At 54.3% G+C, this 51,126-nt stretch carries 44 protein-coding genes and 1 pseudogene (1 of these 45 cut by a window edge); 17 read left to right on the plus strand and 28 right to left on the minus strand.

What is annotated here, in order from left to right; all coding sequences use genetic code 11:
- On the minus strand, positions 1–182 hold the start of the coding sequence (leuA, locus tag B4O97_RS13700) for a 2-isopropylmalate synthase (RefSeq protein ID WP_198947080.1). 1,495 nt of this gene lie to the left of the window's left edge; 182 of the gene's 1,677 nt are visible here — the first part of the coding sequence; the start codon lies at positions 180–182; the stop codon falls past the left edge of the window.
- A gap of 436 nt (positions 183–618) precedes the next feature.
- Between leuA and dctP the strand changes: the two genes are divergently transcribed.
- The 3 genes from dctP to B4O97_RS13715 all read left to right on the plus strand — a co-directional run bounded on the left by dctP (position 619) and on the right by B4O97_RS13715 (position 3,495).
- Positions 619–1,626: a TRAP transporter substrate-binding protein DctP gene (gene dctP / locus B4O97_RS13705; RefSeq protein WP_083051644.1), complete on the plus strand. Its 1,008-nt coding sequence runs from the start codon at positions 619–621 to the stop codon at positions 1,624–1,626.
- An 85-nt stretch (positions 1,627–1,711) separates the two neighbouring features.
- Entirely contained in the window at positions 1,712–2,212 is a 501-nt protein-coding gene (locus B4O97_RS13710) for a TRAP transporter small permease (RefSeq protein WP_083051646.1), read from the plus strand.
- Positions 2,209–3,495 carry a TRAP transporter large permease gene (locus tag B4O97_RS13715; RefSeq protein ID WP_083051647.1) on the plus strand — a complete coding sequence of 429 codons (1,287 nt, stop codon included), beginning with the start codon at positions 2,209–2,211 and terminating at the stop codon, positions 3,493–3,495. Before B4O97_RS13710 ends, B4O97_RS13715 begins: the two co-directional genes overlap by 4 nt.
- Before the next feature lie 39 nt (positions 3,496–3,534).
- On the opposite strand, the gene B4O97_RS13720 is transcribed toward B4O97_RS13715, so the two are convergent.
- Both B4O97_RS13720 and B4O97_RS13725 read right to left on the minus strand, forming a co-directional pair.
- The gene (locus B4O97_RS13720; RefSeq protein ID WP_083051649.1) at positions 3,535–5,463 is read right to left on the minus strand and encodes a helix-turn-helix domain-containing protein; all 1,929 of its coding nucleotides are present in this window, start codon (positions 5,461–5,463) and stop codon (positions 3,535–3,537) included.
- A gap of 104 nt (positions 5,464–5,567) precedes the next feature.
- A complete protein-coding gene (locus tag B4O97_RS13725; RefSeq protein ID WP_083051650.1) occupies positions 5,568–6,731 on the minus strand; it encodes a YwaF family protein in 1,164 nt (387 codons plus the stop codon).
- Between the two features lie 368 nt (positions 6,732–7,099).
- Here B4O97_RS13725 and B4O97_RS13730 point away from each other — a divergent pair, with 368 nt between their 5' ends.
- From B4O97_RS13730 to B4O97_RS13740, 3 genes are all read left to right on the plus strand, one after another.
- The gene (locus B4O97_RS13730; protein ID WP_083051652.1) at positions 7,100–8,068 is read left to right on the plus strand and encodes a glycine betaine ABC transporter substrate-binding protein; all 969 of its coding nucleotides are present in this window, start codon (positions 7,100–7,102) and stop codon (positions 8,066–8,068) included.
- A gap of 94 nt (positions 8,069–8,162) precedes the next feature.
- Positions 8,163–8,354 carry a YwbE family protein gene (locus B4O97_RS13735; protein WP_083051654.1) on the plus strand — a complete coding sequence of 64 codons (192 nt, stop codon included), beginning with the start codon at positions 8,163–8,165 and terminating at the stop codon, positions 8,352–8,354.
- Between the two features lie 102 nt (positions 8,355–8,456).
- Positions 8,457–9,815, plus strand: coding sequence for an alanine/glycine:cation symporter family protein (locus B4O97_RS13740; RefSeq protein ID WP_083051655.1), 1,359 nt, complete (start codon positions 8,457–8,459; stop codon positions 9,813–9,815).
- A gap of 90 nt (positions 9,816–9,905) precedes the next feature.
- Here the strand turns inward: B4O97_RS13740 and B4O97_RS13745 are convergent, their stop codons facing one another.
- Positions 9,906–10,895 carry a potassium channel beta subunit family protein gene (locus tag B4O97_RS13745; protein WP_083051657.1) on the minus strand — a complete coding sequence of 330 codons (990 nt, stop codon included), beginning with the start codon at positions 10,893–10,895 and terminating at the stop codon, positions 9,906–9,908.
- A gap of 271 nt (positions 10,896–11,166) precedes the next feature.
- Between B4O97_RS13745 and B4O97_RS13750 the strand changes: the two genes are divergently transcribed.
- On the plus strand, positions 11,167–11,961 hold the full coding sequence (locus B4O97_RS13750; RefSeq protein WP_083051658.1) for a dienelactone hydrolase family protein: 795 nt from the start codon (positions 11,167–11,169) through the stop codon (positions 11,959–11,961).
- Between the two features lie 98 nt (positions 11,962–12,059).
- Here the strand turns inward: B4O97_RS13750 and nifJ are convergent, their stop codons facing one another.
- The 15 genes and pseudogenes from nifJ to B4O97_RS13825 all read right to left on the minus strand — a co-directional run bounded on the left by nifJ (position 12,060) and on the right by B4O97_RS13825 (position 29,988).
- Positions 12,060–15,644 carry a pyruvate:ferredoxin (flavodoxin) oxidoreductase gene (gene nifJ, locus B4O97_RS13755; protein ID WP_083051660.1) on the minus strand — a complete coding sequence of 1,195 codons (3,585 nt, stop codon included), beginning with the start codon at positions 15,642–15,644 and terminating at the stop codon, positions 12,060–12,062.
- Positions 15,645–15,770: 126 nt separating this feature from the next.
- Entirely contained in the window at positions 15,771–16,574 is an 804-nt protein-coding gene (arsM, locus tag B4O97_RS13760; protein ID WP_083051661.1) for an arsenite methyltransferase, read from the minus strand.
- Position 16,575: 1 nt separating this feature from the next.
- Complete coding sequence (locus tag B4O97_RS13765; protein WP_083051663.1) at positions 16,576–16,908, minus strand: ArsR/SmtB family transcription factor; 333 nt, start codon at positions 16,906–16,908, stop codon at positions 16,576–16,578.
- An 84-nt stretch (positions 16,909–16,992) separates the two neighbouring features.
- On the minus strand, positions 16,993–17,586 hold the full coding sequence (locus B4O97_RS13770) for a sensor histidine kinase (protein ID WP_083051664.1): 594 nt from the start codon (positions 17,584–17,586) through the stop codon (positions 16,993–16,995).
- 42 nt (positions 17,587–17,628) lie between these two features.
- Positions 17,629–17,865 (minus strand): annotated as a pseudogene (locus B4O97_RS19835) (PAS domain-containing protein); the annotation flags it as partial.
- A gap of 9 nt (positions 17,866–17,874) precedes the next feature.
- Positions 17,875–18,366 (minus strand): hypothetical protein, encoded by a 492-nt coding sequence (locus B4O97_RS13780; protein ID WP_083051666.1) that lies wholly within the window; start codon positions 18,364–18,366, stop codon positions 17,875–17,877.
- Between the two features lie 609 nt (positions 18,367–18,975).
- Positions 18,976–19,728, minus strand: a complete 753-nt coding sequence (locus tag B4O97_RS13785) for an SDR family NAD(P)-dependent oxidoreductase (protein WP_083051667.1) — start codon at positions 19,726–19,728, stop codon at positions 18,976–18,978.
- 94 nt (positions 19,729–19,822) lie between these two features.
- Complete coding sequence (locus B4O97_RS13790) at positions 19,823–21,052, minus strand: BamA/TamA family outer membrane protein (protein WP_083051669.1); 1,230 nt, start codon at positions 21,050–21,052, stop codon at positions 19,823–19,825.
- Positions 21,053–21,067: 15 nt separating this feature from the next.
- A complete protein-coding gene (locus tag B4O97_RS13795) occupies positions 21,068–22,444 on the minus strand; it encodes a HAMP domain-containing sensor histidine kinase (RefSeq protein WP_083051670.1) in 1,377 nt (458 codons plus the stop codon).
- Entirely contained in the window at positions 22,441–23,148 is a 708-nt protein-coding gene (locus B4O97_RS13800) for a response regulator transcription factor (protein WP_083051672.1), read from the minus strand. Before B4O97_RS13800 ends, B4O97_RS13795 begins: the two co-directional genes overlap by 4 nt.
- Positions 23,149–23,214: 66 nt before the next feature.
- Positions 23,215–23,517 (minus strand): PG0541 family transporter-associated protein, encoded by a 303-nt coding sequence (locus B4O97_RS13805; protein ID WP_083051673.1) that lies wholly within the window; start codon positions 23,515–23,517, stop codon positions 23,215–23,217.
- Complete coding sequence (locus tag B4O97_RS13810) at positions 23,517–26,612, minus strand: efflux RND transporter permease subunit (RefSeq protein WP_083051675.1); 3,096 nt, start codon at positions 26,610–26,612, stop codon at positions 23,517–23,519. The genes B4O97_RS13805 and B4O97_RS13810 overlap by 1 nt, the downstream gene beginning before the upstream one ends.
- Positions 26,605–27,534, minus strand: coding sequence for an efflux RND transporter periplasmic adaptor subunit (locus B4O97_RS13815; protein ID WP_083051676.1), 930 nt, complete (start codon positions 27,532–27,534; stop codon positions 26,605–26,607). The genes B4O97_RS13810 and B4O97_RS13815 overlap by 8 nt, the downstream gene beginning before the upstream one ends.
- Positions 27,535–27,540: 6 nt before the next feature.
- Positions 27,541–28,935, minus strand: coding sequence for a TolC family protein (locus tag B4O97_RS13820; RefSeq protein ID WP_083051678.1), 1,395 nt, complete (start codon positions 28,933–28,935; stop codon positions 27,541–27,543).
- 105 nt (positions 28,936–29,040) lie between these two features.
- Positions 29,041–29,988 carry a YeiH family protein gene (locus B4O97_RS13825; RefSeq protein WP_083051679.1) on the minus strand — a complete coding sequence of 316 codons (948 nt, stop codon included), beginning with the start codon at positions 29,986–29,988 and terminating at the stop codon, positions 29,041–29,043.
- A 66-nt stretch (positions 29,989–30,054) separates the two neighbouring features.
- Between B4O97_RS13825 and B4O97_RS13830 the strand changes: the two genes are divergently transcribed.
- Positions 30,055–30,957 carry a LysR family transcriptional regulator gene (locus B4O97_RS13830; protein ID WP_083051681.1) on the plus strand — a complete coding sequence of 301 codons (903 nt, stop codon included), beginning with the start codon at positions 30,055–30,057 and terminating at the stop codon, positions 30,955–30,957.
- Between the two features lie 22 nt (positions 30,958–30,979).
- Here the strand turns inward: B4O97_RS13830 and B4O97_RS13835 are convergent, their stop codons facing one another.
- From B4O97_RS13835 to osmF, 4 genes are read right to left on the minus strand one after another with little or no spacing between them, the layout of a single operon-like run.
- Entirely contained in the window at positions 30,980–31,705 is a 726-nt protein-coding gene (locus B4O97_RS13835) for an ABC transporter permease (RefSeq protein WP_083051682.1), read from the minus strand.
- Positions 31,702–32,820, minus strand: coding sequence for an ABC transporter ATP-binding protein (locus tag B4O97_RS13840; RefSeq protein ID WP_083051684.1), 1,119 nt, complete (start codon positions 32,818–32,820; stop codon positions 31,702–31,704). The genes B4O97_RS13835 and B4O97_RS13840 overlap by 4 nt, the downstream gene beginning before the upstream one ends.
- On the minus strand, positions 32,807–33,943 hold the full coding sequence (locus B4O97_RS13845) for an ABC transporter permease (protein WP_143305712.1): 1,137 nt from the start codon (positions 33,941–33,943) through the stop codon (positions 32,807–32,809). Before B4O97_RS13845 ends, B4O97_RS13840 begins: the two co-directional genes overlap by 14 nt.
- Before the next feature lie 7 nt (positions 33,944–33,950).
- A complete protein-coding gene (gene osmF, locus B4O97_RS13850; protein ID WP_083051687.1) occupies positions 33,951–34,886 on the minus strand; it encodes a glycine betaine ABC transporter substrate-binding protein OsmF in 936 nt (311 codons plus the stop codon).
- A 208-nt stretch (positions 34,887–35,094) separates the two neighbouring features.
- Between osmF and B4O97_RS13855 the strand changes: the two genes are divergently transcribed.
- Together B4O97_RS13855 and B4O97_RS13860 are read left to right on the plus strand one after the other, a co-directional pair.
- Complete coding sequence (locus B4O97_RS13855) at positions 35,095–36,654, plus strand: pre-peptidase C-terminal domain-containing protein (protein ID WP_143305714.1); 1,560 nt, start codon at positions 35,095–35,097, stop codon at positions 36,652–36,654.
- A gap of 54 nt (positions 36,655–36,708) precedes the next feature.
- Positions 36,709–37,695 (plus strand): Gfo/Idh/MocA family protein, encoded by a 987-nt coding sequence (locus B4O97_RS13860; protein ID WP_083051690.1) that lies wholly within the window; start codon positions 36,709–36,711, stop codon positions 37,693–37,695.
- 291 nt (positions 37,696–37,986) lie between these two features.
- Here B4O97_RS13860 and B4O97_RS13865 read toward each other — a convergent pair whose 3' ends face one another.
- Positions 37,987–38,406: an adenylyltransferase/cytidyltransferase family protein gene (locus B4O97_RS13865; protein ID WP_083051691.1), complete on the minus strand. Its 420-nt coding sequence runs from the start codon at positions 38,404–38,406 to the stop codon at positions 37,987–37,989.
- Between the two features lie 197 nt (positions 38,407–38,603).
- Between B4O97_RS13865 and B4O97_RS13870 the strand changes: the two genes are divergently transcribed.
- The 3 genes from B4O97_RS13870 (at position 38,604) to vapC (ending at position 40,177) form a co-directional block, all read left to right on the plus strand.
- Positions 38,604–39,494 carry a LysR family transcriptional regulator gene (locus B4O97_RS13870; RefSeq protein WP_083051693.1) on the plus strand — a complete coding sequence of 297 codons (891 nt, stop codon included), beginning with the start codon at positions 38,604–38,606 and terminating at the stop codon, positions 39,492–39,494.
- 72 nt (positions 39,495–39,566) lie between these two features.
- Positions 39,567–39,770: a type II toxin-antitoxin system VapB family antitoxin gene (locus tag B4O97_RS13875; RefSeq protein ID WP_083051694.1), complete on the plus strand. Its 204-nt coding sequence runs from the start codon at positions 39,567–39,569 to the stop codon at positions 39,768–39,770.
- Complete coding sequence (gene vapC / locus B4O97_RS13880) at positions 39,767–40,177, plus strand: type II toxin-antitoxin system VapC family toxin (protein WP_083051696.1); 411 nt, start codon at positions 39,767–39,769, stop codon at positions 40,175–40,177. Before B4O97_RS13875 ends, vapC begins: the two co-directional genes overlap by 4 nt.
- Here the strand turns inward: vapC and B4O97_RS13885 are convergent.
- The gene (locus B4O97_RS13885) at positions 40,174–41,772 is read right to left on the minus strand and encodes a glycosyltransferase family protein (RefSeq protein WP_083051697.1); all 1,599 of its coding nucleotides are present in this window, start codon (positions 41,770–41,772) and stop codon (positions 40,174–40,176) included. The two genes, vapC and B4O97_RS13885, sit on opposite strands and share 4 nt — an antisense overlap.
- Before the next feature lie 171 nt (positions 41,773–41,943).
- Here B4O97_RS13885 and B4O97_RS13890 point away from each other — a divergent pair, with 171 nt between their 5' ends.
- A complete protein-coding gene (locus B4O97_RS13890) occupies positions 41,944–43,668 on the plus strand; it encodes a sugar phosphorylase (protein ID WP_083051699.1) in 1,725 nt (574 codons plus the stop codon).
- Positions 43,669–43,683: 15 nt separating this feature from the next.
- On the opposite strand, the gene B4O97_RS13895 is transcribed toward B4O97_RS13890, so the two are convergent.
- Complete coding sequence (locus B4O97_RS13895; protein WP_083051700.1) at positions 43,684–44,937, minus strand: glycosyltransferase family 4 protein; 1,254 nt, start codon at positions 44,935–44,937, stop codon at positions 43,684–43,686.
- 25 nt (positions 44,938–44,962) lie between these two features.
- Positions 44,963–45,916 carry an OmpA family protein gene (locus tag B4O97_RS13900; RefSeq protein ID WP_158084302.1) on the minus strand — a complete coding sequence of 318 codons (954 nt, stop codon included), beginning with the start codon at positions 45,914–45,916 and terminating at the stop codon, positions 44,963–44,965.
- 267 nt (positions 45,917–46,183) lie between these two features.
- On the opposite strand from B4O97_RS13900, the gene B4O97_RS13905 reads away from it, so the two are divergent.
- The 3 genes from B4O97_RS13905 to B4O97_RS13915 are packed head-to-tail and all read left to right on the plus strand — an operon-like array spanning position 46,184 to position 50,630.
- Positions 46,184–47,935, plus strand: coding sequence for an HD domain-containing phosphohydrolase (locus B4O97_RS13905; protein WP_083051703.1), 1,752 nt, complete (start codon positions 46,184–46,186; stop codon positions 47,933–47,935).
- 51 nt (positions 47,936–47,986) lie between these two features.
- Positions 47,987–49,429 (plus strand): orotidine-5'-phosphate decarboxylase, encoded by a 1,443-nt coding sequence (gene pyrF, locus B4O97_RS13910; RefSeq protein WP_083051705.1) that lies wholly within the window; start codon positions 47,987–47,989, stop codon positions 49,427–49,429.
- A gap of 10 nt (positions 49,430–49,439) precedes the next feature.
- Positions 49,440–50,630, plus strand: a complete 1,191-nt coding sequence (locus B4O97_RS13915) for a mechanosensitive ion channel family protein (protein ID WP_083051706.1) — start codon at positions 49,440–49,442, stop codon at positions 50,628–50,630.
- Here the strand turns inward: B4O97_RS13915 and B4O97_RS13920 are convergent.
- Positions 50,627–51,043 (minus strand): RrF2 family transcriptional regulator, encoded by a 417-nt coding sequence (locus tag B4O97_RS13920; RefSeq protein WP_083051708.1) that lies wholly within the window; start codon positions 51,041–51,043, stop codon positions 50,627–50,629. The two genes, B4O97_RS13915 and B4O97_RS13920, sit on opposite strands and share 4 nt — an antisense overlap.
- Between the last annotated feature and the right edge of the window lie 83 nt (positions 51,044–51,126).

A 51,126-nucleotide genomic window follows, 5' to 3' on the forward strand; every position in this document is an offset into this window, starting at 1 on the left:
AGAAGTTTGAACATCATCAGTTTCTTTTCCATGTTCATGGGTACACTCAGTGCCTGGTTCCCGTCCCGCAGGTCGACGCTGCACCAGATAGGAGCTTTTTCAATAATTCTGTCCGGCCATGTTCTGTCCGGCAGGGGGATAGGCTCGTAACGCCGGTACTTGGTGTAATTCATGGTTTTCATTCTCTACCTCCAAAAAAAAATGCCATGGACCGTTTTTCGGCCCATGGCATGCAGGTTACCTCTTCAAGGTTCTGAAGCTAACTTCCACCTTGCAGGCTGCATGATCCGGGCCCTGTTCCCAGTAGGAGGAGAGCGAGTAGGGATAGCAGCAGGCTGCGCAGAAGGTTAATCTTCATAGTAAAAACCAAAGTAGTGCATAATGCACAGTTATTCAAGTAGAAATACTGTAATTCGCGAAAAAAATGAATAAACATTACTGATTATTTTGATCGCAAAGACGAAAAATCTGCAAAAAATACAAAAACTGCAGGCGATTGTAATATTGTGCAGAAACTTCGTAATTCTCTACAGCCGCCTCCCCTGGTTTTTGTTTGACAGCTCAGAATGGCCGACCCTATGATTTTTTCAAGCGTTTAACTTTAATAAGGAGAGAAAAATGAAACGTGTCCAGTTATTTCTTGTTCTTGTTGTTGCACTGATGCTTCTTCCCGCATCTGTCTTTGCAGGCGGGCAGGATGAAGCCGCTTCCTCAGGGAAGATCACTGTGACCTTTGCCGGGACCGAGGCAGCCACCACAACCCAGAGTAAGATGATGCAGGCTGTGGCTGATGTTCTTAATGCCGATGGGCGCTTCGATGCTGAGGTCCTCGTTGCCGGCGCATTGTCCGGAGATACGGATGCTCTGGTAACCCAGGCTAAACTCGGGGTACCCCTTGTCGTTCCCTCGGATCCCGGTCGTCTTGCAAGCCAGTTCAATATCCCCGATATGAACATCCTTATGGCTCCCTACATTCTTACCGATCCGGCGGTTCTTGAAAAGCTGCCTGATACCGAGCTGTTCAAAACCTGGTCGTCTCAGCTCGAGAAGCAGGGCATTGTACTTATCGCCGACATGTACAACGGGTTTCGTAACTTCTATACCGTAGAGAAAGTAGAACATGTGGAAGATCTTTCCGGAATGCGGATTCGAGGATTCGGTAATGATATCGGAAACGCCCTGGCAAAACACTTTGGCTTTGCGAATATCGCCATTCCCTTCGGAGAGGTTTTCCCCGCCATTCAGCAGGGCGCTCTTGACGGGACGGAAGTACAGGTATCAGCCGCGGCCGGAAATGCCTTCTGGGATGTTACACCGTATATTGCCATTACAAAGCACTATATGCTTCAGACCGCCTTTGTCTGTTCCACCAGACTGCTTAATGGTATGCCCGATGATGCCAGGGAATTTTTCCTGAAAACCATCCGCGAAAAGGCCCTGGAATACGGAAAAACCGGCGAGGAAGCGGAAGACGGGCTGTACCAGAAGATGGCAGATAACGGTGTTACCATCACAGAAGTTGATCTAAAGGAGTTTCAGGACGCTATTGCTCCCCTCTATAAAAACAACGACCTGAAATTCTCTCCGGGTCTGAAGGAAAAACTCTTCGACCAGCTTGGTATGTAAATCACAGGAGATTTCTCAGGGGGAGGATCCCGTGACCCTCCCCCTTTTTGTAATACTTCCTTGCGCATCTTAATCGGGAGAATCTATGAATAAACTATTTAGCTGGCTCGATAAGGCTGAGAAAGTGGTCTGTGGAACCGGATTCGTATTCCTCATTGCCTTCGTATTCCTGTCCGCCTTCCTCAGGTTTTTCAGGGTCTCGATGTCCTGGAATATCGATCTGGCAATGCTTCTGCTGGCCTGGACCGCTTTTCTCGGGGCTGATGTTGCCTGGAGAAGCGGTCAGATTATCGGTGTGGACATTCTTACCCGGACTTTTCCGGAAAAACTGCAGCGGCTTATTGAACTTGTCGTTTATCTTATTATTCTGACAGCCCTTGGATTCATGTTTGTATACAGCCTCAGACTAGCCTGGACGGAACGTATCGCCAGGTATCAGTCCATGCCGATTCCCTATTCCCTGGTAATACTCAGTCTGGCGGTGGCCTCCCTGTCCATGATCTTTTCTACACTGCAGAAAATACGGAGGGTCTCTCTTCAGCTGTTCGGAAAAGATTCTTCTCCGGACCGGAGGAGTCCCGAATGAACCTGGTGTTAATCTGCTTCGTTATTTTTCTTCTCATGGGGATGCCCATTGCCTTTGTGATCGGTATCGCGGCGTTTACCTTTTTTATTACCCGGCCGATGCTGCCCTTCGAGGGTGCGGTCCAGATGGTTATTCTGCAGAGTCAGTCCTTCGCGTTTCTGGCGGTTCCTTTTTTCATTTTCGCTGGCAACCTGATGAATGTTTCCGGAATCACCAGCCGCTTGCTCGGACTGGCGCGCCTTTTGACCCGTCGCATGTACGGAGGTACCGCCCAGATCAGTGTTGTTATGAGTACCCTTATGGGAGGAGTCTCCGGTTCCGCTACTGCAGATGCCGCAATGGAAACCCGGATACTCGGTCCCGAAATGATGCGGATCGGCTATAAGAAAGGCTACATCTGTTCCGTGAACTGTGTTTCCGCCCTTATAACAGCGACGATTCCTCCAAGTCTGGGTCTGATCATTTTCGGGTTTGTGGGTGAAGTCTCCATCGGACGTCTTTTTGCAGGGGGGATCATTCCCGGTTTTCTGATGATGTTGTTTCTTATGATAACCACCTCCCTGACCAGCCGGTTCAAAAAGTATGATCCGCCCCAGGCTGATGCACCCCGGCTGACCTTCCGGGAGATAGGAGAAAACCTGAAGGAGTCTGTCTGGGCCCTCATGTTCCCGGTAATCCTTATAGTGGGAATACGCTTCGGTCTGTTCACCCCCTCGGAATCCGGTGCCTTTGCTGTTGTATATGCGGTCATTATCGGAAAATTCGTCTACAGGGAGCTGACCTGGGAGAATTTCAAGGACGCCCTGGTGACCAGCTTCAAGGATAACGGCGCCATCATGCTGATCATCGCAATGTCGGGACCCTTCAGTTATGCCATTACATGGGTGAAGCTTCCGGTAATCCTGAGCAACTTCATCTTCGGTATCAGCAGCAATCCCCAGGTACTCGTTCTGATAATGCTGGGCTTTCTCTTCGTTACCGGTATGATTGTGGACAGCAATGTCAACTTCATACTGCTTACCCCGATTTTTCTGCCCATGGTGCAGAGCCTCGGTTTTGATCCCATTCATTTTGGTGTATTGATGGCCACCGTGGTGACCCTGGGCGTAATGACACCGCCGATAGGGGCAGCCCTGTACACGGTCTGCGGCATCATTGACTGCCCGCCCGAAGAGTATACCAGGGAATCCATTCCCTTCATGGCGGCTGTTCTGCTTGAGCTGGCGGTGCTGGTGTTTATCCCGGAAGCCGTTACCTTTATTCCAAATCTGATTTTCGGATAGTCCGCACTTCGTCAGTCACGGGTTTCCCGTGGCTGACGGCTATTCTGTTCTCGCCAGGGGGTGGTCGGATCGTACCCTGTAATCCCTGGCCCGTATCCCTACGATTCTTTTGAAGAGTCTGCTGAAATAATTGGAATTGTTAAAACCCGTTTTATCCGCTATCTGGGTGATTGTCATATCCGTGGTCAGCAGCATCTCCTTTGCCCGCTCTATTCTCAGCATGGTCAGGTAGTCGACAAAGGTGTACCCTGTCTCCTGTTTGAAGAGGGAGAGAAAATACGAGGGGCTGATGAACACCTCATTGGCGACATCCTTGTAGCTGAGCTGGGAGTGATAGTTTTCTTCCATACAGCGGATTGCCTTTTTTATAAGGGTTTTGGAGCGGCTTTCATATACCTTGGCAACCGTATCAGCTATTTCCACTACTACGCTGGACATCCACTTTTCAACGGTTTCCATGTCTGTGATATGGTTGATGTCACTGAAAAACTCTTCCATTCGTTCATTCAGTCTCCTTTCGTCTCCTCCTCCGAGTATGGCGGAATCGATAATGGAACCTATGAACTCATACAGGCGCACCTTCAGGGCCTCAGGCTTTTCGGCGATGAAGGCTTTGAATTTCTCGATAAAAGCAGAAAAGGCCTTCCTGCTGTTATTCGTATCCCCCACTTTTATCAGGGACAGAAGTTTTTCCTTCTCCTTTACCGGGTAGGTGTTGGTGTGGTGGTCCAGCTCATTTATATTGTCCACATGTATAATATTTGAGTTTTCCAGATGCTCGGCGTATTCCTGGGCATTCAGGGCCTCGTGATAGGAAATCCGCAGGTCCTCGATGTTTTCATAGGTTCTGCCGATGCCAACGGCAAGGCTGCACCTCTGGGTGCTGCAGATCTCGCTTTGAATTCCCTCCAGTATTTCCATGAAGGAGATACGGTTTTCCGAACCGGTATCACTATTCAGCTTGAGGGCTATTCCAATCCGGTAGTTGGAAAGGGGGAGAAGTATATAGCACTCTTCCTCATAATAACTCTGAAGAATTTGATCTGTGGTATGCAGGACCTCATCTATCATTTTCAAATCATGGAGGACTTTCGATTTCCCGTCCTTTATTTTTACAACCACAAAGGTATTCAGGTCGCTGTTTTTTCCCAGGCAGTCGAGCATCTCTGTCAGCTTGGTTTTTGAGAAGCCGCTGAAGGCAACATTATGGATGATATCCTCCTTGATAAAAGGAATCAGTTTTTCATAGTAGTGGTATACCTCCTTGACATCTATCAATACGCTTACACCAAAAAGCAGGGCGCTGATTATGGATACCACGTAGTAGATTCCCCACTGTTTGGCCAGGGAACCAATGATGAAGGAGAGGGCAAAGATAAAAACCCCGCTGTTAAAGAGAAATATCTTGTTCGTCAGAAGCTCATTCAGGGATGTATCGAGCTTGAGTTTGATGAGTTTGATTAAAGAAAACAGCGCAAGCAGCAGTCCGGTCACAACCTGAACGACGATAGTTACCTCCCTTCCGTAAAAGGGGGCCTGCATGTTGGGGGTAAGGTTGTCCTGGGCGATGATTCCGGCAAACTGAAAAAGAACGCGGCTTTCCCGGGTACCCAGGGTATTGAAAACGACGTAAACAAGACCCAGAAGGGCACAGAAGCTGATAATTACTGCCTGAAACCTCTTTCTTCTTTTTCTGTTGAAAAGATCGGAGGCCAGTATTATCACGGGGGAAATAACACCGCAGAGAATTATCATACGGATGTTCACGATTATAAGGGGTATGGGATGCGGGCCAAGAATCAGTTGCAGGGGGCGCCCCAGGGCGAAAAGACTGATTCCGATGAGAAAAATTACAAAGTATTTATAGGATGTCGCTTTTGAAGGATTGGCGATGCTGAAATAGATAAAGTACAGGAGAAAAAAGAGCCCTGCTATTAACGGAGCGATGATATTGGAGAACAAAGACATGTCTGTTGCCCTTCTCGATTCGGATAAGGGTACCTCTGTTTTCTGGGGTGCCCATAAGCAGATAAATGGTAGGAGATAAAGTTTGAGACGTCAAGAATAAAAAATCATCCCGAACCTGACCGCCTGACCAGGCCCTTGACCCCGAAGGGCAGCCACATGGTCAGAAACAGCGCCAGTCCAAGAATTTCAAGCCCCAGGGCGTACCAGGGAGCAGGGCCGAAGATTCCGGCAAGGATATCTACAATGGAGCCTGTGGGCGGCGGAAAACCGATCACAAAGTAGTTTCCCCGTTGAAAAGGGGGAATATGCTCCAGGGCAAGGTTAATCCACCAGGCAAAGAACACGACAATATTACTGATCAGGATTACACGGAAAACCGACATCAGCGTCGGTCTGAACCCCCTCCCCGCCACAAGGTACAATCCGCAGGCAATTATGAGCCCATGGGAGATAAAGAATGAGAAGTACTTGTATTCCGGAAAACCCCGATACCCGATATCCGGGGCCAGAAGGGCCTGGAGGGCTCCGCCGATCCCCCAGAAGAAGATGAGCTCAAAGAGGACTTGCCGCAGTTTCCCGGCTGGCAGGGCAAAAACGAAGCAGAGAATCAGTATTGATAGACCACACATCTGTACCATCAGGGCCCAGGCGGCGTGCCACCCGCCGGTAAAATACCAGTAGAACTGATAGATTATCTCGTTCAGCCAGAGACTCGCCACAAGAAGAAATTCGATTATATGTCGTTTCTCTTCGGTACTCCTGCGGGCGGCGGTGACCACCAGTATCCATAAAAGTACCAGTCCCGCCAGCCCGGCGTAATGCTGGGCGGAAAAGTGACGGAATTCACCGCTCAGGCGGCCGGTCCCCGCCTGGATTGTAACCTCCCCGCCTTTCAGTCGCTCTCCAGTGTTCCCGACTACAAACAGACTCAGCTTCCATTCCCCGTCTTCCGGGAGATCGATCAGGGACCGGAACGACGCGAGCAGAAAGGATCCCCCCTTTTCATATCTGACCATCTCTCTTGGGACTTCGGTGCGGAACACAGTTTCACCCTTTTGTGAGGCAAGGAGTTCCACCCGGTAATCCTCCTTTCCATAGTACCAGGCGACACCCTCCACGGGGACGGGGTTGGCGTATTGGCCTCCGTTCCGGGGGGCGGAGAATTTCAATCCCGTCGGATTGACGGCGTCAGCAAGCAGAAAGCCGAGCTGAACGGAAATAAGGGAGAATACAAAGAACAGGGCCAGAAAGGGCGGGAAACGCTTCATGAATGTATTATTTCATCCCTTTTATCGCCGGTAAAGATAAACTTTTCATATTCAGGGTGCTGAACAACGATAGAATTTAGGATGCTAAAGAAGAAAGGCTGAATATAGTAAAAATGTCACTTCTATGTAGTGTTGGGTACCTCAAAAAAATACTCTTTTTTCACCATGCAGCGTTGTCGGAATCTCCCGTAATTCTCAAATCTTGTTCTCACAAGTGTTTGCGGGTACTGGAAAATCCCGTCGCCTTGTCTGTAACAGAAACACCTCTTTTGTAGAGGGTGCCTGTATAAGTATCGACACTGAAATAGCTTGACTTATTGAAGGGCATTGTTTAGAGTTCTAAGTATATTGTAATTGGAGGTTAGCTTATGCGTAAGGTAGTACTTGTGCTGCTCGCCGCGTTATGTCTTGGCGGGTATATCTTTGCAGAAGGAGGACAGGAGGGCGGGGCCCAGGAAATCGTTTTTGCCGATCTTACCTGGGACAGTGTCATGGTGCATAACCGGATTGTGGCGTATATAATCGAAAACGGTCTTGAGAATGAATATACGGCAGATTTTGTTCCCGGAGGTACGGTCCCAAGTGTTACCGGGCTGGCCAATGGTGATATCGATATCGACATGGAATCCTGGCATTCCAATTGGCTGGATGTATACGAGAAACATATGGCCAGCGGGGATATCCTGGATCTCGGGAAGAACCTCCCCGACGGCCCCCAGGGATGGTATGTACCCCGCTATGTTATAGAGGGTGATCCCTCCAGAGGGATCGAGCCCATGGCCCCGGATCTGGAAACCTCCGAGGATCTGCCCCGGTACTGGGAGCTCTTTCAGGATCCCGAAGACCCGAATAAGGGCCTGATCTATCTCGGCATTTCCGGATGGGCCGTTACCGACAGCAACGAGAAGTATTTCGAGAAACAGGGCCTGGGAGAATATTTCAACAAGGCAATACCCGGATCGGATGCCGCTGTAGCTGCAACCATGGATTCCGCCTATCGTCGCGGTGAGGCCTGGGTCGGATACTGGTGGGAGCCCACCGCAATCATGGGGCGCCTGGATATGTACATGCTTCCGGACACCCGTCTGCCCCCGGCGGATATCAACATACTGGTCAATAAAGACCTCCCGCAACGGGCCCCGGATGTCGTTGAGATCCTGAAAAAGTACAGCACGACTGTTGCGATGAACAATGAGTTTCTGGCGGCCAAAGAGAAGCAGAACCTCGATAACGAGGGTGCGGCAATCTGGTTCCTCAAGAACCGGGAAGATGTATGGACCCAGTGGGTTGATGCCGAAGTCGCTTCCAGGGTAAAGGCTGCTCTTGCTGCTGAATAAAATACAGGGTATAAAACTGACCTGTAACAGAGCCCCTTGCGAAAAGCGAGGGGCTTTCTTGTTGAAGAGGAAAGAGAGCAAGGGAGAATGAATCATGGGCGGACAGAACAGGAACAGTCTAAAACCCGGCATGCGGGTAGCCATCGTGCTCAAAAAGGATCAGCGAAGCGGGAAACTGACAGAGGGTGTGGTCGCCGATCTGCTGACCCGCTCGGATTACCATCCCCATGGAATAAAAGTCCGCCTTACCGACGGTCAGGTGGGGCGGGTAAAAGAGATTCGATGATGCGGCCTGACTGCAGGTGTATGTAAAATACTGCTTGCATTATTGTGAAATCTGATCGTAAAATACAGCCTTTATAAATTCTATTTTGTACGGGAAGGTATTGTGGAAGCATTTAAAGCTGTACTCGAGGCTGTTGACGGTATTGTCTGGGGGCCGATAATGATCGTCCTCCTGGTTGGTACCGGCATCTATCTTACAATCAGGCTTAAACTAATTCAGGTCAGCTCTTTCGGGCATGCGATTAAGGTAATAAAGGGCGATTATGATCACGAATCAGAATCAAAGGATGGCGAAATAAGCCATTTCCAGGCCCTCTCGGCCGCTCTTTCGGCAACCATCGGAACAGGTAATATAGCAGGGGTGGCAACCGCGATTGCCATCGGCGGACCCGGGGCGCTGTTCTGGATGTGGGTTACCGCATTTTTCGGAATGGCCACCAAATATTCCAGCTGTCTGCTCGGTCTCAAGTATCGGGAGATAGACGAAAACGGTGAAGTAACCGGGGGACCGATGCTGTACCTGGAAAAGGGGCTTGGACAGAAGTGGCTGGGCATTCTGTTCGCCGTGTTCGCGGTGATCGCATCCTTCGGAATCGGTAATATGGTACAGGCAAACTCCGTGGCCGAACCGGTAGCAGCGACCTTCGGTCTTCCCAAATGGCTGACCGGTTTGGTCATGGGAGTACTGGTCTGGCTGGTCATCGTCGGCGGTATAAAGCGTATAGGTAAAGTCGCCTCCAGAATAGTACCATTCATGTCGGTAGCCTATGTTCTGGCAGCCTTTATTGTTCTGGCCGTTAATTTCAGCGCGATCCCCTCTGCCTTTGCTCTGATATTCACCCACGCCTTTACGCCTACTTCGGCATCCGGCGGATTCGCCGGTGCGGTCGTGCTTCTGACCATGCGTTACGGTGTCGCCCGCGGGGTTTTTTCCAACGAAGCAGGACTCGGCAGCGCCCCCATGGCCCACGCCGCAGCCAAAACGGACGAACCTGTACGGGAAGGTCTTGTCGCCATGATCGGTCCCTTTATCGATACAATTATCATCTGTACCATGACGGGTCTGGCGATTGTTACATCCGGCGCATGGGACTCGGGACTTACCGGGGCCGAGCTTACCAGCGAAGCCTTCAACCTGGCGCTGCCGGGGGTCGGCCGCTACCTTATAGCCGTTGCCATCGTGTTCTTTGCGTTCTCCACAACCGTCAGCTGGTCCTACTACGGCGATCGCTGTGTAATGTATCTTTCTGGAGAAAAGCAGCTCGTCCGAGCCTACCGCTGGCTCTATGCATTGATGATTCCTGTGGGCGCGATTCTGAAGCTGGAAATCGTATGGACTTTCTCCGATATCGCCAATGGTCTTATGGCCCTGCCGAATATTATCGGTCTTATTGGGCTTTCCGGAACCGTTATCGCCCTTACAAAGACCTATGTCGACAAACTGAAGATCCCCGTCGCTTAAGTAAGACGCTGCAAGCCGGGAGGCCGTACCGTATAGATGGCCTCCCGACAGCATCGGCAGGACTGAAAATCCTTACAATGGTCTAGGTTCTCAGCGCCAGTTGCGGGGCTGCTCGGGTTTCGTTCCCATTGCCTCATCGATCCTGTTCATAATCTCCGGCCTGAGCAATTCGGCGGCATCAAGGGCCTTCATGTTCTGTTCCACCTGGTCCGGCCTTGATGCGCCGGTAATAACCGTGCTGACGTGGGGGTTCTTCGTTACCCAGGCCAGGGAAAGCTGGGCAAGGCTTATTCCCAGTTCCTCTGCAATGGGGCGCAGGCGTTCAACCGCCTGGATCCGCTGTCTCCCGTCCTCCGTCTCATAGCGCTTCCTGAGCCATTCATAGCCCGGCAGCGTAAGTCGTCCTTCTTCTATGCCTTTGCCGTATTTACCGGTCAGCACGCCGGAGGCCAGGGGGCTCCAGGTGGTGGTCCCGAGTCCGTACTCCTCGAAAAGTGCTTTGTATTCAACCTCGAAACGGCTGCGATCGAGCAGATTGTACTCAGGCTGTTCCATGGTCGGGGGCACCAGGTGCAGACGTTCGGCAACCTCGTAGGCTTTGGTTATCTCCCGGGCGCTCCACTCGCTGGTTCCCCAGTAAAGGGCGTATCCCTTGTCCACGAGGTACGACATGGCCCGTACGGTCTCCTCGATGGGGGTTTCGTAATCCGGGCGGTGGCAGAATACCAGATCGACATAGTCCAGCTGCAGTCGATCCAGGGCCGCCCGTGTTCCTTCCAGGATATGCTTGCGGCTCAATCCCGTATCGTTGGGTCCTTTTCCTCCCCAGAAAATTTTGGTGGACAGAACAAGATCGCTCCGCTTCCATCCCAGCTTCTTCAGCGCCTTGCCCATGATAATCTCCGATTCGCCCCCGGCGTAGGCCTCGGCATTGTCAAAGAAGTTTACTCCCGCGTCATAGGCGATTTTCATCATCTCTGCAGCGGCTTTTACGTCAACCTGGGTGCCGAAGGTTATCCATGATCCATAGGAAAGGGCGGATACCTTCAGTCCAGATCTGCCTAAATTACGATATTCCATTTAAAGCTCCTTATTCATAGTAAGATAGTCATGTAGTAAACTACTAAGATACAGTGAAAAAGGAAAATCAGCCCTCAGGGTATGATCGAAGCGGCTGCGGAGGAGGAGGTAAAGACAGGAAATCCCTTCCCGCATCATCCCTGTCAGCATAAATCGTTCTTTAAACGTATTCAGTTCGAAAACCCGGTCATTTCTGTTTCCCCTGGTATTAAAGATTAGTAAATTACTAATAAAAGCGTCAACGACGCTGTTGCTTTACAAGGAGAGGTTTATGAAATTTAAATGGGTTTTAATCGTTTTATCTTTTGTATTTCTGCTTACGGGACTCACTGCAGAAGGAGCTCAGGACATGGATATGGACAGGGAAAGTGTGATTTATACGGAGGAGATATCCTATACCGTGGACGGCCAGAGACTGGTAGGCCTTCTGGCCTATGACGAGTCAGTAAAGGAATCGCGCCCCGGGATTCTGGTGGTTCATGAGTGGCAGGGTATCAATGATTACGCGAAAAAGAGGGCTGTTGATCTGGCAAAGGAAGGCTACGTGGCGTTTGCCCTGGATATGTACGGCGATGGGAAGGAGATCACCCGGGAAGAGGCCCGCGACATGTCCGGCAGGATCGGTACCGATTATCCGCTTGTTCAGAAGCGCTTCAATGCCGCACTGGATATTCTCAAGGAAGTTGAGTATACCGATCCGGACAAACTGGGGGCCATAGGATACTGTTTCGGCGGCGGCATCGTCCTGAACATGGCCCGGCTGGGTACGGATATCGACGGTGTTGTGGGATTCCATTCTTCGATCAATACCGGTTTGAATGCTGAAAAAGGGGACATCAAAACAAAGATTCTCGCCATACAGGGCGATCAGGATCCTGCGGCACCCCGGGAGAAGCAGGAAGCGTTCATTCAGGAAATGACTGAAGCGGAAGCGGATTTTACCTACATTATTTATGGAAACCTGCCTGCTCACAATTTTACCAATCCTTCCGGTTCATCCTATTACGCGGATGAAGCCAATATGGCCTGGGCATCCATGCTGGTTTTCTTTGATTCCCTTTTCTGATATCGAAGACAGTACACCGTCTTTAGACTGATCCCGAAAAAAAGCCCCCCGCAGATAGCGGGGGGCTTTGTCATGTTTTGCGACTGACAGGATCGGCCTTAGAAGGGACGGTCCGCCAGGTACTTGTACTCTTTGTACTGCTTGTCCACGCCCTTCTTGATGCTCTCAAGCAGCATCGCAGCCCGCTCGGGGTTGGAGCGCTTCAGGGCACGGTAGCGGTTTTCGGCGTAGATGTAGTCTTCCACCTGGGTGGAGGGCTCTTTGCTGTCCATCTGGAAGGGGTTCTTGCCTTCTTCGGCCAGCATCGGGTTGTAGCGGTACAGGGGCCACATGCCGGAGGTAACCGCCGCCTTCTGCTGGTTCATGCCGGTGGTCATATCGATACCATGGGCGATACAGTGGGAGTAGGCAATGATGATGGAAGGTCCGTTGTAGGCTTCCGCTTCCTGGAAGGCCTTGATGGCCTGGATGCGGTTGTAGCCCATGGCGATCTTGGCGACGTAAACATAGCCGTAGCTCATGGCCATCATCCCTAAGTCTTTCTTGCCGATGCCCTTACCGGAGGCGGCAAACTTGGCGATGGCACCCGTGGGAGTAGCCTTGGACATCTGTCCGCCGGTGTTGGAGTATACCTCGGTATCCATCAGCAGAACGTTGACGTTCTTGCCTGAGGCCAGAACGTGGTCCAGTCCGCCGTACCCGATATCGTATCCCCAGCCGTCTCCTCCAAGGATCCAGACGGAGCGTTTAACCAGGTAGTCGGCTGTACCAAGCAGGTTGAGGGCTTCCTTGCTCTTGGACTTGGCAAGCTGTCCCTTGAGCTGGCCTACCAATTTCCTTTGTTCCTCGATAGCTTCCTGGCTGGCCTGGTCGTTGTCCCGGATCTTCGCCAGAAGACCGGCATCGATTCCGGCCTCTTTCTTCTCGATCAGCGCGGTACAGAGCTCTTTGGCATACTTGTGGAGCTGATCGGAGGTAAGGCGCATACCCATACCGAACTCGGCGGCGTCCTCAAAGAGGGAGTTGGACCATGAAGGCCCGCGGCCGTCTTCACGGGTGGTATAGGGGGTGGTGGGCAGGTTTCCGCCGTAGATGGAGGAACAGCCGGTGGCGTTGGCGATTACCGCCCGGTCGCCGAAGAGCTGGCTCATGAGCTTGACGTATGGGGTCTCGCCACAGCCCGCACAGGCTCCGGAGAACTCAAAGAGGGGCGGCAGAAGCTGGGTACCCTTGGTGTTGTTCAGGCTGATCAGCTCCCTGGGGGTATTGGGGACCTTGTTCAGGAAGAAATCCCAGTTGACAGCTTCCTGCTCGCGCAGCGGCTGCTGGGGTTCCATGTTGATGGCTTTCCTTTCCGTCTTGACGCCGTCTTCTTTCTTGTGGGCGGGACAGATATTCACACAGGCACCGCAGCCGGTACAGTCTTCCGGAGCAACCTGGATAGTGAACTTCATGCCTTCAAAACCCTTGCCCCGGGCCGCAGTGCTCTTGAAGGTTGCGGGTGCGTCTTTCAGAACGTCCTCGTTGTAGACCTTCATGCGGATTACGGCGTGGGGACAGACTGCTGAACAGTCGCCGCACTGAATACAGGTATCGGGGTCCCATACGGGAATACTCTCGGCGATATTCCTTTTCTCGTACTTGGTCGTGCCGGTGGGGTAGGTACCGTCCAGGGGCAGCTTGGAGGTAGGAATATCCTCGCCGCGGAAGGCGATCAGCTCGCCGGTAACCTCTTTTACGAACTTGGGTGCATCCGCGGGTACCGGGGGCTTCATGTGAAGGTCGCCGGAAACGGAGGAAGGAACATCAACCTTCTGGATGTGGCTGGCTGCCATGTCGATGGCCTTGATGTTCATGTCGACAATTTCCTGACCCTTCTTGCCGTAGGTCTTCTGGGTGGCCTTTTTGATCAGCTCGAGGGCCTTCTCCTCGGGAAGAACGCCGGAGATCTTGAAGAAGGCGGTCTGCATGATAACGTTGATGCGTCCGCCGAGGCCTACCTCGTTGGCAATCTTTACCGCGTCAATTACGTAGAAGTTCAGTTTCTTGTCGATGATCTGCTTCTGGACCTCAACGGGCAGGTGCTGCCAGATTTCGTCTTTACCGTAGTGGCTGGTAACCAGGAAGGTTCCGCCCTCTTTACAGTTCTTGAGCATGTCGAACTTCTCGAGGAAGCTCTCGTTATGACATGCCACAAAATTTGCCCGCTGAATCAGGTAGGAGGATTTGATCTTCCGTGGTCCGAAACGCAGGTGAGAGGTTGTCATGGCTCCGGCTTTCTTGGAGTCGTAGACGAAGTATCCCTGGGCGGCAAAGTCGGTGGCCTCGCCAATGATCTTGATGGAGTTCTTGTTGGCACCGACGGTTCCGTCGGAACCCAGTCCGTAGAACATGGCCTGGTGTACGTCCTCGGCTTCCGTTACGAAGCTGGGGTCCCAGGGCAGGCTGGTGCCGTTCAGGTCGTCATGTATACCCACGGTAAAGTGGTTTTTGGGATGATCCTCTTTCAGGTTGTCGAAGACACTCTTGATCATGGCGGGGGTAACACCGTGACCGGAAAGACCGAGGCCGAAACGTCCGCCGACGATCTTGGGATAGGTCTTGAACTTGGGATTTCCTTTGCTCATCTCCTCACCGAAGGCCGTGCGCACGTCTTCATAGAGGGGTTCACCCAGGGAACCGGGTTCCTTGGTCATATCAAGGACGCCGATCTTGGTGACGGAAGCAGGAAGGGCCTCCAGCAGGTGATAGGCGGAGAAGGGGCGGAAGAGGTGCACTTTAACTACACCGACCTTTTCGCCCTTGTTCATCAGGAACTCGACGGTTTCTTCCGTGGTATCCGCAGCGGAACCCATCAGAACGATTACCCGCTCGGCATCCTTGGCTCCCACATAGTCGAAGAGCTTATAGGTCCGGCCGGTGAGCTTGGCGAACTTGTCCATGTACTTCTGTACGATTCCGGGAGCGTCTTCATAGTATTTGTTGACAGTCTCCCGGGCGGCAAAGAACACGTCGGGGTTCTGGCTGGTTCCCTTGATGGTGGGATTTTCGGGGTTCAGGGAGCGTTCGCGGTGGGCCTTTACCAGCTCATCGTCGATCATCTCCTTCATTACTTCATAGGGAAGCTCCTCTACCTTGCGGATCTCGTGACTGGTACGGAATCCGTCAAAGAAGTGCAGAAAGGGCACCCGGCTTTCCAGACTCGCGGCCTGGGAAATAAGGGCCATATCCATGACTTCCTGAACGTTGTTGGACGCCAGAAGAGCAAAACCGGTGGCCCTGGCTGCCATTACGTCGGAATGATCACCGAAGATGGACAGCGCCTGAGCGGCGACTGCCCGCGCAGCGATATGGAATACTGTGGGGGTCATTTCGCCGGCGATCTTGAACATGTTCGGGATCATCAGCAGAAGCCCCTGGGAGGCGGTAAAGGTGGTGGTCAACGCTCCGGTAGTAAGAGCGCCATGAACTGCACCGGCGGCACCGGCCTCGGACTGCATCTCAACGACATCGGGAATGGAATTCCAGATATTGGGTCGACCTTGTGCAGAGTAGAGGTCGGAAAGCTCGCCCATGGGAGAGGACGGAGTAATCGGGTAGATGGCGATTACCTCGTTTGTCGCGTGGGCTACGTATGCGGCGGCGGTATTACCGTCGATAGTAACCATATTCTTCTCAGGCATAATAGCTATCCTTCTTGTGTGGGATTTGTACACTCTCAGTATAGATGATGATCCGTTAATCATCAAGGCTCGGGCGGCCTCGAATCAATTGGTAAGACCAAAATTCCTGAATTTTCGTTGTGCCGGTCAGGGCTTTTTCGCGTTTATTGTGATGCTGATCAGCCGGGATCCGCATTCCCTGTAGGCCTGCAGGGTCTGCGAATCAGCGTTTGAAAGGATAATCTCATCAGGAATCTCGATTATCCTTTCCGCTTTTATCTCGATGTCAGCGAAACCGGTCCTTTTTATCAATTCCAGGTACTCCTTTTTCCGGATCGCTCCGGCAATACATCCGGCGTAGAGTTCGGCGGAGCGCCGGATTCCCTCCGGCAGATCACCCTCGACCACGATATCGGAAATGGAAAAGCGGCCGCCTGGTTTTAAAATTCGTAGAATTTCCACGAAGGCCCGTGCCTTATCCGGAACAAGGTTCAGCACACAGTTGCTTAAGACCCAGTCGGCGCTTTCGTCGGCCAGGGGAATTGCCTCGATTTCGCCGAGAATAAATTCAACATTGTATAATCCCCGTTTGCGGGCAATCTCCCGGGCTTTGGTGATCATTGCAGGCGTCATATCAACCCCGATGACTCTTCCCTGCGGTCCTGTTTCAGCAAGGGCAAGAAAGGCGTCGTTTCCGGCACCGGACCCGAGATCGACAACCGTGTCCCCATTCCTTATATCTGCATAACGGGTCGGCATTCCGCAGCCGAGTCCCATGTCTGCTTCCTTTTCATACCCCCGGGCTCCCGCATAGTCTCCTGAAACCATGGAAAACAGCTCATTCGGTTCTCCACCTCCGCAGCAGCAGTCTGAACTGCAGCAGGACCCCGATTTCCCGGCAATACCGGCATAGCGTGCCTGTATGCTGTTCTTGATATCTTCACTGTTCACTCTATTCCTCCCGATTTGTTTTTCCGCAGCAGATACCCCCGAGGAGTTCTCCAAAGGCTCGCCGGGTTTTGGTTATTGTTTCTGTTTCCAGGCAGTAGCAGGTCGCCGGTCCGTCGATCTCTCCCTGTATAAGACCGGCGTCCTTCAGTACCTTTAGGTGCTGGGACACTGTCGCCTGGGCCAGGGGCAGGTCCCGGACCAGTTCGCCGGTAATGCAGCGATTGCATTCTGCAAGCAGGGTGAGTATCCGGATCCTGGCGGGATGAGAAAGTGCTTTCGCAATATGTGCCATGTTCATCTCTTCCTCTGAAAAGAGACTGCTTTTATTCTGCATGTTTATAAACTCTCATTGCTGAACAAAGATATATATCGACGATATACGATAAAAGAGGATTTGACAATACCGGGGCGCTTTTTTTCAGGTTTCAGGTATCGGAAATCGTATGTGGAAATGGGCTCCGCCGGACCCCGAGAAATCCAGGCGGCCATGAATCTGTTCGGTCAAGGCGAGTATCATCTGTAATCCCAGCCCGGATGGTTTTTCTCCGGGATCAGGCATTGTGAACCCGGGGCCGTTGTCCGAGATTTCGATGCATCCTTCTGCGGATTGACGGTTATGAAAGAAAACCAGAGAAATACCTGGTTCATCGGTCTGGTCCAGGGCGTGCTGAATACTGTTGGTCAGTATTTCATTGACTATGAGTCCGCAGGGCATGGCGATATCCAGGGGCAGAAGGACTTCCCGGATGTCCAGGGAATAATCGATGATCCGGCCGTCTGTTGTCTGGGAGTAGAGAGAAATCAGTTCCCGTATATGCCGGGAAAAGTCGATTGTTATCATACTGTCCGAGGTGTACAGGATTTCATGCACCAGGGCTATGGCATGTATTCTGTTCTGATTGCGCTCCAGCACATCCTGAAAAAACGGGTCACTGGACCTCCCTTTTTCCAGATTCAGCATGCTTTTTACTATCTGGAGGTTGTTTTTTACCCGATGATGAATCTCCCGCATAAGGATCTCTTTCTCCTGAAGGGAATCAATCAGTTTCTGCTCCCACTCTTTTCGTTCGGTGATGTCCCGTGCGGCTGCATATATCAGGTTATCGCTGGCAATGGACCGCCATTCTATCCAGCGATAGCTATTGTCGGCACAGCGATATCTGTTTGTAAAATCCCTGACTTCTTTTCCCTGGGTAAGCTGCTCGACCGCTTCGAGGGTAGAGTCGATGTCCTCGGGGTGAACGAGATCGAGAAAACTGGAGCCTTTCAGGGTTCCCTCCGGGTATCCCAGGGTCCTTTCTCACTGGGGGTTGATGCGAATCAGGGTTCCATTCAGATCGGTAATGCAGAAAAGGTCCAGGGTCAGGGTAAAGAAGCGGTCGAGTTCATTGACCTTATCAAGAAAAGCCAGTTTCCCCACCGAGCGTTGGTACAGGTAAAACGCCAGCAGTACAGACAGTGTGATTCCGGAAATGAGAATGTAAAGAGGTATATTCGACGCCGTTTTCCTGAGGTATTCGGAATTCGCTTCGATATCAATCCGCCATTCCTTGTCGGCGAAGGCGAAAGGTGTGGATTTCCGGAGATTATCGCTGGAAAAGAACAGTTTTCCCCGGTTCCCGCCGGTATCGCTCTGGTCCTTATATCGGTAGAGTACCCGCTCTTCCGATTCTGCTTCTTCTATAATCTGAAACGAAAGGCCGATATGCGTAATTTCCGAATAAAACGGAGAAAGGAGGGAGTCGTGATCAAAGCGGGCATAGAGGATGCCCTTGGTCGCTGAAACAGGCATGAGTGCGAGTATCTGCCCCGGTTTTCTGCTCTAGAGTTTTTCCCGGACATAATCGTATCGAGTTCGTCGTTGTCCCAGGGAAGGCTGCTGCTTTCTGAAGTCTGTACCTCTGATGACAGGATATATCTTCCGCTCGTCTCTCCGTTGTTCGCAGGAGGAATCCAGCCAATCTGAATGAAAATCCCCTGGTCTATCCATTCGCGGCAGAACTGCCCGAACTCCTGAGATGTTACCTCTTCGGAAGATGAAAAGAACATGCGGATAGTGTTCATGTGGGTCAGGGGATAATTGAGGAGACCCTGTACTGTTTCGGTCCGGCGTAATGCATCCGCTTGAAACTGCATGGTGAGGTACTGTCTGGCTTCGAAAAGTTCGTTGAAAAAAACAGCGCCGGTTATGAGAAGAAAACCTGCAAGCACCAGAACATACGAAACGGAGGAAACGAGAATCCTGTCGAGGGTGGAGGAGGGCAGCTGATCTTTGTCATTGTCCATGATCCGATATACTTCCTCCCCTCTACAGACCGTCCATGTTTGGGGTCTTTCCCTTTAATCATAGAAGAGCTGATGCGGGTCTTCAAGAGTATCTGCGGACTATTACGGCCGGCTTCTAATAGGCAGTCAATCCTCCGTCGACAGGCAGGGCGACTCCGGTAATAAACGAAGCCTCATCGGAGGCCAGAAACAGTACCGCGTTGGCGATTTCTTCAGTTTTTGCCATGCGCCCCAGGGGGATCTCGTCTATCCGCTCCTGCCGCTTGTCAGGGTCCTTAAACAGGTCCCGCATGATTGCCGTATCCGCCGTACTGGGGTGTACGGAATTACAGCGGATCTGGTCCTTTGCGTACTTTACCGCCACGGCCCGTGTCATAAGGGTAACAGCCCCCTTGGAGACAATATAGGATTCCCCGGAGAATTTATGACCCACCAGACCGCAGATGGAGGACATGTTGACGATGGAGCCGCCGCCGTTCCTGCGCATTACCGGAATGACGTGTTTTATCCCCAGGAAGGGACCCCGGGCATTGATGGCCATTATCTGGTCCCACTCTTCAACGGGCAGGTCAGTCAGAGGCTGCCGCTTGGTTATACCGGCATTATTGACCAGAATGTCGATTCTTCCTCGTTCTTTGACGATCTCCCCGACCGCCCTGATCCAGTCGCTCTCCTGTGTTACATCCAGCTTCACCGAAGCGGCTCTGCCTCCTGAGGACTGTAATTCCCGGGTTGCCTCCTCCGCATGTTCAACGTTGATATCGGCTATGTAGACAAAAGCTCCTTCCCTGGTGAAGGTCCTGGCGATCTCCCTGCCTATTCCCTGGGCTCCCCCCGTTATCAGGGCTGTTTTATTCTCCAAACGCATCTGCGTCCTCCTTGCGTAAAGATGGGACTTGTGAAGTTCATTATAACAGAGTCTGATATCAGGTCAATTCTATAATTCGTTGTATCGGGAGGCGTCACATCCGCATTCCGACACTGAAAGCGGCGTTCCAGATTCCGCTTTCAGCGTTCCAGGCTGCTCCCAGGTCCAGGGCGGGAAAGGCAATCTTTTTCAGGTAGCAGCGGATTCCGAAATGGGTTCCCTGGGCAAAAAGGCTGTCCCCGCTAATATCCTCCGCGAAGGCCGCCTGGTATGAGACGAAGGCGCTGAACATACCGGCTCCGAAGTCGGCAAATACCCCTTCCAGGCCAAGGGAAGTCCCCGCAAGAGAGTTGGACCGGAAATTCCCGGGAAGAATCGCCACCCTCGCGGCAGAGGGCCCTTCGCTGAAAACCAGAGGTGCGTCCTCGGCCCTGTACGCGGCTGCACCGAGCATGAGCCGCAGCCTCTGTGTCAGGGGCTGCTCCCAGGCGCATTCGCCCTGCAGGGCAAGATACGAGTCTCCTTTCAGCGGGATGAACCAGGCACCTTCAATCTCCGCATATCGCCGGGACAGGAACACACCGTTCCAGTCGGACTTTTGGATGCTGATCTCCGCAGAGAGGGGAAGCATCCGGGCGGAAGCCACGGGACTGTCCTCTACCGAGGCCTCCCGATAACCGAATCCTGCAGAAAGAGAAATCAGCTGGCTCAGATCATGCCGCAGACCGGCCATCAGGGTCAGGCCCCGCTCGTCGTAGCTGAGCAGCTCATCCTCCTCCCCGTTCGTGACTGTTGTTTCACCCTTCGAGAAGGCCGCCAGTATATAAAGTCCAAGGGGAAGTCTTTTACCCGGGGGGGTCATGTAGCTGCCGAAGAAGGTGTACCGGTCGGCGGAGAAGAATCCCGCCAGGAAGGCCTGGTGGTTCAGGCCGAAGGCGTTGGTTTCTATCAGGGTACCTCCCCCGGCTATTCCGTTCTTATCCCCCAGAATAACCGGTATGGGTATAAGGGTCCATTTTTCCTGAACGGATACGACCAGGGAGACAGAGGCGGGATCGTCATATTCAAGGGAAACCTCGGTCTCGTAGAAGAGGCCGCTCTCCCTGAGTACCGTCTGTACCTCCCCCATGTCAAGCTCATCCGCGGGAAGGCCGATGTAGGGTTCCAGAAGCCGTTCCACCACCTCCGGTCTGGTGCGTTTGAGTCCGTGAATAATAAGGCGATCAATGGTTGTGTACTGTTCCGCCTTCGTTTCAGGGAACGCCAGGGCAGGCAGAAGGAATATCATCAGCAAGGAGAGCAGCAGAGAAGAAGTTTTTTTCACGGATTCAGACCTCATTCAATCGTGTTTTAGTAATGGAACTTCAAAATAAAACCCGGCACCGCCGAGTTTGGTTTCAAATATACCGGCCCTGCCGCCGTGGGTCTCAGCGATGCTCCGGACGGAACTCAAACCCAGCCCGATTCCCCTGCTGTTTCGTCCGCGGTCGCCCCGGTAAAAGGGCTCAAAAAGAAGGGGGGCCTCCTCGTTGCGTATTCCCGGCCCGGAATCCTCCACGCTTATGCGCAGCATGCCGTTTTCCCCCCGTGCTTCCGCCCGGATGACAGCGTCCTGTCCGGCGTAACGGAAGGCGTTTTCTATCAGGTTTTCCACCGCCCTGGCCAGCATTCTGCGGTTTCCCAGGATCTTCCGGTCTTCCGGAATCGAAATGCCCGTGGAGAAATCGACTTCCCGGGCTTCTGCTTCGATAAGGAAGGGCTCAAAAACCTCCCGGGCGAATTCCTCTGCGGAAAAACCCACGAAACTCCGGCGCCAGCCTTCGGTATTTATCCTGGTGGCCTCTATAAGCTCGCTGATCCGCTCCTCCAGCAGGTCCGCCTTTTTACGGATGACTTCGAAACTCCTCATGGTCTCTTCTTCTCCCTTGATCACTCCGTCCTGAAGGGCTTCTACAAAACCCCGGATCGAAGTCAGGGGGGTCTTCAGGTCGTGGGAAACGGACATGAGAAACCGGGCCTGCTGCTCCTGGTCCTCCTTGAGCTGCCTTCGCATTCGTTCAAAGGCTTCAAACACCGGCTTGAGTTCCGGATCTTCCGGTATTGCAAGGCTTTGCGAAAGGTTGCCGGAGCGTATGCTTCCTGCACTTTTCTCCAGGGCTGCCAGGGACCTGCGTAATGAGAGGAGAAAGCGTCCGCTCAGGAGCAGGGGAATCAGAATTATTACGATGAAAATAATCGTCAGGGTAGTCAGGGGGTGCCCCAGAGCGTAAAGAAAGGGGTTTTTCGATGAGAAGCGGAAGAATACCAGTCCCGGGACTCCCTTGTAGGTAAACAAGGCGTTTCCTATCATTGCCTTGTGATTGTTCTCGCGCTCTTTTTCGCTGATGGCGGCTATCAGCTCCAGTTCGTTTCCCGGTTTTCCGTGTTCGTACTGATCGAGCTGCTGAAAAAACCGGCGCACATCCGGATTGATATAGCGGGGATCATGGCTCCCGTGAACCACGATAAGAATGCGGCTGTCGATTTCATCTTCCGGAATGCTGCCGTCGATAATCCGGTGCAGGTCCCTGGTTACAAAGGGCGGAGCGGCGGTTATCTCCCGGACCGAAGATTCGGGGATGGTAAGGAGAAAATAGATATAGCCCATAACTGGCAGGGTAAAAGGCACCATGGCGACAAAGACAAAGAGCAGGGTAAAGCGCCCGCGGAGGGTCATGCGGGACCTCCGGGGCTGAGCATGTAGCCGATTCCCTTCATGGTCAGGATAAAGCGCGGCTCGGAAGGGTCGTCTTCGATCTTTTTTCTGAGCCGCTGAATATGGACCGCCACGGTGGCGATGTCGCCGTACTCGTTGCCCCATACGCTGCTGTACAACTCCTCCGAATTCCTGGGTTTACCGCGGTTCCGGGCCAGGTTTATCAGGAGTTCCGTCTCCTTGGGGCTCAAGGCTATCTGCTCAAAACTGTCCGCTTCAGCATTCCTTTTGCGCAGGATTCGTGCGTCGATGTCCAGTACAAAGGGTCCGAAGAGTACTTCGGTCTTCTGTTCCGAGTACTCTGCTTTCCTGCGCAGGTGGGCACGGACCCGGGCGGCCAGTACCCTCGGGCTGAAGGGTTTGGTGACAAAGTCGTCGGCGCCGTAACCGAAGCCGAGGATCATGTCCGCATCGTCGGTACGGGCGGAGACGATGATTACCGGGAAGTTGTGTTTTTTCCGCAGGGCCTGGAGAACCTCGTAGCCGTCCATACCGGGGAGGTTTATATCCAGAACGGCCAGATCCACATCCCCGGCGGAGATCTTCGCAAGGCCCTCCTCCCCCGTGCTGCAGGAGAGGGTCTCGATCCCTTCATGATTCAGATAAAGGGATATAAGCTTGTTGATTTCCGGTTCGTCTTCAATAACCAGTACCCTGGCCTTCATGGGGCCTCCGTGCATATCCTATGGTCTCGGGGCGGGATAGACAAGCCCCGGATCGCCCCTTGTCTTTCACGGGTTTTCAAGGAGTTCCTCCGCCCCCGGGATCACGAAAGCTGCCAGGCCGTTATCGGGATGCGCGTCTCTCATCTCCCTCAGAATCGAGCGGACAATGTCGGTCTCCCTCTGTGCGCTATAGATTACAAAGAGGGAGTTCTCCTCCGGCCAGACAGCAGTGCCCATCCTGGGGCCGGAGGCCCCGTTCCCCAGGGTTTCCCGATGCAGGGAAAATGGTACCTCCGGCAGTCTTCGGTACAGGTGCTCGAGAAAGATGTCCTCGATGGTCTGGTCCATGATTATTTCAAGACGATTCATTATGGGAGCTCCTTTGGAGTCGATTTTGATTCCCGAAAGAAGAGGGAGTAGAGTACCGGTACGAAGACCAGGGTAATCAATGTATTCACGCTTAAGCCTCCCACAACCGTCAGTGCCAGTCCCTGCATCCTGGCCCCGCCCTCTCCGGCAAAGAAGGCCAGGGGAACCATGGTGGCAATGGTGGTCAGGGTGGTCATCAGTATGGGCCGTAACCGGCTGACACCGCCTTCGAGACAGGCATCGTGCAGCTTGGTTCCTCTTTTACGAAGCAGCCCTATATAGTCCACCAGCACGATGCCGTTGTTGACCACCATACCTGCGAGCATGACCACACCGATCAGGGCGATCATGTCGAAGCTCATGCCCATTACAAGGAAGATCCCGATTACTCCTATGGCCAGCATGGGCATGGCAAGGATTATTATGAACGGCGCCCGCAGGGATTCGAACTGGCTGACCATGACGCCGAAAACCAGCAGTACCGCTATGGCCAGAATCTTCAGCAGGACGGATCCGGTTTCCGCGATGTCCTCCATCTCTCCCTTGTAGCTGATTTCGATACCCGGTTCCGGGGGCAGTTCTGTCTCCAGAAGTTCCCGGATGCCGGCCTCCACGAAATTGGGCTGAGCACCTGCGGCCAGATCGCCGGAGATGGTGACGGTCCGTTTCTTTTCCGTGTGGGGGATTCTGGTCGGGCCCGTATTCTCCTCTATGGAGGCAAAGCTGGATACGGGGATTTTTTCTCCCGAGCTGTTCAGGACGAACAGGTTTTCAAGCTCCCGCAGGTTCTGCCGGTCCGCTTCCTCGAGGCGGATCACCACATTGTAGCTCTCATCATCCGGATCGGTGAAACTCGTTGCAGTATAGCCGTGGATCTTGCGGTACATCTCTGTGGCTACGCTGTTTACATTGAGACCGAGGTCAAAGAGCTTCTCCCGGTTAATTACCATGTCCCACTGGGGGAGGCCCTCTTCCATGTCCAGGGATATCTCGGTAAGGTCAGGAATCTCCCGGTCAATGAGCTCCTGTGCAGCCGCTGCGTAATTCATCAGCTCCTCCAGGTTGTCTCCCCGGATCTGGATATTTATGTCCCCCGACGCCATGGGTCCCATGCGGCCCCCGAAGGAGAACGAACTTTCAGGAAACAGGGGGAAAAGTGCTCTGATTCGTTGACGGATCTCATCGCTTCCAAGGGTTCTCTCCTCCAGTTCCGGCAGAAGCAGGGTTAGCTGTCCCTGATAGGAGTTGGAGCGGGCCCCCACGGTCATACCCATGGAGGTATAGGAGCCCTCCAGTTCCTCCTCGACTTTTTCCCGGAAGCGGTCCAGGACCTCCTCGGTGGCATCCAGGGAGCTGCCCAGGGGGAGTTCCACGTTTATCCGGAGGCTCTGGGACATCCCCTCCGGTTGCAGGGAGAGTCCGAGCTTCGGTATCTGCAGAAGGGCCGCGGTGAGAATCAGGGTGAATGAAAAGACCGTCAGAAGCTTGTGCTTCAGCGCCGCATTCAAAAGATGCCGGTAGCCGCTGCTTATCCGGTCCAGGGCAGCTTCGACCCCTTTGTCCATGAAACGAAGGATGGGGTTCCTGAGCGGGCGTTCACCCCGGACATGGATCTCCAGGTAGTGGGTGGCCAGCACGGGAACAAGCAGTATGGCCACGAATAGGGAGGAAAGCAGGGCGACGATTACCGTGAAGCCCATGCTGCCGAAGATGTTTCCCAGGAAGCCCAGGTCGTTCTTGAACAGGACGATGGGCAGAAAGACCGATATGGTGGTCAGGGTGGAGGCGGTAATGGCGGTTATCATCTCCTTCGTCCCGAAAAGTCCCGCCGCTGTCAGCCGTTCCCCCCGTTCCCGATGGGAGAATATGTTTTCTATTATGACGATGGAGTTGTCCACGATCATTCCCACCCCCAGGGTCAGCCCCGTCAGGGCCACCAGGTTGAAGGTCAGTCCCCCCAAGCTCATACCCATCACGGTTATAAGAATTGAGACCGGTATGGTAATGGCGATAATCAGGGTGCTCTTCAGCTGGCGCAGGAAGATCATCAGGATGAACACCGCAGCCAGTACGCCCGTAAGGGCGGAGTTCAGAACAGAGTTCAGGGAGTCGCTGATGACCGTCGACTCATCGGAGATGACCAGGGCTTGTACGTTTCCCGGCAGCCGGGTTTCAATCTCTGTCAGGCTTTCTTTGAGATTTTCCGCAATCTTTATTGTGTTGGCGCCGGTTTTCTTGTAAATCTGAAGTTCCACTGCCGGCAGTCCGTCCTGGTAGACACGGCTGGATTCCTCCTCGCTGGCATATTCCACATCGGCTATATCCCGGAGGTAGACTTTATGAATTTCTCCTGCTGAACTGACCCGGGTAATGAGGGTGTTGCGAATCCCTTCCAGACTGTTGACCTTTCCGCTGGTTCGAATCTGGAACTCCCGGCCGCCGGTACTGGCCGATCCGGCCCCCATGCTCTGGTTCTGCAGGGCCAGGGTATTGCCGATTGTGCTTACATCGAGGCCCAGAGCATCCAGGCGGCCGGCAGAAACCGTCACCGCCACGATTCTGTCCCGGCCGCCGGATATATCGACATTCGATACATCGGGAACCTGCTCCAGTCCGGGCTGAACCAGATCCTCGGCCAGTTCGTAGAGTTCCTCTATGTTCAGATCTCCCTGGAGGGAGATCGTCATGATGGGCATCTCGTTGGGATCGAATTCCATCATTATCGGTTCATCGGCACCTTCGGGAAGGGTGTTTTTGATGCGGTCGATTTTGTCCCGCATGTCGTTTTTGATCTCTTCCAGGTCTGTTCCGTAGGCGAACTCCAGAAGTATTGAAGAACTTCCTTCCGCCGATGTGGAGGTAATGGACTCCAGGCCCTCCAGGGTGTAGAACTGGTCTTCCAGGGGATCGGTAAGTTCGCCCTCCACCTCTTCAGGACCTGCTCCGTCGTAGCTGGTCAAAGTATAGATGACCGGAAGATCGGTGTCGGGGAAGAGGTCCACCGGCAGGGTGTTGACCATAAAGAGCCCTAAGAGGGTGAGCAGTACAAAGACGGTAAGAACCGTCAGGGGGCGGTGGATCAGGGTCTTAAGCATCCTTCTCTCCCCGGTTTCCGACACTCTGTACGGCCCCACCGTCGCTGAGCATATTCATGCCCGATGTAACGACGGCCTCTCCCGCTGCCAGGCCCTCGATGATCCGGACCTTTCCGTCGATGGCAAGGCCCGTTGTAACGGGACGCCTGATAGCGGCGGAGTCTTTAACGACAAAGAGGTAGGTTTCTCCGTTGCGGGTAATAATTGAAGTGGAGGGGACCGTCACGGCCTTCTCGATTCTGTCGGTTACAAGGCGTATCTCCGCCAGCATCCCTGCCTTGATTCCTTCAGGCAGATCGGAGAAGGCGAGTTTGATTTTCATGCTTCGGGATGCCGGATCAAGGACAGGATAGACCTCGCTGACCCTGGCCTCAAAAGTTCTGTCCGGGACAGCCTCGGTGGTGATGAAAGCGGTCTGTCCCGTCTTTACCCGGTTTACATAGCGCTCGGATACCCGGGCGCTGATGATCAGGCTGTTCAGGTTCCCCAGTTTCAGGATGGGGACACTGGCCGATACCGTGTCACCAGGGTCGACGAGAATCTCTGAAACCGTGCCCTGGACGGGGGCCTCCACGGGGCTTATGCTGTAGGAGGCGCCGGGGCGGCTGGGGTCGACCCGGGCAAGGGTCTCATCCTCCCGTACAAAGTCGCCCACCCTGACGAGGAATGACGACAGGGTCCCGGCTACGTCGGGGTAGACCTGAACCGTGGACTCCGCCTCTATATCCCCGGAAAGGCGGATATAATCCTCCAGGACATCTTCTGAAGCTTCCACGGTGCGGACGGAAACCGCCGCTATCTGGTCTTCAAGACGCAGGCTCCCCGGTCCCGGACGCTTTCCGCTTTCCGGGATCAGGAAAAACAGTCCCGCTCCCGTAATGCTCAATGCCAAAACGATGATAATGCCGATGTTTTTCTTCATGGTTTTCTACTCCTGATTTGTTGTTGCGAGAAGCTCTTCGATACTGCTGCCCAGTGCGTATTCAAGATCGAAGAGGGTGGTAAGAAGACTCAATTTTTCCTGCAGCAGGTTTTGCCTGGCGCTGTTCAGATCGTTCTCCGCCTCCTTGAGGTCCAGGAATTCGATACTTCCCCTGCGGTAGCCCTCTTCGGTAAGTTCATAGGCCCGTCGGGCAACCTGGACATTGAGGTCCAGGGATTCGATGTTCAGAAGGGAGTCTTTCAGGTTTGCGTAGAGCAGTCCCGTCTCCTCGCTGACGCTCTGCAGGGTGTGGGCCCGCTGCTTTATAAGGACCTCCAGGTTGTTCTCCTGCTCCTGTATGGAGGTTCGTACCGAGGAGCCAGGGAGCCATGAGTCCAGGGGAAGGGAGACAGACAGGCTGACCGAGCCTGTATCCGACCAGGGGTCCCGAAAACCCGACTCCCAGGTATCCCCGGAGAAGGGGTCGCTGACCACCGGGGAGAGGCTGGCGCTGAGGCTCAAGGAAGGATAGAATCCCTCGTGGATGAGGCTTTTAAGATTTATCTGTCCCCGGGCTATGCTGTTGTCCAGAGCTGCCACACTGAAGTGGCTGTCCAGGGACTCCGTTTCGAAGGATAAAGCATCAAGCTTGTCAGGGACCTCAATGCTCCCGTCAAAGCGTATGGAGTCGTCCCCTTCGATTCCCAGAAGCAGGAAGAACTGGCTGCGGAGTTCCCGGTAGCTGGTGAGCTGGCGGGCCAGGGTGGGTTCCATATTCTTGTAGGCCACCTGGGTATTCAGGAGCTCAAGTTCTGATATCCGGCCGTTCCGGAAATCCGCCAGGGCAAGGTCGTACTCCCCTTTGAGAATCTCCATGCTCTCACGGGTAAGCCGGATGCTGCTGTCCATGTACAGCAGGTTGTAAAAGCTCACCTTAACGTCCCGTTCCAGAGCCTTCTCCGCCTCCTCCAGGTCGAGGCCTGCAGAGTCCAGAGCCTTCCGCAGATATTTGATACCGTCGCCGATGGCGGGATTCAGGGTCAGGCTGGCCGAAATCCCGGCGCTCAGACTGACCGGAGAGGTCTCGCGTTCGTACTGCATGACCTGATCGTAAATCCCGTTGCCCGCGGGACTCACGGGAATAAGGCCGGAGGCGCTGCTTTCAGAGTTGCTGCGATTCAATGACGAGCTGGCCCGGATTGACGGGTAAAAGGCGTTTCCCCGGTTTGCATAGTTCCGATGTGCGGAATCGAGGTTTTTCTCAGCCGTATAGAGACTGAGGCTGTTCTCCCGTGCCGTCTCCAGGGCCTCTTCCAGGCTCATTACCGACTCTGCAGACAGAGAAGCTGTTATAAAGACGAAAAGGAAGGCCAGAGAATAAAGGCCCCGGCGTATGTTCATGTAGAAGTACCTCCCGTACTGTTCTCGTGACTTGAAGATACCGGGGACGGCCACGGGAACCCATTACGGGAGGCTTAAGGATGGATAAACGGATGTTTATACTGTCTATACGAGCCCCAGAACCAGGGCAATATTTATGGCGAATATTCCAGCCCCCACACTCAGGGCCAGCACCCCGTGACGGGTAAGGCTGGAAAACTCGATGGACATGCCTATGGCTGCCATGGCACAGAGGAGCAGCACGGTTTTGACGCTGCCGATCAGGGAGAGCAAAGCCTGGGGAACGGGAAGTATGTTGACCGCCAGGGCGCAGACAAGAAAAGCGACAATAAAGGTCGGAACCGGAAAGCCGCCGGATTTTTCGCGGCGGAAGGCGATGCTCAAAGCTATCAAAACGACTCCCAGCAGCAGTACCCGGCCCATCTTGATAACGATTGCAGTCCGGGCAACCTCCTCTCCCATCCTGAGGCCCGTTGCCAGGGTCTGTCCAACCGCCTGAACGGTTCCGCCCACAAGCAGGCCGCTTTGAGTGCTGTCTAGGTCCAGAATCCGGGCCAGGAAGGGCAGCAGAAAGATGGCAACTGCTCCCAGAAGATTTACGATGCCGATGGATATGCCGATCTCCTCCTGCTTCGCCTTCATGAGCGGTGCGGCTGCGGCAATGGCGGCGGAACCGCAGACGCCGTTTCCGATTCCCAGCAGCAGGGACAGTCGCTTCGGCAGAGGAAATATCCTGCCGAATACAAGGCCGACGGTGATGGAGAGGGTAATTACACCGATTACAACCAGGATGGAGCCCCCGCCGAGCTCCGTCGCGGCGGAAAATTCCAGCTCAAAGCCCATCAGAGCGATGGCGATGTTCAGAAGCCGCTTTTCGCAGAGCTTTATTCCCTTTTTTCCTTTTTCAGGCCAGGAAGTCAGGTTCCCGACGAGCATCCCCGCCAGTATGGCGGCGGTAACGGAGCCCAGGGCGGGAAGCATACTGGAAGCTGCAAGTCCTGCGGCAACCGTGGCCGCAACAAGGATAAATCCGATCAGGTATTCAGTGTTCATATGACCAGGAATGTACAGGAAAGCGTAAAATAAGTAAAATAATATTAATTTAGAGGAAGCATAAGTATGAACTTATACATAAGCAAGCGTCATCTCGAGGTCTTTATGGAGGCAGCCAGGGCCGGAACCATGTCCGCCGCTGCTGATGTCCTGTGTATTACCCAGCCTGCGGTAAGCCAGAGCATAGCCGAGCTGGAACAGCAGCTGGGAGTCCGCCTGTTCGATCGCGTTAAGCGCCGACTCTCCCTGACCTATGCGGGGGAGGTCTTTCTTGACCATGTGCGCCGAATAAACTCCATCTTTCTGGAGGCCGGTTTTCGGATGGAAGCCATAGCCGAACTCCGGGAGGAGCGCCTCAGAATCGGGGCCAGCATGACCATCGGGAGTTTTATGCTCCCGGAAAGGCTCCGTACTTTTTCCGCCGCTTATCCGGGAATCAGGGCGGCCCTGGTGGTGGACAATACGGCACGGATACGGGAAGGACTTCTGAACAACCAGCTGGATATGGCTGTCGTCGAAGGGCCCCTGGAGCATCCCGACCTGATTACCCGCTTTCTTTCCCGTGACCCTCTCTGTGTAGTTTGTGCAGCTGATCACCCCTGGAACACCAGGAACAGGATTACAGGGGATGAGATTGCCGCAGAGAACTTTATCATGCGGGAAGAGGGGAGCGGTACCCGCCACATAATCGAAGGCCTTTTTAACCGCTACGGTATAGAGCATTCGGTTGGTCATATCATCAATAATATAGAAGGGATAAAGAAAGCCGTAGCTGCGGGACTGGGAATTACGGTACTTCCTGCCATCGCCGTGGCTGACGAAGTCCGCCGTGGTGATTTGGCTGTCCTGGAAATGGAAGGGGTCGATCTGAGCCGGGAATTCCGCTATGCCCTCCACAAGGACAAGGTGCGCTCTCCGGTACTGAAGGTCTGGATAGAGCACTTGAAGGAAAATTCAATCCCGGAATAGCTGATGAGCATTCCGCGCAGCTCTAAGTCCGGGTTTTGTCGGCAATCAGTCCGAAGGCGGCATCTATACTCAAAGCCAGCAGGGCTGTTGCCAGGGCGCCCTGAAGGACAAGGGCGGGATTAAAGCGCACCAGTCCTGCGATAATCGGGGCCCCCAGTCCGCCGGCTCCGGCCACAGCTCCGATGGCGGCGGTGCCGACATTGATGACCGCGGATATCCGTACCCCCGCAAGAATTACCGGAAGGGCCAGGGGAAACTCCACCAGGCTGAACTGCCGGATGCGATTCATCCCCACCCCCCTGGCAGCCTCCAGCACCCGTGGGGATACGCTGTCAAAGCCCTTGGTGGTATTGACCACCACAGGCAGCATGCCGTACAGAAAGAGGGCCAGCAACACCGGGGGTGCGCCGAAACCCAGGGCAGGCACAGCCAGGGCGATGACCGCCGCCGGCGGAAAGGTCTGGGCAACCCCGGAGAGGCCCGCGACGCTGCGGCGTCCTGCTCCGCTGGGCTCTAAATAAGCGAAAAGACCCAGCAGAAAACCCGCGGCCGTTGCCGCGGCGGTCGAGATGGCGGTTAGCACAAGGTGGGTACTTAGCAGCTGAAGCAGCGAAGATCGGGGGTAGATCAGCTCCTCGTTTCCGGGAAAGAGGCTTCCCAGAAGCAGCTCCTGTACCGCTGGAAAGGCGGTAAAGAGTATAAGCAGGGCGGGGAATGCGAAGACCGATACCAGCCTGGACGCTTTCATTGAGCTGAAACCCCTTCGGCTCTGGGAAGGTCGCCTTCTGAACCCGCGAGCTGTTCAATGTCCCGGAGGTTCACCTGGCCCACCAGCTGCCATTCCCGGTTCAGGACCGGTAGATTGCGGATGCCCTGGCCCATCATCCTGGAAAGGGCGGTCCTGAGGCTGGAGGTCTCGAAAACCGCAAGCTCCGCGGCGGTTACCCGGGTAACCTCCTCTGCTCCGAGCTCTTCTGCAGGTTTTCTCCCCTCAAGTTCCGCCCATCCGTTCAGGTAGCCTTCCCTGCTGACAACCCAGACATAGGCCTTGTCCCGGGCTTCCGGGGGAACCGGCTCGCCGACCCGGGCGGGATAGACCGGCTGCATGATGTCCCTGAGGGAGAAGAGAGAGAGCCGTTTGATCGCCCGGTCGGCACCGATAAAATCCCGTACAAAACGGCCTGCCGGTTTCTGCAGAATCTCCTCCGGTGCGCCGGCCTGTACGACCTTTCCGTCCCTCATGATTACCAGGTGGTCCGCCAGCCGGACAGCCTCGTCGATATCGTGGGTTACGAAGACCACAGTTTTCTGCACCTTGGACTGGATCGCCGCGAACTCATCCTGCAGGACCGAACGGTTCAGGGGGTCTACGGCGCCGAAGGGTTCGTCCATCAGCAGGATCTCCGGGTCCGCCGCCAGGGCCCTGGCAACACCCACCCGCTGGGCCTCTCCGCCGGAGAGCTCATGGGGATACTTTCCGCGGTACCCGTCGGATAGGCCGATCAGCTTCATCAGCTCCCCAAGGCGTTCGGCTTTTTTCCGGTCAGGCCATTTCAGGAGCCGTGGAACGATGAGGATGTTCTCTTCCACGGTAAAGTGGGGAAAGAGACCGATCTCCTGGATGACATAGCCGATTCCCAGGCGAAGCTGGTGGGGGGATCTGCTTAAGACCGGGCTGCCGTCAATCAGGATCTGTCCGTCATCGGGGTCGATCATTCTGTTTATCAGCTTGAGGAAGGTGGACTTGCCGCAGCCGGAAGGGCCTATTATGACGCTGATTTTGCCCGTGGGCAGTTCAATGTCCACCCCCGCAAGGGCCTGCTTTTCATCGTAGGATTTATGGATTCCTTCAAAGCGTATCATTCTCTCTCCTGAAGGGTTTCGGGGTTAACAGGTATTCCAGCAGTTTGAGTCCCTTGTCGGCCCCCACTGTTATGGCGATCAGCGGCACGACCCCCAGCAGAATCAGATCCGGCGCCGCCTGTCCAAGGCCCTGAAATACAAAATATCCAAGGCCCCCCGCTCCGATCAGGGCAGCCACGGTGGTGTTCCCGATGGCCTGAACAAAGGCGATACGCAGGCCGCCTAACAGGACCGGCAGAGCCAGAGGAAGTTCAACCAGAGAAAGGAGCCGCAGGGGACTCATCCCCATACCTCTGCCCGCCTGGACTGCTCCTGCGGGTATGACCTTGAGACCGGTATAGGTGTTACGCAGGATCGGAAGGGCAGCATATCCGCTCAGGGCGATCAGGGCGGGAAAGTTCCCCACCCCTTTTATTCCCATTTCCCGGAGAAGGGGAAAGCGCATGGAGAGCCACGATAGGGGCGCTATCATGAGGCCGAACAGGGCAAGGCTCGGCAGGGTCTGGATTATATTTGCTCCGGCGAAAGCGGGCCTGGAAAAGGCGGGAAGCCGGTGGGCGGCGATCCCTGCGGGTACGGCGACAAGGGCTGCAATGAGGGTTGCACTTCCGGCCAGGGAGAGGTGAGCCCGGACCTCGGAAAAGAAGCGTTCCTCCTTGACCGCGAACTCCCGGACCGGTCCGAAAACATCCAGAGCTCCGCTCAGAAGAAAAAACAGGGCCACTCCGAGCACCATTATAAGGCTTGAGGATGAACGCTTGAGGGAACTGCCGTAGATATACCCGGTCAGTATCCAGCCCCAAAGGCCCCAGGATCCACCCATGCGGGCGGTGGCGGCCTCCGCCGGGGGAATATGTCCGGATGACAGACTGAGAACCAGCAGGGCCGCGGCACTGATGAGCGCCGGGACGTAGAGTTCCAACCACGATAATCCGGGGCGTGCAGAAAGAAGGGTCAGCACTGCAAGGCCGACGGGAAGCAGCAGAAGGGCCGGATGTATTTCCCAGATATACACCGGAACACCCTCTGCGACCCGGTTGGGGGAATAGCCCAGAAAAGGCAGCAGTGTAAATATGCCGATAACAGCCGCGGTCAGTCCCGCGGTTATTCTTCTGCGGCCCACGTCCGGTTTATTTGAGCAGGCCGGAGTCCGCAAGCCACTCTTCTGCGACAGTCTCGGCGCTCATGCCTTCGACGGCGATTTTGGCATTGAGCTTCTGCAGGGTGACCAGGTCAAGTTTGCCGAAGACGGGGTTCAGCAGATCGGCTATTTCAGGATAGCGGTCCAGTACTTCCTTTCGGATAATCGGGGCGGGTTCGTATACCGGCTGAACCCCTCTGGAGTCTTCCATTACAACGAGCCCCAGGGCCGCCAGCTGGCCGTCGGTACCGTAGGCCATGGCAGCGTTGACGCCGCTGGTGCCCCTGCTTGCGGCCTGTTCGGTGGTTGCGGTATTGCCTCCCGACAGAATCAGCATCTGATCCTCGGAAAGGGAGAAGCCGTAGGCTTTCTCGAAGGCCGGCAGGGCATCCGGTCTGGTGGCAAACTCTTCGCTGCCGGCTATCTTGAATTTCCCACCGGAATTGATATAGTCCGCCAGATCTTCCAGGCTTTTAAGCTTGTTCGGTTCTGCGATATCCCGGCGGATAGCGATGGCCCAGGTATTGTTGGCGGGCGCGGGCTGCAGCCATACCAGATTGTTCTGTTCCAGGTCGAGTTTCTTTACCAGTTCATAACCGGCTTCCCGGTCCTTCCAGACATCAGAGGGGGTGTCGGAAAAGAAGAAACCCCCGTTCCCGGTATATTCCGGATAGATATCGATTTCCCCTGCAATAATCGCCTTGCGGACCACATCGGTGGGACCGAACTCGGTACGGTTGTCCACGGCGAAACCGTTCTCGTCCAGGACCTTCATGATCATGTTCCCCAGCAGTGCGCCTTCGGTGTCTATTTTCGAGGCAACTGTGATCGGTCCTTTGGCGGTCTGCGATTCTTCACTCCCCCCGGCGGGAAATACTGTATTGACAGCCAGGGTAATTAAAATCAATGCTGTTAACCGTTTCATCGCTATTACTCCTTTTTCTCGGTTGTCCTGGGACAGCTCCAGTCCTCCGGCTCCGTTCAGCTTCGTTTCAGGAACGGTAAAGCTGTCTCCTTGCTTGGCCTGTTTGTACTAAACATAAGAAACGTCGGAGCATTTGGCCAGAAAAAATGAAAATTCCGGTGGAGAGGTGATATTCTTGTGAATATCGATTCCATTTTACGAGGTTGATGTGAAAAAATTGTCTATTTCAGTTCTGCTGCTGTTCGTTTTTTTCTCCGGAACCGTGCTTGTGGGGCAGACCGGCCCGTCTGATACCGGCAGCGATCCGAGCCATCAGGCCCTGAGCTGGATGGTTGACGAAGTCGCAGGAATGCTTGTCCGGGAACTGGGTGGTGACGGTCCGGCGGCGGATATTCACGTGCGGGGGATCACCATGCAGGATACCCCGGTTCTGCTGGGGGACTACCTTGCAGCCTCCCTTCCAGTCAGAATGAGCAGGCGTTCCGGACACAGTATCTCAGTGTACAGTCGTCCCGGGGCGGGATTCTACAGCATATCCGGAAAGGTTTTCCGGATCGGGGATGCCCTGGATCTGTTCATCACGCTTCATGATCAGGATGGGAGGGTTGTCACCGGAAAAGAGCTGCGTCTTCCTCTTTCTCCCGGTCTTGAAGAGCTGCTGGTCCCGGCGAATTACGGGGGCGGCGGAGACCTGTACGAACCGGATTCCGGTTCGAGTCCCCTGGTATTGAGTCCGGGAGATGTTCTGGATGACAGGACCCTGGATCCGGAAGGGGACAGGGACTGGTTTGCCTTCACCCTGCCTGAAAACGCAGAGCCTTCAATTCTCACTGTCCAGAGCACCGGAGATCTCGATACCTATATCGAAGTCTACAGAAACGGAGACTTGACGGACCCAGTACTGGAAAACGACGATTCCGATGATCAGAACGCACGGGTTTCCGTGGATATAGCTCCCGGGGAGACCATAGTCATAGCCCTGAGGGGGTACGATGACTCGGAAACGGGTTCCTACAAACTTATCAGCCGCTTCGAGGAGTTCGGTCCCGATGCGAGCGAACCGAACAACCGTATGGAGGATGCCCTGTCCCTGGAAATCGGCGGCGGAGAGGAGTCTTTCCATATCTTTCCCTCCGGCGACCTGGACTGGTACAGAATACAAGTACCCCGCACCCGGGAAGAGGCGTATCTGAACATCGAAACCGGGGGGGACCTGGACACCTTTATGGAACTCTACAGCGCGGACGGGGATCTTCTTGTCTCCGACGATGACGGGGGAGGGGATGTTCAGGCCCGGATTGCCTATGGTCCTGTACACGGAAGCGAAACATTTTTTGTGAAGGTCCGGCACTACGAACAGGGCGGAACAGGGGCATACAGCCTCTCCGCCGATTTCTTTGAGCCTGCCTACGATGAGTATGAACCCGATAACGGCTGGGAAGAGGCCTCGGAGCTGGAACTCCCGGGATCCGGGGATACCCTGAGCCGGAACTACCTTTTTTCTACCCCCGGGGATTCGGACTGGGTCAGGTTCACCCTTCAAAAAGGTCAAAGACTCATTCTGAGAACCGAGGGGGCGGCGGATACCTATCTGACCCTCTACGATGAGAACCGTCGAATACTCCAGGAAAGTGACGACGACGGCGAGGAGTACAACGGCCGCATTGAGTACTCCCTTGCCCCCGGCACCTACCGGCTGGAGACCAGGCAGTATCAGGAAGATGCCCGTGAGGGTGTCGATTACCGGCTCCTGATTACCGCGGAATAGTTCTTTTCTTTTTCTTCCTGTCTGGTTATGCTGGAAACAGCAAGGAGGAGTTGTATGTCAGAACTTACCTGGGGAGTCCTCTCGGTCTCCGGACATTATCGTCAGCGTATTCAGTTGCCCCTGCGGGATTCATCCCTGGTCAAGGTGGCGGCGATTGCTTCCCGTTCCAGGGAACGCGCAGAAGCGGCTGCGGCGGAATTCGGAATACCGAAGGCCTTTGCTTCCTATGAGGACCTTCTGGCGGATCCCGAAATCCGGGCGGTGTACATTCCCCTTCCGAACAGCATGCATGCCGAATGGGTCCGTAAAGCCGCCGACGCGGGGAAGCACATCCTCTGTGAAAAGCCCTTTACCATGAACGCCGACGAGACCGCTGCTGCCGTCGAGTATGCCCGGTCCAGGGGCGTCAAGGTTATGGAGGCCTTCATGTACCGCCTGCATCCCCAGTGGAAACGGGTGCGGGACCTGGTAAAGGTCGGTGAGATAGGCGATGTGCACGGTGTAAATGTCTTTTTCTCCTACAATAACCAGGACCCTTCGAATATCCGCAACCGGAAAGAGGTCGGCGGCGGGGCCCTGTACGACATCGGCTGCTACGCCGTAAGTTCCTCCCGCTTCATCCTGGACAGGGAACCGGAAAGAGTCGTAAGCCGGATAGTCCGGGACCCCGATTTCGGCACCGACATACTGACCTCCGCCATAATGGACTTCGGCGGCCCCCGGGCCACCTTTACAGTGGGCACCCAGTCAGCCCCCTTTCAGCGGGTCGACGTCCTCGGCTCAAAAGGCAGCCTGACAGTCCACCTGCCCTTCAACATGTACCCCGACGTCCCCGCGAAAATCACCGTAACAACCAGCATCGGCAGCAGGGACATCCTGTTTCCCCCGCGGGACCAGTACGCCGAACTCTTTGAGCAGTTTTCCCTGGCAGTCCTGGAGGATCGCCCCGTCCCCACCCCTCCCCAGGACGCGGTTGAGAACCAGAAGGTACTGGATGCGATCTTCCGGTCTGCAGAAACCGGCCAATGGGAAACGGTATAGGCGTCCTGGGGAGGGTGCGAGGATGAGTGAAGCGGCGGCTGTGCCGTCGCTGAACGACAGGCCGAGCGGAGCCGGAGGACAAAGTCCGATGGCGACCGTGAAAGAGACGCGGTTGAGAACCAGAAGGTACTGGATGCGATCTTCCGATCAGCAGAAACCGGACAATGGGAAACGGTATAGGCGTCCTGGGGAGGGTGCGCGGAAGAGTGAAGCGGCGGCTGTGCCGTCGCTGAACGACAGGCCGAGCGGAGTCGGAGGACAAAGTCCGATGGCGACCGTGAAAGAGAAATGTCAGTTGTTCTTCTGCGAGCGGAGCAGGGTCGTTTTATAGATGTGTTCGTTATAGGGTTCGAGGACATGGATCTCCAGCGGTTTGTGATGGATCTCCAGCCACTCTTCCAGGTTGCTCTTCAGTTCCCGCTGGTCATAGCCCAGGCAGATTACATCGGGACCGGTTTTTTTGAGGATATGATAGCTTCCGATCTCCCTGTCCGCCGGGTAGACCTCGTCCGCCAGGTTTGAATCCCGGAGAATCTCCATGCGCTTTTCCATGGGGTCTATAGGCGGGCGGCCTTTCCGCTGCTGTACAAAGTCGTCCCTGGCGACCACGGCAATCAGGCTGTCTCCGAACTGTCGGGCCTGGGTGAGAAAATAGCGGTGTCCCTGATGAAGCAAATCAAAGGTGCCGAAAACCAGCACTCGTCTATTCACGGTTCTTCCTTTACCGGATTAATGTAGCATATTCCTGTCCATGGGGTCAAAGCCCGCAGCAAGTTCTTATAGGCAGTCAGCTTTACTATACACGCGTAAAGATATCGTCTCGGTAATATACGAAAACCTTATACCTTTATACTTGATATAAGTAAAATCTATGTGTATTATAAAGATATAGAAATTACTTATACCAAATGGATAAAACGATTGATTTCGAATGGTATAAGGTGTTCTATGAGGTGGCCCACCGGGGGAGTGTATCCGGCGCGGCGGCTGATCTTGCGGTGAGCCAGCCGGCGGTCAGTCAAAGTATCCGCAACCTTGAGCAGGCCTTCGGAACGCGGCTTTTCCATCGGCGTTCACGGGGAGTAGAGCTTACAGAAACTGGGAGGAAGCTCTACTCCTACGTGCGCGAATCCTACCGTCTTTTAAAGATGGGCGAGCGGGCCGTTCTTGAACTGCTGGATCTCTCCGCCACGAGTCTCCTTATCGGTGCACCCGAAGACCTGGGAAGCTATCTTCTAACACCTCTTCTTACGGAGTTCCGGCGGCGTTACTCCGCTGTGGCTCTTCATGCTAGAATCCGGAACAGCAGGGAAATCGTACAGGAAATACGGGAGGGGAGTCTGGAGGCCGGGTTTGTATCCCTTCCGGTGGACACGGAAGGGCTTGAAGTCAGAGAACTGATGGATGTGGAGGATGTCTTCGCAGCCAGTCCTCAGTTTGCCGAACTTAAGGATACGAAAATTTCCGCCCCGGAACTGCTGAAGTTACCCCTGGCTGCCCCCTCGGAGAAAAGCAGTCCCCGCAGTATTTTGAACAGTTTTCTGCAGCCTCCTGCGAACTGGGTTCCCGCGTATGAGACCGACGGGCCCGAGGGTATCCGCCGTTTTGTCTCCGCGGGCCTGGGTATCGGTTTTCTTCCCAGGAGCATCCTGGACCTGTCGGCTCCGGAGGAAGACCTCTTCGTGCTGAATCTTTCCGGAGAACTTCCCCTGCGGAAGGTCAGTTTCGTCTACCGCCGGGATGTTTCTCCCGGCGGAGGACTTGAACTGATGCTGGATCTCATCCGGAATTTTCAATAAGGGCACCTGAAAAACGAGTAGTATGGACTTTCAAAATTATGTGTATTACTATGTGTATAGAGGTGAGCGTGAATGAGGACAAACATTGTTCTGGACGATGAACTCGTAAGGGAAGCCTTTAAGTACTCGGATAATATAAAGACCAAGCGGGATCTGATTCAGACTGCCCTTGAGGAGTATGTAAGTATCCGTAAGCGCAAGGACCTGAGGGAGCTGCGGGGAAAGATCACTTTTCAGGAGGATTATGATTATAAGGCCATGAGGGAGGGATCGTGATCCTGGTTGATACCTCGGTACTGATTGGTTACCTCAAAGGTTCAAGGGGTAAGACTTATGATCTGCTTGATGAAATTATCGACAGGGAGATACCCTTCGGAATCAACTACTATATCTACCAGGAGTTGCTTCAGGGAGCAAAGGATGAGACGGAATATTCCCGGTTACAGGAATATCTGGGGTCTCTGCCCTTTTATCATTTAAAGGACGGAAAACTCTCTTTCGAGAAAGCTGCCCGCATGTATTTTATATGCAGAAGAAGGGGTATTACTGTCCGGAGCAGCATTGAACTGTTGATAGCGGAAACGGCTATAGAAAACGATCTGTACCTGCATCACAATGATACTGACTATATTGATATTGCCGGTATTTTCACGGAGCTGAAATTATATTCGGGCACCTCTTAGGAATTCCCGTTATAATCGTAGAGCAGCAGCAGAAACCTGAGCTCCGCAAAGGCGTCTATCAGTCTTTCCTGGGAGGCTGCCTCAGGAGCGACGCTTCCGGGTGAAGCAGTTTCCGAACGCTCGTAGCTGTCGAAAATGTTCCGGACCTGGCGGGCAAAGCTCTCAAAGCTGAACTGCTCTTCCGCGCTGCTGACCTTCTCCGGCGCCGGTTTCCGGCCGAAGAGTCCGGATAGCTTCTCAAGTTCGTCGCGGTTGAGGTCCAGGCACTCCTTGATGAATCCGGGTGAATCAAGATTCCTTAGAATCTCGATCTGGTCCGGAACTCCCAGGAGGGCGAGGTCCGCATGGCCGTAGAGACCAATTTCCTCTATTTGCCGGTGGAGTCTCTCCCTGGATTTCAGAGGAAGATGCTCATCCAGTCCGCTCAATTTACTGCGGTATGACCGGCGCAGTTCCTCCCTTTGTTCGGGAGAGAGGGGAATCCGGAGGCTCCGATAAAATCTGCTGGAGCCGGCATCGAAAAGACCATCCATACCGTCCAGAACATCCAGCTCCCGGGCAAAGAGCGGGAGTCCCCACTGCAGGGATTCGATAAAGAGGTAGCCGAAGCCTTCCTGAACGGAACTGGCGATCATCAGATCAGAGGAGCGCCCCAGGTCGGCGAAATTTACCTCTGCCTCTTCGAGTCGCCTGCCGATGCCCCAGAGCCCGGGAATCAGTCCGTCCCGGTAGGCCTTTTCCACCGCCCCGGAATAGCGCCGTTCGCTGCTTGAAACCCCCGGCAGGGTAACGATCAGATTGCAGGCTTCGTTTCTGGAGCTGGCAATCAACCGTGTCCATACTCCCGCTTCCAGAACGTTCTTGCGCCGGATAGTGCGAACGGGATAGAAAAGGTTCAGACCCCGGGGATCGTAGACCCCTGCATCCGGAAAAGCTGTCCGTAACCGTTTTTTGATACCCTCTGTGTCCGTGGGCGTTTCCCTGACATCTGTGCCGCTTTTTCGGACAGGGTTGTTGAGAAGAAAAAGGTCATCCGGGGAAATTCCTGACTGGGCCAGAAGCTGCCGGTCCCGCTCGTTTATAAGGGCATAGCGGACATTGGGGCCCTGGGGGTAGGGGTTCAGGCTTATTCCGGTGTTCAGGCGCTGGAGATTTTCGAAGCGGGCGCATTCGGGAAAGTCATGAATATGAAAAAGGAGCCGCTGATGGGGATCTTCCTGCAAAATTTCCAGAATCGCCTGGGTGAACTGGGGGTTCTTTCCCAGATGGTAGTTGTGTATCCACCAGAAACTGCCGGTAAACCTTCTCAGATGCTTCTTTATGCTCGACACCGATGGAGAAGATGCCATCCCGGTCACATATCCGATATCGGGAAGAACTGCAGTTTTTACTGTCACCCCGGTACCGGCAATTCTTGTTCTTATGGATTCTGCAACCTCTCCGGTATTCTCCGTCGTCCCTGAGACCAGGGTCATATACTCCAGTTCCGGTATATGTCGTGCCATGGCTTCCGCCGACAGGGCTATAACGCTGTTTACTCCGCCGGGGAGCAGGTGATAATGGAAGATTGTTATTCCCGTTACTCTGTTTCCCATATGCTGCCTCACAAAAGGGAGTGTTTCTCTGCTGCACTATAGTACAACCTGGGGAATTTTTATGAAAGGTCATGTTGAATAGCAATTGCCATATTTTAAATTGCTGCCTGTTGCAAAACCCCGGAAGCGGTTCTAAGCTGATAAGGACCATATATTTCAGGGAGGAAAGCGATGTCCCAGTCGATTCGAGAGCTTGTCGAGTTTATTTACGGCCCCGAAAAAGGAGAATCTGTTGTCTCCGCCCTGCTCGACAGAGTAGAAAAGCGGGTTGCCATGATCTCTGCCCCGCCGGTGCGGGGAGAAGGCCGCCTTCCCCTGAATGAGTCGGATTCCTTCATGATTACCTACGGGGATCAGTTCAGGCGGCAGGACAGGCTTCCCCTTGAATGCCTGAAGGATTTTGCAGAGGAGAAACTCTCCGGCTTTCTGTCAGGGATCCACATCCTGCCCTTCTTTCCCTACACCTCCGACGACGGTTTCTCCATCTCCGATTACGAAAAGGTGCATCCCGACTGGGGCAGCTGGGAACAGGTATCGGGAATCGGTTCATCCTTCAAGCTTATGTCCGATCTTGTTCTGAATCACTGTTCCGTATCTCATCGCTGGTTCAGGGGATTCCTGGAGGACGATCCCCGGTACCGGGATTTCTTTATCAGCGTCGACCCGGATACAGACCTCTCCATGATTGTACGTCCCAGGGCCCTGCCGCTTCTGACTCCCTTTGAGACCGCCACGGGGACAAAACACGTATGGACTACATTTTCCGCTGATCAGGTGGACCTGAACTTTGCCTGCCCGGATGTTCTTATCGAGATGATCGATGTCTTCCTGTTTCATGTGCAGATGGGGGTCCAGGTTATCCGCCTGGATGCCATCGCCTACCTGTGGAAGGAAATCGGACACCCCGGCATCCATCATCCCAAAACCCATGCCATGGTGCGCCTCTTCCGCGCCATTGTCGAGAGGTACGTACCCTGGGTCATTATCCTTACCGAAACCAACGTTCCCCATCGGGAGAACATCTCCTACTTCGGCAGCGGGGACGACGAAGCCCACATGATCTACCAGTTCAGCCTGCCCCCCCTTACCCTGGATGCATTTCTGCGGGAGGACGCGGGGCACCTCAGGGACTGGGCCGCCACCCTGCCGCCGGTGGACGGAAAGACCACCTACTTCAACTTCCTCGCCTCCCACGACGGGGTGGGGGTTACCCCGGCCTACGGGATTCTGAGGGACGAGGAGCTTAGCGGACTGATCCGGAGCGTGGAGGAGAGGGGCGGACTGGTCTCCTACAAGGCGGTCAAGGGGGGTAAGGTCCCCTATGAACTGAATATAAATTACCGTGACGCAGTCGCAGGGGACCAGGCGGAACCTCAAAAGATCGCCGCGAAATTCCTGGCGGCCCAGTCCCTGCTTCTGGCCATGCCAGGGGTTCCGGGTATCTACGTCCACAGCCTCATCGGTTCAGGCAACTGGACCGAGGGTGTCCGGCAGACCGGAATGAACCGGACCATAAACCGGCAGAAGCTGCAGCTCGACGAGGTTCTGGCGGAGCTTTCCGCCCCGTCCTCATTGCGGGCCCTGATATTCACGGGATATACCGGGATGCTGAGAATCCGGGGGGAGAAAAAAGCCTTTCATCCGGCTTCTCCCTTCAAGGTGCTGAAAGCGGAGGGCCCTGTCTTTGCCCTTCTTCGGGGAGATATACAACGGGGCAGGGTGCTCTGTCTGGTAAATGCAGGCTCCCGCCGGGCGTACTGGAAGGTGGATCCCGCAGCGGAGCTCTCCGGTGAACTGACCGATTGTCTCGGGGGACAGCATTTTAACGGGGCTTCCGACGGTATAGACCTCGAGCCCTTTCAGGTCCTCTGGCTGGAACCCCTGAGTCAGCCTTGATCAGGCAGAGGAGGTTCAGGCGCCGAAAAAGGTTTTCAGCAGAAAATGGAGGGCCTCTTCGGCCATCTCGTAGGAGTAGTACTTCCGGGCGATGGCGTAGTTTTTATCCGCCATGCGGCCGACCCGGTCGGGATCGTCCAGAATCTCCCGGGTAAGGGCTACGATCCGGTCCGACAGGTATTCGTCCATTTCTATAACCTCAAAGCCCTTGGGTTTGATGTCGTGGGAGTAGATTGAATAGTTATTCACCATGATGGGCCGCCGGAAATAGATGGCCTCCAGAAAGGCGTTGCCGAAACCTTCGAATATGGAGGGGTAGGTAACCAGGTCCGCAAAGGGATACACGTCGTAGAGGGTGTAGGTCTTCCGGCCGTCGGCGGTATATTCGCGTTTTTCCCGGATAAGGTCGTCCACGAAAATGGCTCGAATTTTCATGAGGTCGGCGTAGTCGTGGACCCGCTGCTGATACTCGTAGCCCTCGTCGCCGGAGGCGTGGGAGATAACCAGGGCGGCCTTGCGTCCAAGCCGTGCCACCAGCTCGATGGCGTGTTCGATGCCCTTGCGCTGTACTACCCTGGTGGGCTGAAGAATCAGCAGTTCGTCATCATCGATGGCGAAGACCTTCCGGACATCCCGGTTCCAGTCATCGATCCCCGGTGCCGGAGTGGCGTAATCCATCACGTTCGGAATCAGGGTGGAGTTTATGCCGGTCCTCAGGGCCAGCTGGTTCTGGGCGGATGAATTGATGACCACGTGCTGAATGCTGTTCAGGTGCGGTGGGTAACAGGCGTTGAAGTAGTCCCAGACACAGTTGCGCAGAAAGCGCTTGCGTTCCCAGAAAAAATCATGGTGATGGGCAATGGTGGGAATTCCGGTCTCGGCGATGGTCTCGGTAATTGCCATTCCCAGGGGAATATTGAGGGGAATGGTCAGGGTGTTTTCCGGAACCAGCACATCCAGGGAAAACTTGCCGATAAAGGCGGCGATCTCTTCCTTGAGACGCTCCCGGTACATATGGAGCTTCTTGGTCAGCTTCGGCGGACGAAACTGATTATTGAAGCATTCCTGGTATATCTCCTTGATTTCGCCGGTCTGAAAATGTGCCTCCGGGGCAATAAAGGAGACTGCCGGAGGGGTATCGAGTTCTCCCGCCATAAAGAAGCAGCGGTGCCCCATGCGTTCCAGAATATGGGCCCATTTCTTGGTTTCCAGGGAGACTCCGTCGGTGCCGGATATCCTGAAAGACATAAAACCGATGTTTTTTCCCATAGATCCTTCGCCCTGCCTGCCTGTTTTATTCCCCGGCGGCGATAACTATTTCGACCCGCCGGTTGAGGTATTGTTCTTCAGTCTGCATCGTTACAGGTTCCCTGGCTCCGATTCCGCGGACATGGGCTGGCTGAACATCGATTCCGTTCTGCCGCAGGTAATCGGCGACCCCTTCTGCACGAAGCTCGGAAAGCTCCTGTCTGCCTTTTTCCGTTCCGTGGGGGGCGCAGTGGCCGGTTATGGTAATTTCAGCCTCCCTGTATCGCCGCAGTTCCGGGAGCAGCCTGTCCAGGGCGGCCCGTGTTTCAGCTGTAAGGACGGCACTGTCGGGGGTAAAGTAGAGCACCTGTTCAAGAGGACTCGGCGGAACAGCAGGGGCTTGACCTGTCTCTTCCTTCACAGTCGTTTCCACGGTTTCCCGATCTTCAGCCGCAGGGCTTGATACCCGGGGAGGAGTCTGTTCCTCTACAGCGGGGGCGGCCGGGACAGTCTGTCTTGACGGTGGTGGAGCGGGCGCCGGAGAAGTCGTCTCCCTCCTGACAGCCGGGGTCCGGGAAACCTCTGCTGTCGACAATGAGTTCGAGCTGGTCTGCAGCCGGGTAAAGAGGAAATAGCCGCCCAGCCCCAGAAGCAGGGCAAACACCAGGATTAACAGAAACAGCAGAAGCCTGCGTCCGGCTCCGGGGAGTCGTATGCGGTCGGTGATTACCTGTTTCCCGTTCAGGCTGAGTTCCACGTCTACCCTGCGGTACCCGCTTTTCTGGGTGCTGAGTCCGATTTTCGGTACCCCCGCTTTGGCTTTCGGGATCGGCTTGATGGTGTACTGCTTCAGTCGCAGGTCCAGGCCCGCGGCATCCCGGGTATAGAGGGTGACGACGGCGGTACGCTGATAGTCCTGAATAGTAGTGAGATTCAACTCCCGAAAACTGTCCTTATCGAGATCAAAGAACGGGATCAGACTTTTGTTTTCAATTTGCACATAGATTTTTTGATCCACACTTCATATTGTATGCGCTATCCGGCTCAGGTCAAGTCTAATTCCCCTCCATATAATCAGAAGGCAAAGACTGCAGATTTTGTCTCTTGTTCCGATAATGAATGTAGGAATCTTTTTAAAGAGGGGTTTTAGGGTTTCGCTGCTGATTCCAGGGAAATCTTACAGGCTTACCAGAGACAGGAGGCCCATATTCTTTTTTCAGGGGTTATCTTAAAAATTATCGAGGAAATCTCCGACGGTTTTCTGATCATGGATCAGAACAGGGATATCCTGTTTTTCAACGAGGTCCTGCTGACCAGGACGGGCTGGCGGAGTATGGATATCTTTACCCGCAGGGAGGAGTTCCTCTCCTATCTGGATATCAAACCCGGCGACGAGATGAAAAAACGGATAGAAATTCCTGATGCCGACGGAGAATCCCGTTTTTTCCTGCTTAACTCCTTTTTCGTGCAGTCCCAGGAGGGCGGGTATACCCTGGTCAGCCTTGTGCAGGTGGAAGCCGGGGATGTGGATGATGCGGAGGGGTATCGGGAACGCTATGATCTTCTGTTCAACAACATCGAGGAAGCCTTTTTTACCACCGATCTGAAAGGCCATATTCTTTCGGTTAACCCAAGTTTTTGTGATTTCTTCGGATACTCCCTGGATCTGGTACCGGAGACAATAGACAAGCTGTACGCTTCACGGGAGAGCCTGGAAGAGAAGATTGACTGCCTGCAGACCTATTCCCTGTGCCGGGATTTTGACACCGCCGTACTCTGTGCCGATGGTGCCCATAAGCGGGTCCTGGATACCTCCTGGGTGAACTGCAGTCCCGAAGGGCAGCCCGAAGGCTATACCACTCATCTGAAGGATGTCTCCTATCTGAAGAATATTGAATCGAGGTTGATGATCTCGGAAAAGAACTTCACCACCCTCTTCGAGACCATCCTTTCTTCCATCGTTATTGTCGATCCCCTGGGGATGATCCTCAACATGAACTCCGCCGCCGAAAAGGCCTACGGCTACTCCTGGGAAGAAATTTTCGGCGAGCATTTTGACGCTGTATTCAGGGCAAACAAGAAGTCCCCCTCGTTTTCCAAGCTGGCTTCCATCGTGGACCGCAACGACGGCCACTACATTGATCCCGAAGCTGTACGCAAGTGCCGGGACGGAGAGATCAAATATACCTATGCTTCCTATTCGGCCATAAAGGATTCAACCGGGGAGCTGGTGGCCTATTCGGTTGTTGAAAAAGACCTGACCGAACGGATGAACCTGGAGAAGAAGCTCAAGGAAACCATCACCAACCTGAAAAAAACACAGTCCGCTGCTATTATGGGCTTTGCAAAACTTACCGAATACAGGGACAAGAGTACCGGAAAGCACCTTGAACGGATCCGGGAATATACCAGGGTCCTGGCTGCAAAACTCCGGGACCTGCCCCAGTACCGGGATTACATCACCGATGAGTACCTGGAGGATATCTACATATCCGCGATTCTGCATGATGTGGGAAAGGTGGGTATCGAAGACCAGATCCTTCTGAAAAACGGACCGCTCTCCGAGGATGAGTTCGAGAAGATCCGGGAGCATGTGGTGCTCGGAGGCGAGGCTCTGCGGGATGTGGAGCGACAGATGCAGCAGGAGTCCTTTCTGACCATAGGAAAGGAGATCGCCTATTACCACCATGAGCGCTGGGACGGAAAGGGCTACCCCGAAGGCAAGAAAGGACAGGAGATTCCTCTTTCCGCCCGTATCGTTGCCCTGGTGGATGTCTATGATGCCCTGACCAGCCGTCGCCCCTACAAGGATGCCCTGGCCCACGAGGAGGCTGTGGAGATGATCCGTCAGGAGCGGGGCAAGCATTTCGATCCCCAGATTGTCGATATCTTCGTGGAAAACCAGGAGGTTTTCCAGCGGATCAGACGCTTTGTCGAGTTTGAGGAAAACCCTGAATCGATCCATGATCTTCTGCAGCGGTCCAACGGGGAAGAGTCAAAGCTTGACGAAGTAAGATGAGGATGCTACTGTCCGAAAAATTCCCATTGCTTTGAAGAAGGAAGTTCCCCCATGAGCACAGAGGGTAAAAGCTTTTTCCGCCAGCTGGAAGAACGTATTGCCTCCTCGGCATCTTTGTTGTGTGTCGGTCTTGATCCCAGAGTCGCCCCGGGAGAAGGCGCTGCACGAAAAATCCTGGAAGAAAACCGGCGCCTCATCGAAGCTACAGCTGAGTACACCGCCTGTTACAAGCCCAATATAGCTTTTTATGAAGCTCATGGCGCAGAGGGAATAGAGGCGCTGGAAGAGACCCTCTCCATTGTTCCGAAGGAGATCCCGGTAATCCTGGATGCCAAGCGGGGAGATATCGGCGCCACCGCGGAAGCCTATGCGAACCTTGTTTTTGACAGGCTCGATGCCGGGGCGGTTACCTTGAGCCCCTACATGGGTAAAAGCTCCGCTGAACCCTTTCTGAACTACCCCGGCAGAGGCTTCTTCTTTCTCTGCCGTACCTCGAATCCCGGAGCCGACAGGCTGCAGGAATTGAGGGTCGGGAGTTCCGGAGGAGACCCTCTTTTTATAAAAATCGCAGATGAAGTAAGCGGATGGTCCGCTGACGCCGGTATTGTCGTCGCGGGGAATGATCCCGCCAGCCTTGCCGCAGTGCGCCGCCGCTTTCCGGAAATATGGATCCTGGCCCCGGGAATCGGCGCCCAGGGAGGAAGTGTGGAAGAAGCGGTGGCCGCCGGCCTGGCCCGGAGCGGTTCCCGGCTGCTCCCCGTTGTCGCCAGGGGCGTATCGGGAGCAAAGGATCCTGCCGCCGCGGCCAGAAAGTTCCGGGATGACATCAACCGTGCCCGGGAAAAAGTCCTGAAGAACGGTGTAGGCTCCAAGGCGCCTGTCAGGGCCAGGGATTATCGCAAGGAGGAGATCTTTCAGGGACTGGTGGATACCGGGTGTTTCCGCCTGGGGAGTTTCACCCTGAAATCCGGCATTGTCTCTCCTTTCTATCTCGATCTGCGCCGTATATCCTCATCTCCCAGGCTCATGCGCCAGGTCGCCCGGGCCTACGCCTCCATTCTTCCCGACCGAAAGGACCAGAAAATCCAGCGCCTTGCCGGTATCCCCGTAGCGGCTCTGCCCTTTTCAACGGCGATCTCCCTGGAAACGGACATCCCGATGGTCTATCCGCGCATGAATGCCAAGGGCCACGGCACCGGCAATACCGTGGAGGGAGGATTCGTTCCCGGCGAACGGGTTGTTCTGGTGGACGATCTTATCACCACAGGCAAGAGTAAAATAGAAGCGGCGGATATCCTGCGAAAGGAAGGGCTGCTGGTGGAAGACCTGGTGGTCCTGCTCGAACGGGGCAGACAGGGCAGAAAAGACATGGAACAGAAGGGTATCCGGCTGCATGCCTATGCCCAGGCGGAGGAGCTGTTTCAGTATCTCCTTGACAGGGGTATTATCGGTGAAGAAAAGCATGCCGAGCTCGTGGCTTTCATAGCCGATTAGGCGGTGGAATATGGGAAACTTTCTTGCCCTGGCGGGACAGATCTTTTTCTCTCCCCTGAAAATCGGAGACATCGAGTTTCCCTTTTCCCTGATGAAGGTTACCATCGAGCTCCTGCTTCCCATTCTGCTGATTGTTATTGTCTACAGACTGATTCTTCTCTCCGCCGTCCGCCTTCTGCGCCGGACCTCCCTGGAGGAGGCGGGCAGGAATAAGATCCGGCGTTTTCTGCGTCTGGGCTTCGGTGCCCTCGCTCTGCTGGGAATCACGGCCCTGGTGCTTCGTCTTCTGGGAGCGGAAATCGCGAAGTACGGGGAGGCTCTCTACAGGATTGTCAGCGCCCCCTTCTTCGAATCCGGGGGAACCAAAATATCCCTCCTGACCCTGCTCCTGCTGATTCCGGTATTCTATCTTTCCGGGAAGATGGGGCAGCTTACCCGGAGTTTTACCGACAGGCACCTTTTTTCCCGGGTAGGTCTGGATGAATCGAAGAAATTCTCCTTCTCCAACCTGCTGCGCTATACCGTCATGGTGCTTACCGTGGTGGTGGGGCTGACGATTATCGGTATTGACCTGTCCGCCCTGGCGGTAATGTTCGGTGTCCTCGGTATCGGTCTCGGTTTCGGACTCCAGTCCGTGGTTGCCAACATGTTCGCCGGCCTCGTTATCATTTTTTCCCGGCCCATCAAGGAGGGCGACCGGGTCCTGGTGGGGGAGTACGAAGGTACGGTTACCAATATCAGGCTGATATCGACGACCATAAATACCATCTCCTACGAAACAATAATCGTGCCCAACCGGCTTATCATCGACGATACGGTCTATAACTACTCCTATGACGATAGAAGAATTATCCTGCGAAATCCCGTGCAGGTCAGCTACGATACCGATCTGGACCAGGCCATCGAGGTCATGCGGGAGGTGGGCAGAAGAAACCCCTTCGCTCTGACGGTTCCGGAGGCGGACGTTCGGGTCAGTTCTTTTGATGATTCCGGGATTACCCTTATCCTTCTGACCTGGCTCGGCGATGTGAGCGACAAGTATTCTGCCTCCTCCTGGAATAATCTGGAGATATGGCGGAGTTTCCGGGACGAGGGAATCGAGATACCTTTTCCACAGCGGGATCTGCATCTGAGAAGCGGGATGGAACCCATGGTCAGAGAGCTGCGGGAGTTGAGAAAATCACTATCCGAAAAGTCTTAAACCTTGACCGGATTTGCCTCTACAATGTCCTTGATACTTATATTACTGAAATACTCTTTTAAATGATCCGAAGCCTTCACCCAGACTGAATGCGTAATGCATCCGGGATGGTTGCAGGGATTCGTTCCTTCCACGGCACAGGGAGCGAGGTTCATGCCTTCTCCCACGGCATCGAAGATTTCAGTAATGGAGATCTCCTCCGGAGGCCTGTTCAGGCTGAAACCGCCTCCCGGACCGCGGGTCGAGTTGATAAGTCCGGCCTTGCGAAGCTTGTAGAAGATCTGCTCCAGAAACTCCGGGGACAGGTCCTCCATTTCCGCCAGTTCGCGAATCGATATCGGTTTATCTGTGTAGTTGGCCGCCAGCTGTGATACAGCCCGCAGGGCGTATCGTCCCTTGGTTGTAATCCTCATCTCATCTTTACCTCGTTACTAATATATCCCTAAAGTGAGCGATTCCGAATAGAAATGAACTCCGCCAGCGGTTTTACCCTAGC

This window comes from Marispirochaeta aestuarii (genome assembly GCF_002087085.1).
Lineage (GTDB): Bacteria > Spirochaetota > Spirochaetia > JC444 > Marispirochaetaceae > Marispirochaeta > Marispirochaeta aestuarii.

What these genes read in the sequence shown, in the direction of transcription:
- B4O97_RS13905 (WP_083051703.1), top strand. Translation starts at nt 46,184, where the DNA reads ATGGATCAGAACAGGGATATCCTGTTTTTCAACGAGGTCCTGCTGACC.
- B4O97_RS13730 (WP_083051652.1), top strand. Translation starts at nt 7,100, where the DNA reads ATGCGTAAGGTAGTACTTGTGCTGCTCGCCGCGTTATGTCTTGGCGGG.
- B4O97_RS13765 (WP_083051663.1), bottom strand. Translation starts at nt 16,908, where the DNA reads ATGCAGAATAAAAGCAGTCTCTTTTCAGAGGAAGAGATGAACATGGCA.
- B4O97_RS13725 (WP_083051650.1), bottom strand. Translation starts at nt 6,731, where the DNA reads ATGAAGCGTTTCCCGCCCTTTCTGGCCCTGTTCTTTGTATTCTCCCTT.
- B4O97_RS13780 (WP_083051666.1), bottom strand. Translation starts at nt 18,366, where the DNA reads ATGCCTGTTTCAGCGACCAAGGGCATCCTCTATGCCCGCTTTGATCAC.
- B4O97_RS13860 (WP_083051690.1), top strand. Translation starts at nt 36,709, where the DNA reads ATGTCAGAACTTACCTGGGGAGTCCTCTCGGTCTCCGGACATTATCGT.
- dctP (WP_083051644.1), top strand. Translation starts at nt 619, where the DNA reads ATGAAACGTGTCCAGTTATTTCTTGTTCTTGTTGTTGCACTGATGCTT.
- B4O97_RS13830 (WP_083051681.1), top strand. Translation starts at nt 30,055, where the DNA reads ATGAACTTATACATAAGCAAGCGTCATCTCGAGGTCTTTATGGAGGCA.
- B4O97_RS13770 (WP_083051664.1), bottom strand. Translation starts at nt 17,586, where the DNA reads ATGCGGGAGATTCATCATCGGGTAAAAAACAACCTCCAGATAGTAAAA.
- osmF (WP_083051687.1), bottom strand. Translation starts at nt 34,886, where the DNA reads ATGAAACGGTTAACAGCATTGATTTTAATTACCCTGGCTGTCAATACA.
- B4O97_RS13785 (WP_083051667.1), bottom strand. Translation starts at nt 19,728, where the DNA reads ATGCGTTTGGAGAATAAAACAGCCCTGATAACGGGGGGAGCCCAGGGA.
- B4O97_RS13820 (WP_083051678.1), bottom strand. Translation starts at nt 28,935, where the DNA reads ATGAACATACGCCGGGGCCTTTATTCTCTGGCCTTCCTTTTCGTCTTT.
- B4O97_RS13825 (WP_083051679.1), bottom strand. Translation starts at nt 29,988, where the DNA reads ATGAACACTGAATACCTGATCGGATTTATCCTTGTTGCGGCCACGGTT.
- B4O97_RS13870 (WP_083051693.1), top strand. Translation starts at nt 38,604, where the DNA reads ATGGATAAAACGATTGATTTCGAATGGTATAAGGTGTTCTATGAGGTG.
- B4O97_RS13890 (WP_083051699.1), top strand. Translation starts at nt 41,944, where the DNA reads ATGTCCCAGTCGATTCGAGAGCTTGTCGAGTTTATTTACGGCCCCGAA.
- B4O97_RS13710 (WP_083051646.1), top strand. Translation starts at nt 1,712, where the DNA reads ATGAATAAACTATTTAGCTGGCTCGATAAGGCTGAGAAAGTGGTCTGT.
- B4O97_RS13795 (WP_083051670.1), bottom strand. Translation starts at nt 22,444, where the DNA reads ATGACCCTCCGCGGGCGCTTTACCCTGCTCTTTGTCTTTGTCGCCATG.
- B4O97_RS13720 (WP_083051649.1), bottom strand. Translation starts at nt 5,463, where the DNA reads ATGTCTTTGTTCTCCAATATCATCGCTCCGTTAATAGCAGGGCTCTTT.
- B4O97_RS13835 (WP_083051682.1), bottom strand. Translation starts at nt 31,705, where the DNA reads ATGAAAGCGTCCAGGCTGGTATCGGTCTTCGCATTCCCCGCCCTGCTT.
- B4O97_RS13745 (WP_083051657.1), bottom strand. Translation starts at nt 10,895, where the DNA reads ATGGAATATCGTAATTTAGGCAGATCTGGACTGAAGGTATCCGCCCTT.
- B4O97_RS13750 (WP_083051658.1), top strand. Translation starts at nt 11,167, where the DNA reads ATGAAATTTAAATGGGTTTTAATCGTTTTATCTTTTGTATTTCTGCTT.
- B4O97_RS13915 (WP_083051706.1), top strand. Translation starts at nt 49,440, where the DNA reads ATGGGAAACTTTCTTGCCCTGGCGGGACAGATCTTTTTCTCTCCCCTG.
- B4O97_RS13920 (WP_083051708.1), bottom strand. Translation starts at nt 51,043, where the DNA reads ATGAGGATTACAACCAAGGGACGATACGCCCTGCGGGCTGTATCACAG.
- B4O97_RS13800 (WP_083051672.1), bottom strand. Translation starts at nt 23,148, where the DNA reads ATGAAGGCCAGGGTACTGGTTATTGAAGACGAACCGGAAATCAACAAG.
- B4O97_RS13840 (WP_083051684.1), bottom strand. Translation starts at nt 32,820, where the DNA reads ATGATACGCTTTGAAGGAATCCATAAATCCTACGATGAAAAGCAGGCC.
- B4O97_RS13895 (WP_083051700.1), bottom strand. Translation starts at nt 44,937, where the DNA reads ATGGGAAAAAACATCGGTTTTATGTCTTTCAGGATATCCGGCACCGAC.
- nifJ (WP_083051660.1), bottom strand. Translation starts at nt 15,644, where the DNA reads ATGCCTGAGAAGAATATGGTTACTATCGACGGTAATACCGCCGCCGCA.
- B4O97_RS13805 (WP_083051673.1), bottom strand. Translation starts at nt 23,517, where the DNA reads ATGAATCGTCTTGAAATAATCATGGACCAGACCATCGAGGACATCTTT.
- B4O97_RS13885 (WP_083051697.1), bottom strand. Translation starts at nt 41,772, where the DNA reads ATGGGAAACAGAGTAACGGGAATAACAATCTTCCATTATCACCTGCTC.
- B4O97_RS13810 (WP_083051675.1), bottom strand. Translation starts at nt 26,612, where the DNA reads ATGCTTAAGACCCTGATCCACCGCCCCCTGACGGTTCTTACCGTCTTT.
- B4O97_RS13815 (WP_083051676.1), bottom strand. Translation starts at nt 27,534, where the DNA reads ATGAAGAAAAACATCGGCATTATCATCGTTTTGGCATTGAGCATTACG.
- B4O97_RS13875 (WP_083051694.1), top strand. Translation starts at nt 39,567, where the DNA reads ATGAGGACAAACATTGTTCTGGACGATGAACTCGTAAGGGAAGCCTTT.
- pyrF (WP_083051705.1), top strand. Translation starts at nt 47,987, where the DNA reads ATGAGCACAGAGGGTAAAAGCTTTTTCCGCCAGCTGGAAGAACGTATT.
- B4O97_RS13715 (WP_083051647.1), top strand. Translation starts at nt 2,209, where the DNA reads ATGAACCTGGTGTTAATCTGCTTCGTTATTTTTCTTCTCATGGGGATG.
- B4O97_RS13735 (WP_083051654.1), top strand. Translation starts at nt 8,163, where the DNA reads ATGGGCGGACAGAACAGGAACAGTCTAAAACCCGGCATGCGGGTAGCC.